Below are 55,085 nucleotides of genomic sequence, written 5' to 3' on the forward strand. Positions count from 1 at the left end.
TGCCGAGTGCGGCCCCTTCGCCCCCCAGCATTCGATAGAGCGAGGGCGCGACCGTCCAGGCGAGCAGGGTGAAGAGCAGGGCCAGCGCCGCGCCGAGGACCAGCGCATGCAGCACCAGCGCGCGGGCGTCCCCGGTCCGGCCGGCGCCCAGCGTGCGGGCCATGGCGGCCGCCACGCCGCCGCCCATGCCGCCCGCCGCCATCATGGTCATCATCATCATGAGCGGGAAGACCAGCGCAAAGCCCGCCAGCGCCTCGGTGCCCAGGCGTCCGAAGATGAAGGTCTCGGCGATGGCCACGAAGGTCTGGACGATCATGACGGCGGTGGTCGGGGCCGACAGTTTCCAAAGGCTCTTGCCTATGGGCGCGGTGAGCAGCGGGTGCGACAGGGTGGGACTCCAATTGAGTGCATATACACGATATCAGGCCGCGCCCTCGTGTCACCTTACAAACGCTTCGCGAGGCATTAGCTTTCACGTATGACCCAGACGGAACGCCCCCTCGCCAAGCCTTCGGTCCAGACCGAGAACGACCGCGTCATCGTAACGGAATGGCGCTTCCCGCCGGGCGGCCACACTGGCTGGCACCGCCACGATCACGACTATGTCGTGGTGCCCATCACCACGGGCGAACTGCACATCTTCGATGGCAAGGCGACCGTGCCGGCGCCCCTGAGGGCCGGCGTCTCCTATTCCCGGCAGACCGGGGTCGAGCACGACGTCATCAATCCCAACGATTTCGAGTTCGTTTTCGTGGAAATCGAGCTCAAGGCCTGATGCTGCCGCCGGGCTGCCCCGCGCCCGGTCGCATTGACTTGGTCCCTTCAAGGGGTCATATGGGGTCCGCCCAGCGGTCTAGCTCGATCCTCGAGCCTTATGTGACTGCTCCAAGTCCAGCGGAAAGAATGGACTAAACCACGGAAATTAAATGAGTTTTGAGAGTTTGGGGCTGAGCGCCCCGGTACTGCAGGCAGTGGCCGACAAGGGCTACACGACGCCTACCCTCATCCAGGAAAAGGCCATCCCCATCGTCCTGATGGGTCGCGATGTCCTCGGATGCGCCCAGACGGGCACCGGCAAGACTGCCTCCTTCGTCCTCCCCATGATCGACATTCTCTCGGAGGGCCGTGCCAAGGCACGCATGCCGCGCTCGCTCATCCTGGAGCCGACGCGCGAACTGGCCGCCCAGGTGGCCGAAAACTTCGAAATCTACGGCAAGAACCACAAGCTCAACATGGCGCTGCTGATCGGCGGCGTGAGCTTCCCCGACCAGGAGCGCGCGCTGGAGCGCGGCGCCGACGTCCTGATCGCAACGCCCGGCCGCCTGCTCGACCATTTCGAGCGCGGTGGCATCCTGCTGAACGACGTCAAGATCCTGGTGATCGACGAAGCCGACCGCATGCTCGACATGGGCTTCATCCCCGACGTCGAGCGCATCGTCGCCACCCTGCCGCCGCTGCGCCAGACCCTCTTCTTCTCGGCCACCATGCCGCCGGAGATCAAGCGCCTGGCCGATCGCTTCCTGAGCAATCCGAAGGAAGTCACGGTCTCGGCGCCGGCCTCGGCCTCCAAGAACATCGTGCAGGGCCTCGTGGTCGTGCAGGAAGACGACAAGCGCGAGGCGCTGCGGGCCTTGATCAAGGAACAGGACATCAAGAACGCGATCGTGTTCTGCAACCGCAAGAAGGACGTGGCGATCCTGCAGGGCTCGCTGAAGAAGCACGGCTTTAACGCCGGGGCCCTTCATGGCGACATGAGCCAGCCCGCGCGCATGGAGACGCTGGAGAAGTTCAAGCAGGGCGAGATCCAGATCCTGGTCGCCTCCGACGTCGCCGCCCGCGGGCTCGACATCGTGGCGATGAGCCATGTGTTCAATTTCGACGTTCCTTTTTCTCCCGAGGACTACGTCCACCGCATCGGCCGCACGGGCCGTGCCGGCAACACCGGTCATTCCTTCACCTTGGCCTCACCGGACGAGGGTCCCCTCGTCGAGGCGATCGAGAAGCTGATCGGCACCACCATCCCGAGGGTCGACGTGCCGGGTATGGAAGCGTTGGCTTTCGAGCCGTCGGACGGACGCCGTCGCGGGCGAGGCCGTGGACGCGCCGGTTCGAGCAGCAGCAGCCGTGGCCGTAGCAGCAGCAGCCGTCCGCCGAAGGAAGCGCGCGCCGAGCAGGCCGCGGGGCCCGAGAGCGCGGCGCGTCCGGCGCCCGAAGCCCGTCCCGAGCGTGGAACTCGTCCGGAACGCGAAGCGCGGCCGCCGCGTGAGCCGCGGGCCGAACGTCCGCATCGCGAGCCGCGCCCCGAGCGTGAAGCGCGCCCCGAGCGCGAGCCGCGTCCCGAGCGTGAAGCACGCCCGCCGCGCGAACGCCGTCCGGAGCGCTCCGATCGTCCGCGGCAGGATCGTCGCGACCGTGACGATACGCCGGCGCCGATGGGCCTCGGCGATCACGTACCCGCTTTCCTCGCCCGCTCGGCGCGCTAGAATCGCGCGTCGCGGCGGAGGGCGTTCATGCAGACCATTTTCGTCATGGTGAAGTGCGAGCTCGGCAAGGCCTATGAGGTCGCCGACAATGCCGTTGCCGTCGAACAGGTGTCGGAGGTCTATTCGACCTCCGGGCAATACGATCTCCTGATGAAATGCTATCTCGACGAAAAGACCGACATCGGCCATTTCGTGACGAGCCAGATCCAGACGCTGCCGGGGGTGAAGGACACCTTCACCCTGATCACCTTCAAGGCGTTTTCCTGAGCACGGCCGTTCCGCGCCAGCATCTTCCGCGCGGCGAGGACTTCCTGCTCCTGCCGCCGTCCCTTCAGCCTTATGCCTATCGCAACGTCGACAAGCTGTTCGCCCATCGCGTGATCCGGCGCGGCTCCCATGTCCGGGAGCTGCCCCGCGGTGCCGAGATCGCGCCGGTCTATGTCGCCGCTGGCCGCGAGCACGACGTCGCCTCGTTCATGGACCGCAACGTGATGGTGGGCATCCTGGTGGTCCATGGCGGCAGGATCGTGCTCGAGCGCTACGGCCTCGGCCTGCAGGAGCACGAGCGATGGTCGACCATGTCGACCGTGAAGTCCATGACGGCGATGCTGGTCGGTGCGGCGGTGCAGGACGGCGCCATCGGGTCGATCGACGATCCGCTGACGGACTATCTGCCGGCGCTCAGGGACTCAGCCTATGAAGGCGTGACCCTGCGGCACGTCATGACGATGTCGTCGGGCGCGCTCTGGACCGAGGTCTATCCCGACCGGAATTCCGACGTGAACCGCTACAGCAAGTCGCTGGCCGACAAGGTGCCCGACGGCGTGCTGAAGCTGATGGCCTCGCTGCCGCGCGCCCATCCACCGGGCAGCACCTTTCTCTACAATTCAGGGGACACGTTCCTGCTGGGCGCCGCCCTCACGCGCGCCGTCGGCAGGCCGCTGGCCGACTACATGTCGGAGAAGGTCTGGCAGCCGGCCGGTATGGAGTGCGATGCCTTCTACACGCTCGAAAGCGATGGCGGGCAGGAGATCGGCGGCAGCCGCGCCGGCATGGTCCTGCGCGACTTCGGCCACTTCGCCGAGTTCGTGCGCAACGATGGTGTCATCGACGGGATGCGCGTATTGCCCGAGGGCTGGGTCGAGGCGGCGGCAACGCCTGCCTTCGTCGTGCCGGCGCCGTCCGTCCCCGACATCACGCATTACGGTTACAGCTGGTGGCTGGGGGATGGGGTGATGGCGGCGCTGGGCCACGCCGGCCAGCGTATCGACATCTTCCGGAATGAGGAGCTGGTGGTGGTGACACTTGCCGCGCTGCCGCAGCCACCCTATGTGCAGGCCACCGACCATGACCGCCGCACGGAGATCGTAACCTTCACCCAGGCCGTGAGGGCGGCCTGTGTATCGGGGGTGGTCCGTTGAGGGGCGGCAAGGCGGTCCTCGCCATCTGGGTCGACATCGAACCGGCCGACGACGCCTTCTTCGAGCACTGGCACAGTCGTGAACATCTCGAGGAACGCGTTTCCTGTCCCGGCTGGCTGCGCGGCAGTCGCTTCAAGGGGGTGACGCGGCCCGGCCGTCACCTGCTGCTCTACGACGCCGAGACCGCCGCTGCTTTCGAGAGCGAGACCTATTACGCCCGGCTGCGCAGCCCCAGCGAGATGAGCCGCGCCATCTTCCCGAAATTCCGCAACACATCCCGGACCGTCTGCGCGGTTGAGCAGCGCTGGGGCGAGGGTATCGGCGCAGCCGTGCTCACCTTGCGCATGAAAGGGAGCAACGTCGCCCCCTTCGACCGCCTCGCTTCACCGGAGACGGCCAGGGTCGACCTGCTCACCGGACGCGCGAATGTCGGGCAGGCGCGCACGGCCGAGAAAGACCTGCGCGGCGCGCCCGACCTGCAGATCGAGCGGGCACTGGCCGCCTTCTTCTGGTCGGTCGAAGCGGCTCAGGCCGCGCGCGACCGTCACGCGCCCGAAGGAGAGGTGTTCGCGCTGCGGCACACCGTGTCGAAGGGCGATCTCGCCTAAGTTTTCCCTTCAAGCGATGCGACGCCGGCGAAGATCAGCGAGCAGCTGAGGTAGAAAAACGAAGCGCCGGCGAGAAAGACGGATAGCGTGGAAAGCGCTGCGCAGAAGATGGTGAGCAGGCGACGGACGGAGCTGGCAGTGTCCCAATCGCTTGAGGCTTGTTGCGATGTTGCCCACAGGTGCAACGGCCACAACATGGCAATTCCGACAAGGTAGGCGACGGGGCCAAACAGGAGCGGCCCCGCTATTCCACTGCCCAGGGAGAAGAAGAGAGGCTTGGCGAGATAGTTGCCGAACCATTCCAGGATTGATCTCGGAATCTCCGACGAAAGGGCGAAGGCAATTCCGAAGATGAGACCGGACAGCCAAAACGACAGGCTGATGCTCAAGACGATCATCCTAATCCTGTCGAGCGTCGTTTGCTGTAGCTGAGGCGGATGCCACGCCGTCATTCCGGCGAGAAAGCAAGCCGCCAGAGCCGAGCCGGTCGCGAGGCTGGAACTGATGAAATCGTAAGGAACCAGGTCGTCCGCAAATTCTTGCGGATAAGCGATTCGATGCAGAAGCGATGTGAGGCTGATCGCAACCAGCCCCACGACCGTCATGGCGATGCCGTAGGCAAGGCGGTGGCACAGCGAACTGCGCCACCAGGTATCGCTCAGGATCAGTTGATCAGCCCATAAAATTTCCCGGCGTTGGTGCAGGTGATCATCTTGACCTGCTCGGGCGGGACCTCGGCGAACTGTTCCTTGATGTACTTGTCGGAGTGGGGCCACACGCCGTCGCCGTGCGGGTAGTCGGAGCCCCACATCAGGCTTTCCGCACCCATGTCGTCGATCAGCTTGGCGCCGATGCGGTCGAACTGGAACGTGGCCTTGCACTGGCGGCGCCAGTAGTCACTGGGCTTCATCTTGAGGCCAAGGTCGGTGAAACGGTCCTCCCATTCGAAGTCCATGCGGTCGAGTGCATAGGGGATCCAGCCGCAGCCCGATTCGCCGAAGGCGATGCGGACGTTGGGGAAGCGCTCCAGCACGTTGGCGCCCATGATGGCGGCCAGGATGTTCACCAGGTTCATCTGGAAGCCCGAGACCACGGTGAAGAACACCGAGCGGCCGACCCGGCCGGGATATTTCTCAATGGTGCCCGGCGGCACGTTGGGAAAGGTGTGGAAGTGCAGCGGCAGCTGCACGTCGTTCACCGCCTTCCACAGTGGATCCCACATCGGATGCCACATCGGCTCCATGTCCCAGGAGCAGGAGAGCTCGAGGCCCTTGATGCCCATCTTCGCGACCCGGTAGGTTTCCTTCACTGCGGCGTCGATGTCGCCGTAGGGCAGGCAGGCGAGGCCGATGTGCCGGTCCGGGTAGTGGCTGCAAAAATCCTTCAGCCAGTCGTTGTAGATGCGCAGCATCTCGTTGCCGGCCTCGCGGTCGTTGAGACGGCTGGCGGCGCCCAGGATGCCGTAGATCACCTCGGCATCGACGCCATCGCGGTCGAGGTCCTTGATGCGCAGATGCGGATCGGAGATGCGGCGGATGTCCTTCGCCCCATCGGCATAGAGGCCGGTCTCGGCCATGATATCGACGCGTCCGTGCTTGCCGGGCACGAACTTCGAGCCGGACGGGCCGACGCCGTTCTTGAAGCCGAACGACGCACCGTTCTTCGCCACCCATTTCGGTCCGTCGTCGGTCTCGGTAACGTAGGGCATGCGCTCCTTGAGATCGCGCGGCGCCATCGACGTGAACAGGTCGGGCGGCATCCAGGGCAGGTCGAGGTGGCTATCGGCCGAGATGCGCTTGTATTGCATGGCGTTTGGCTCCCTTTGATTTGGTAAGGGAATTATGCGCCGTCCGAGGGGCGGGGCAATGCTCCTACAGTTTCGCGGGTCGGCTATCGAAGTAGGCACCCTCATGGCCGAGGAACACCATCATGGCGAAGACGAACACGATCGGCAGGACGCGGCGCCAGAGGGGCGAGTCGGAATCGCACGGTAACGAACGGCGGCGCAGCCAGCCCCAGAATGCGTAGAGGAACCAGACCGGCATGGCGATCATCAGGGTGAAGCGTGCCGCGCCGTGGAAGGCGCCGATCCCGGCCGCCTCTTCGCCCACCCCCTGAAGGCGCAGTTGGATGACGAGGACGGCGGCGAGCGCGACACGGACGACCAGCAACAGCGTCGCGGCCGCGGAGAGGCCCCAGAGGAGACGGCGGAACAGTGAATCGCCGAACGGTTTGACCAGCCAGCCGGCCGACCGTGGCGCGGCTACCGCCGCGACTCCGACGATGAGCATCGCGGGCAGCAGCGTGCCGCTGTTGAAGAGGGCCTGCCCGTAGAAGTAGCAGACGGCACAGATGAGGATGGCGAGCCAGATGCTTTCGGCCACCGAGCCGGCAATGCCGAAAGCGCGATCCCAGCCGATGTTCTCGCCACGGGCTTTCGCTTGCTGCAGCGCCTCGTCGGATCGATAGCTATCGTAGCCGCCGCGCTTCACTTCGCCCCCCGCTTGCCGCCATATTGTGCGCGGCATGCATCTGTCGCTCAAGGACGTGGAATGACAAAAGACACCGTCTCTCGTCTCGGTGGGGACTTCGACTACATCATCGTGGGCGCCGGCTCGGCCGGATGCGTGCTTGCGAACCGGCTCTCCGCCGATCCCAAGAATCGCGTGCTGCTGCTCGAGGCGGGCGGGCGCGACAACTGGATCTGGTTTCACGTTCCGGCCGGCTATCTCTTCGCCATCGGCAATCCCCGCGCCGACTGGATGTTCCAGACCGAGAAGGAGCCCGGGCTCAACGGCCGCGCGCTCAACTATCCGCGCGGCAAGGTGATCGGCGGCTGCTCGGCGATCAATGGCATGATCTCGATGCGCGGCCAGTCGCAGGATTACGACCACTGGCGCCAGCTCGGCCTAACCGGCTGGGGATGGGACGATGTCGCGCCGGTCTTCCGCAAGCTAGACAACCATTTCCTGGGCGAGACCGAGCATCACGGTGCGGGCGGCGAATGGCGGGTCGAGGAGTCCCGGGTGCGCTGGGAGGTGCTCGACGCGGTGATCAGGGCCGCCACCGAAATGGGCATTCCGGAAACTCCGGACTTCAACACCGGCGACAATACCGGCGTCGGCTATTTCCACGTGAACCAGAAGCGCGGCATCCGCATGTCGGCCGCGCGCGCCTTCCTGAAGCCGGTGCTGAAGCGGCCGAACCTCCGGCTGGAGACCGGTGTTCTGGTGGAGAAGCTGTTGTTCGAGGGCAGGCGCTGCACCGGCGTGCTCTATCGCCAGGACGGCCGGCTGGTCGAGGCGCGGGCGAAGGGCGAGGTCATCCTGGCGGCCGGTGCGATCGGCTCGCCGCAGATCCTGCAGCTTTCCGGCATCGGCGCCCCCGACTGGCTGGGCGAGCTCGGCATTCCGGTCCTGCATGCGCGCGAGGGCGTCGGGCGCAATCTGCAGGATCACCTGCAGCAGCGTGCAATCTACAAGGTCGATGGCGTGAAGACGCTCAATCAGAGCTACCACTCGCTGGTCGGCCGGGCCCTGATGGGCATGCAATATGCATTGCTGCAGAAGGGGCCGCTCACCATGTCGCCCTCGCAGCTCGGCATCTTCACGCGCTCCTCGCCCGATCAGGAAAGGTCGAACATAGAGTTCCATGTCCAGCCTTTGTCGCTCGACAAGTTCGGCGAACCGCTGCATCGCTTCCCGGCGATCACCGTGAGCGCCTGCAATCTGCGCCCGACCTCGCGCGGCACCGTCAGACTGCGCTCGGCCGATCCGACGGCGAAGCCCCTGATCGCGCCCAACTATCTCGCGACTTTTGAGGACCGCACCGTGGCGGCCGACGCGATTCGCGTGACGCGGCGCCTGATGCGCCAGTCGGCGATGCAGCCCTATCGCCCCGAGGAATATCTGCCGGGCTCCGGTGTCGGCGACGACGATACCTCGCTCGCCAAGGCCGCCGGCGACATCGGCACCACGATCTTCCATCCCGTCGGCACGGCGAAGATGGGGCTGCCGTCGGATCCGCACGCCGTGGTCGACGAGCGGCTGCGGGTCATCGGGCTTCAGGGACTGCGCGTGGTCGACGCGTCGGTCATGCCCACCATCACCTCGGGCAACACCAACACCCCCACGATCATGATTGCCGACAAGGGGGCTGGAATGATCCTCGCGGACAACAAACAAGGAGGCATGCGTGCGCAATAGAATTCTTGGGCTGATCGCGGCGGTCGGCCTTTCGGTGCCGGCCGTCGCCATGGCGCAGCAACCGACGACGCTGCGGGTGGTCGCGCATTCGGATCTGAAGATTCTCGATCCGATCTGGACCACGGCCTTCATCGTCCGCAACCACGGCTACATGATCTACGACACGCTGTTCGCGCTCGACGGCGAGTTGAAGATCAAGCCGCAGATGGTCGACACCTGGAAGACGAGTGACGACAAGCTCACCTGGACTTTCACCCTGCGCGACGGACTCGAGTTCCACGACGGCCAGCCGGTCACCAGCGAGGACGTGATCGCCTCGCTGAAACGCTGGGCGTCGCGGGACAGTCTGGGCAATATCCTGTGGGCGAAGGTCGCCGAGTTGAAGGCGGTCGACGCCAAGACCTTCCAGATCGTGCTGAAGTCGCCGACCGGCGTCGTGCTGCAGGCCTTGTCCAAGCCCTCGGGCAATCCCTTCATCATGCCGAAGCGCATCGCCGAGACGCCTGGCACGGACCAGATCAAGGAGTTCGTGGGCTCTGGTCCCTTCATCTTCAAGACCGACGAATGGAAGCCCGGCGACAGGACCGTCTACATCAAGAACCCCAAGTACAAGCCGCGGCCTGAGCCGGCGTCGGGCCTGGCCGGCGGCAAGATCGCCAAGGTCGATCGGGTCGAATGGGTCGCGATCCCCGACCAGCAGACCGCGGTGAACGCGCTGCAGGCCGGCGAGATCGACATCATCGAGGCGCCGCAGCACGATCTCTATCCGCTGCTGAAGAAGGATCGCAACGTCTCGATGGTGACCACGAACAAGTGGGGCAACCAGTACATCTATCGCTTCAATCAGCTCCACAAGCCGTTCGACAATGCCAAGAACCGGCAGGCGATGCTGTATGCGCTGAACCAGAAGGACTTCCTGAACGGCGTCATCGGCGATCCCGAATACTACATGGTCTGCAAGGCGATGTTCATGTGCGGCGGTCCCTACGAAACGACCGCGGGCTTCGCCGACAAGTACGAGAGCGACTTCGCCAAGGCCAGGCAGCTCCTGGCCGAAGGCGGCTACGACAACACCCCCGTCGTGCTGCTGCACTCGACCGATCTCTACGTGCTGACGAACATGGCACCGATCGCCAAGTCGCTGATGGAGAAGGCCGGGATGAAGGTCGACATGCAGTCGATGGACTGGCAGACCCTGGTCGCCCGCCGCGCCAGGAAGGATCCGCCGGACAAGGGCGGCTGGAACGTGCTCATCACTTCGACCTCGGGCGCCGATTCGCTCGATCCGCTGACCTACAGTTTCATCAGCGCGGCCTGCGACAAGGCCTGGTTCGGCTGGCCGTGCGATGCCGAGATCACGCGCCTGCGCAGCGCCTTCGCCGACGAGACCGACGAGGCGAAGCGCAAGGAGATCGTCGAGAAGCTCCAGCTGCGCGCCGCCGAGGTGCCGACGCACGCCTTCCTCGGCCAGTACAACAACGCGATGGCGATCCGCAAGAACGTGACCGGCAGCGTCGTCTCGCCCGTGCCGGTCTTCTGGAACATTGAGAAGAAATAGGGGGTAAAGCTGACGCCGTCGTCGGTCAGACGACGGCGTCACCCGCGATCTGGGTGCGCTGCATGCGGCGGTGAAAGGGGCCGGCATCGTGGATTGCCAGATGCTTGGTGCAGCGATTGTCCCAGAAGGCAATCGAGCCGGGCTCCCAGCGGAAACGGCATGTGAACTCCGGCCGGTGACCGTGATCCATGAGGAAGTCGAGCAGCGGCTTGCTCTCGCGGTCGGTCATGTTCTCGAAGCGGCAGGAATAGGAGTGGTTCACGAACAGGCACTTAGCACCGGTCTCGGGATGCGTTCGCACGACAGGATGCAGGCTCTCGGTCGGCCGCCAGTTCGAATCCTCCCGCACCTTGATCGAGCGGCGCGCGTTGAGCCCGACCTGAGGCCCGGCCACACGGATGTCGCTGTGCACGGCGCGCAGACCCGCCAGCATCGACTTCATGCCGTCGGAGAGGCTTTCGTAGGCGAGGTACTGATTGGCGAATAGCGTGTCGCCGCCATAGGGCGGCACGTCGAGCGCATAGAGGATGGCCGCCATCGGGGGCTCGGGCATCATCGTGGTGTCGGAATGCCACTCCTCGCCCACGATACGCTCGTCACCGGGCGCGCGCACGACGCGCACGATTTCCGGATCGTCGGCCCCGGTGTTGAAGTTGGGATGGACGAAGATGTCGCCGAAGCGGCGGGTGAAGGCCTTATGGCTCGCATCATCGAGCCTCTGGCCGCGAAAGAAGATTACCAGATACTCGAGCAGTGCCCGCCGGATTTCCGAGACCGTCTCATCGTCGAGGCGGGCGCTCACATCGACGCCTCCGATCTCCGCTCCGAGGGCGCCGGCGATCGGGGAGACCGTGATGCGTCGGTACACATTCATGGCGACAATGATGAGGTTTGCTCATCGACCGCGCAAGACGCGCTCACCGAGCGCTTTCGCGCGGCGGACGACGGCCCGCATCGAGCTGTACGTTCGACACCACACGCTTGGTGTGGCGAAGGGGCACCACTAAGCGTCTGATGTGCGGCGAGTGGGGCGGTATGCAACCCTGCGGCGGCAGGGAGACGTCCGCGAGCCGCAGAACCGCCGCGTCGAAATCGTCATCCAGGAGGCGATCATCAACTTCGCCGCACTGGCAACGCTTTTGTACGGCGCGCGTTAGAAGGACGCCGGACCTTGCGGTCCGGCCCTCCGGTTGCGGCCTTCCAACCCCTCTCCCCGAGTGGCGTCGGCTGCGACCGGAGACCTTCTCACTCCCTATCCATGTTGTTCGATGCTGGCTTGCGCGTGATTGCCGGCTCTTTCGTTTTGGGCAGTCGCCTTCGCGCGAGGGGATTCAGTGTCCAACCTGTGATCGCACTTGGCACGCGAATCCGTGAACGCAACCGGCGGGCCTTCCCGGTCGTTCTATCGCTAACAATTCACGCGCAGGAGACTCTCATGCTGAAGTTCACGAATATCGCGATCGTTGCGGCGCTCGGCTTGGGGGTCGCCGCGTGCGGCAACAATCCGACGGACCGCGCCCTGACCGGTGGCGCGATCGGTGCCGGCACGGGTGCCGTCGTGGGCTCGACGATGGGCGCACCGGTGGCCGGTGCGGTCGTGGGCGGCCTCGGTGGGGCTGCCATCGGTGCGGCGACGACGCCGCGTAACGACTACGGCTACTACCGCTAAACATTACCTTCCGACGGATGCGGGGTGGGTGCCATCGGGCACCCACCTTTTTCGTGTGCGCGGATCCCGGGGCAGTGCGAAAATAAAGGCATGGCCCGTCTTTTCGCGCGCAACATCGAGAACTTCACCTGCGAGCGCTGCGGCGCCGAGGTCGAGGGCAACGGATTCACCAACCACTGTCCGGCTTGCCTGTTCAGCAAGCACGTGGACGAAAATCCGGGAGATCGCGCCGCCGAGTGCGGGGGGATGATGGAGCCGATCGCGGTCGAACAGGCGCGCGGTCGCTACATCATCGTGCACAGATGCCTGAAATGCGGCCAGGTGAAGCGCAACAAAGCCTCCCCCGCCGACAGTTCGCGCACCCTGGTCGAAGTCGCCCGGCGGCGGGCAATGTCCTGACCCTTCCTGCGGAGAGGATCAGCCAAAGGAGCGTAACACCCTGCCGGGCCGCGAGGACGGGTCGGCACAGAAGCCCTTCTCGTCGGCGGCGCGGGCGCCGTTGATCCAGACACCGTGCAAACCGACCGCGCCGGCCGTGAGGCGCGCCGCGCCGGCCGGCAGGTCGTGGGCGCGACGCTTGGGGCCGCGCGCCACGGTCTTCGGATCGAACAGCATCAGGTCGGCGGCGAGGCCCTCGCGCAGCAGGCCGCGATCCTGGATGCCGAACAGCTTTGCGGGTTGACCCGTCAGGCGATGTACCGCGTTCGGCAGGTCGAGCACGCCGAGGTCGCGGCTCCAGTGACCCATCAGATGCAGGCCGAATCCTGCGTCGCAGAAGAAGGTGAGATGCGCGCCGGCGTCGCTCAGCGAGATGTGGGTGTTGGGATCGGCCAGGATGCGGCCGACCGCCTCGTCGTCATTGTGCAGAAGCTGCGCCACGAACATCGTGTCGAGGTCTTCCGACAGGGCGAAGTCGAGGATGAAGTCGAGCGGCTCCTTGCCGGCCTGCTTCGCGAGTTCGCCGAGCGTAGCGCCTTCCATGGCCCGGTTCTCGTCCCTGGCCGTTTCGACGACGAACAGCTTGTCCCATTCGCCGTTGAACAGCAGGCGGCCGCGCTTGGCTAAAAGCTCCTCGCGTACCGAAGCGCGCCAGGATGGATCGCGATAGATTTTCGCGAGCTCGGCCGGATCGTGCGCGGCCATCGCCGGCTTCCACGCCTGCATGCTCTCGAACAGGTAGGGGCTGCGGAAGGTGAAATCCATGCTGAGCGGGCAGCACGAGGTCTGTGCCACCAGGGTGCGGCCGCGGGCACGCGCTTCGTTCACCTGGTCGAGCGTGGTGAAGGCGGCTTCGGGATTGGTGTTCGAATGGAACAGCGCCGCGATCACGACCGGGCGGTTGGCTTCGGCCGCGATCTCTTCGAGATAGGGAATGGTGGTCGTACGGCCCTTGGTGAGCATGTAGACGCCGGTGCCGCGCTCGCCCATCGCCTTCACGAGCGTTCGCAGTTCATGGTCGTCGGCGAGGCGCGACGGCATCGGTGTGCCGCCCTCGCCATTGTGCGCTTCCGAGGTCGAGGAAGCGAAACCGACGGCGCCCGCGGCCATCGCCTCGCGTACCAGGTCAGCCATCCGGGCGACTTCGTCCGTCGTGGCCGTGCGCTCGGTGGCGTCGGCGCCCATCACGAAGGTGCGGATGGCGGAATGGCCGGCGAAGCAGGCGACGTTGGGGCCGACGCCGTTCTTCTCCAGCATGTCGAGATACTGCGGGAAGCTCTCGAAGCCCCAGTCGATGCCGGCGCGCAGCGCGTCGAGCGACATGCCCTCGACATGGGTCAGGTGGCGCATGGTGAGGTCGCGGTCGGCCGGCTTGCAGGGTGCGATGGTGAAGCCGCAATTGCCGAGGATCGCAGTCGTGACGCCCAGCGCCGGTGAGGGATCGACGAAGGGGTCCCAGGTGATCTGCGCGTCGTAGTGGGTGTGACCGTCGATGATGCCCGGTGCCAGCGCGAGGCCATCGGCCTTCACGGTCTCCCGGGCGGCGCCGAGCTTCGGGCCGATGGCGGCGATCCTGCCGTCCTTCACGCCGAGGTCGCCCTTGATGGACGGGGCGCCCGAACCGTCGTGGATTTCCGCATCCTTGATGATCAGATCGAACATGTTTTTTTCCTCCCGGATTGACCCTAGTCTGTCGCCAAGGAAATGGAACGGGAGGATTGCATGACAGGCATGACGCGACGCGGCTTCGTGGCCGCGGGCACGGCAGGTGCGGCTTTCGGTATGGCGCCGGCGATCGTCCGCGCGCAGGACTATCCCACCAAGCAGGTCCGGGTGGTGGTGCCCTATCCCGCGGGTGGCGGCACCGATCTGGTGGCGCGCCTGGTCATCCCGCGCCTTGCCGAGAAATGGAAGCAGACGGTCATCATCGACAACAAGGGCGGCGCCAGCGGTATCCTGGGCAGCGAGATCGTCGCCAAGGCCCCGCCTGATGGGTACACGCTGCTGGTCACAACCAGCGCGCACACGATCAATCCCTACACGACGAAGGTCTTGCCCTACGACACCGAGCATGACTTCACGCCGGTCACGCCGCTGATCGAAGGCGCGCTCGCCTTGGTCGGCTCGCCCAAGGCGGGCATGGACTCGATGGAAAAGTTCATGACGGCGGCGAAGGCCAATCCCGGCAAATACCAGTTTGGCAGCACCGAGAACACGACCCGGATGGTCGGCGAGCTGTTCCGGGTGAAGAGCGGGCTGAAGATCGAGAACGTGGCCTACAAGGGCGCAGCACCGATGATGCAGGAGTTGGCTGGCGGCCACATTCCGGTGGGATTCACCAGCCCGCTCACCGTGATGTCGCACCACCGTGCGGGCACCTTGCGCATGCTGGCCGTGAGCGGCACGAAGCGGCTGCCGGGCCTCGATGACATTCCGACCATGGCCGAGGCGGGCGTGCCGGGCGTCGACACGACCGCGTGGTTCGCGATGTTCGGCCCGGGCAAGATGTCGCCTGCGCTCGCCAACCGCATGCGCGACGATGTCGTGGCCGTCCTGGCCGAGCCCGAGATGCAGGCCAAGATCCGCGACCTGTCGAGCCTGCCGGGCGGCGAAGCGCCCGACGCCTTCGCCCAGCGGATCAAGAAGGAGTTGGTGAGCTGGGCCGAAATCGCCAAACTGGCGGGCATCCAGCCGGAATAGATCCCGCAGAAAAACTTGTCATCCCGAGCGTCGCGAGGGACCTTCGGGTGGCCTCGAAGAGGGAAAGGTCCCTTGCGACGCTCGGGATGAAAAGATTGGCCAACTCACGGTCTGCGACATGATCCGCTTGCTCGTGGTTGTCCTTCTCGTGGCTCTGGGCGCGCCTGCCTGGGCCCAGTCCGTCAGCTTCCCGAGCGTGACCGTCGGTGCCAGCCCGGCGGGGCCCGAGGTGAAGGGCTGGATCTACAAGCCGCCGGGCAACGGACCGTTCCCCGCGATCATCCTGGCGCATAGCTGCGCCGGCACGAACCGGCACACAGACGGTTGGGGCAAGCTCCTGGTGAGCTGGGGCTATCTCGTGCTGGCGCCGGATTCGTTCGGTCCGCGCGGCACCAGGGCCGTGTGCACGACGCCCAACGTAGTGACGCCCAATATGCGTGTGGCCGACATTGCGGGCGCTCTCGACTATCTGGCGACGCGGTCCGATGTTGTGAAGGGCAAGGTCGGTATCATCGGCCACAGCCATGGCGGCTCGACGGTGATCCGCTCGGCGCAGAAGAAGTTCGGGCTGGCGCAACGCGGCCTGGCGGCGGGCGTCGCGTATTATCCAGGCTGCAATCCGAAGTTCGACGGCGACATCGACATTCCGGTCCTGCTGCTGGCCGGCGACAGGGACGACTGGACGCCGGCTGACCGTTGCCGGAGCCTGATGTCGGGTCTGACGCGCGGCGTTCTCGTCGAGGCCATCTACTATCCCAACGCCTATCACAGCTTCGATTCGAAAGCCGCCGACCGCACCGTGCCGGGCGCGGCAGGCAAGCAGCACCATCTCGCCTACGACACGGTCGCCGCACCCGACGCCGAAGCACGGACGAAGGCGTTCTTCGCGAAGTACCTGCGCTAGGCGGCGTCGAGCCCCATCTGCCGGCACAGGAGGACCAGCGTCTCGTAGATCACGTGTGAGCAGAGGTGGGCGGCCATGCCGTTCACGTCCTGCGGCGGGCTCACCGTGTTCACGTCGACGGCCACGATGTTGAGGTCGGTGAGGCAGCGCAGCAGGTCGATGCCCTCGCGCGCACTGAGGCCGCCCCACGACGGTGTGCAGACGCCGGGCGCGCAGGACGGGTCGAACACGTCCATGTCGAAGCAGAGATAGACCGGCCGCTTGCCGACCTTGTCGCGAAATTCGGCCATGCGCTGGGCGAAGCCGCCGCGGATCAGCTCATCGATCGACACGATCTTGTAGCCGAGGCTCATGGCGCGCGGCACGACGCCCTGCGCGTAGGTCGTGCTGCGGATGCCGACATGCCAGGAGAACTCCGGATCGACGAGGCCTTCCTCGGCGACATGGGTGAACTGGGTGGCGGAGTTGTACTTTTCCTCAGAGCCATACGGGTACGAATCGGTATGCGAGTCGATATGGAGCGCCGCCATCTTTGGGTACTTCTTGCCGACGGCGCGCGCGACGGGGACGGTGACAGAACCATCGCCGCCGATGGTGATCGGGACGGCGCCCGCCTCGACGATGCGGTCGGCCGCCTGCTCGATCCGCTCGAAGGCATCGACGATCTTCGAAGGCGTAAGCTTGACGTTCCCGCAATCGACCAGTCCCAGAGCGGTCGCCGGATCGAAGTCGGCATTGGTCGGATTGAAGCGTCGCATCAGCTGCGACTGCTGGCGCACTGAGTCTGGGCCGCCGCGCGCGCCGATGCGCATGTTGGTGCCGCAGTCGAACGGGATGCCGAGGATCGCGGCCTTGTTCGCCGGGCCCGGCCGTCCGTAGGGCACGCCCATGAAGGTCAGGGGCAGGGTGAACAGCTCGTCGTCGGACAGACGGTCCATGTCAGGGCTCCGCGGAGAGAAAATCATAGGCGACCAACGTGTGGATCTTGGCGACTGCCAAAAGCTCGTCGACCAGCACATACTCGTCGGCGCCACCCATGTTGAAGGGCGTGAGCCCCAGCACCACGGTCGGCACGTCGAACAGGCGATACCAGCGCGAGTCCGAACCACCGACTCTCATGTTCACCGCCGGCGTCTCGCCCAGTACTTCGGCGGCGACCGACGCGGTGCGGGTCACGATCTCGTGGCCGGGGTCGGTGAAGGACGGCTCGAAGCGCCGGATCGCCTTCCAGCTCACGCCTTCGAGCGGTCCGAGCCATTCGTCGAGCTTCGCCGCGAGGACATCGGTGGTGATGCCGACCGGCAAGCGGATGTCGGCCCGGGCAATCGCATGGGTGGGAACCAGGTTGGGCGAGGTGCCGCCCTCGATGGTGCCGATGTTCACCGTGACGCGAGAGAGCGTGTCGGCCTCGCCGGCCCCCGACAGGGGCTCGGAGATGGGCTTGGCCTTGCCGATCGCCTGCGTGACGATTGGGGGCGATTGAAAGGGCACGTCCTCGAGTTGCTTCAGGCAGTCGAGCGCGGAACGCAGCCGGTCGATGGCGTTGGTGCCCTTGTGGACATGGGCGCCGTGGGCGGGCGAGCCCGTGGCCTCGACCTCGACCCACATCAGGCCCTTTTCGCCGAAGCGCACGACCTTGGGGGAACCGACGTCGCCGCAGATATTGGCGTCGCCGGCGGCGTGCGGGAAATTCTCGAGGAGGTAACCCGAGCCGAGGGAGCCCATGTTTTCCTCGTCGCCCGCCAGGGTGAGAACGACCTCACCGTCCCAGGCATCGCGGTTCTCGGCCAGCAGCGCGGCCGCGAGGAGCGAGCAGGCGATGCCGCCCTTCATGTCGCAGACGCCGCGGCCGTAGAGCTTGCCATCCTTCAGCACGCCGCCCAGCGGCGGCACCGTCCAGGGCAGGTTCTCGAGCAACGGGAAGGTGTCGAGATGGCCGTTGAAGATCAGGCGGCGGCCGGGCGTCCGGCCGCGGATGCGGCCGATCAGGGAGACGATGCGCGGCTCGGGTTCGACCCGCTCGATCTCGATGCCGGGGATCTCGCGCAGCAGGGCCTCGGCGACCTGCGCCACGTCGAACGTGTCGCTCGGCGGGTTGGGCGAGGCAACGGCGACCAGCCGCTGCGTCACTTCGATGAGACGGTCGAGCGAGGCATCGACCTTGCGCGCCAGTTCGTTGCGAATTCTCGGAGACATCAGCGAGCCTGCAGCCTGCGTTCCCAGAAGCGGATGGCCATGGCGAGTGGCCAGCAGATGAAGAAGTAGACCACGGCAATGAAGGTGAAGGTCTCGAGCGGCCGGAAGTTGGTGGCCGAGAGCTCCATGCCGCGCCTTGTAATCTCGCTCACCGAGATGACGGCGCCCAGCGAGGAGAATTTGATGAGCTGCACGAAATTCGACGCGAGCGGCGGCAAGGTCATGCGGATAGCCTGCGGCAGCACGATGCGGTTGAACGACTGCAGCGGCGTCAGGCCCAGCACCTGCGCGGCTTCGCGATGGCCCTTGGGCACGCTCTGGATGCCCGAGCGATAGACCTCGGAGATGAAGGAGGCCTGGTAAAGGGCGAGGCCGATGATCAGCGCGACCAGCGCCTCGATGCGCACGCCGAACACGATCGGCAGCACGTAGTAGACCCACAGAAGCTGCACCAGGATCGGCGTGTTGCGCACCACCTCGCCGATCGAGATGCCGATCCAGCGCAGCGCCCGGAAGCGCGACATGTCGAGCAGCGCGATGACCAGCCCGCCCAGCATCGCCAGAACCAGGGTGATGGCCGAGATGATCAGCGTCATCTGCAGGCCGCCCATCAGGAAGTCGAAGCTTCCCCAGACCGTATCCCAGCGGAATTGGTACTTGAACATGCTCAGATCACGCTTGTTGCCCACCCTTCGAGACGCGCTCCGGCGGAGCGCTCCTCAGGGTGAGGTTGTGGTTTAACGCACACCTCATGCTGAGAAGGCTGCCCCTCGAATACCTCGGGGTAAACTCCGCAGCCGTCTCGAAGCATGGGCTACAGGTCACGGCGCGACGATCGGGTCGAGCTTGTGCTTCTTGGCGTACTTCAGCAGCCTTCCGTCGAGCTTGATCGTGTCGACGAACAGGTTGACGTAGTTCAGCCAGATCTGGTCGCCCTGCGGCACGACATAGGCGTAGGGCGTGATGGCGAGCTTCTCGTTGGGCAGGATGTAGGTCGCCCAGTCGAACTCGTCGGTCACTTTGATCGCGGTCGGGAAGTCGGTGATGATGACGTCGACGCGCTGTGCGACCAGCTCGGCCTCACGCGTGTTGGGCGGCGCCACCGAGACGACCTCGGCGTTCTTCACGTAGCCCTTCATGAAGGGTTCCATGTAGCTGCCCAGAGAGACGGCAGCCTTCACGCCCTTCTGGTCGATGTCCTTCCACTCCTTGATCTTGCTGTCCTTGCGCGTGACCGCGTAGAGGTTGGTCAGCAGGTAGGGCTTGGAGAATTCGACGGCCTGGCCGCGCTTCATCGTGGCGCCGACGCCGAACATGCCGATCTCGCACTTGCCGGCCTGAAGATCGGCGATGAACGAACCGAAGCTCGATTCGACGATTTCAAGCTTGGCGTCGAGCTCCTTGGCGAATTCCTTCGCGAGGTCGGCGTCGATGCCCTCGATCTCGCCGGTCTTGGAATTGCGGAACGAGATCGAATAGTAGAGCGGGAACTGGCAGACCCGGAGCTTCTTGCTCTTGGTCACCTCGTAGAGACGCGACTGCGTCTGTTGCGCTTCCGCGCCCGTGATCGAAAATGCGCCAACCGTGCCGGCCAGCGCGAGCGCACCCAATATCCTTGCTACACCCATCATCGGTCTCCCTTGTTGACCTTCCCCATCACTCATCCGCGAACTGCTGCAGGAAGCGCTGGGCGCGCTCCGTCTGCGGCGCATCGAAGAAGGCCGAACCCGGCGCCGCCTCGACGATCTCGCCTCGATCCATGAACACGGTGCGCGTGCCGACATGGCGCGCGAAGCCCATCTCGTGCGTGACCACCAGCATGGTCATGCCCTCGCGCGCGAGCTGGCGCATGACGGCGAGCACCTCGCGGCGCAGCTCGGGATCGAGCGCGCTGGTTGCCTCGTCGAACAGCAAGACCTTGGGCGACATGGCCAAAGCGCGGGCAATCGCCACGCGCTGCTGCTGGCCGCCGGACAGGCGCGCCGGATAGGCATCGCGCTTCTCGAACAGGTCGACCTTCTTCAGCAGCGACTCGGCGATGGCGACGGCCTTGTCCCGGGGCATCTTCTTCACGCGGATCGGCGCTTCGATCAGGTTCTGAAGGACCGACATGTGGGGCCAGAGATTGAAGTGCTGGAAAACCATGCCGATTTCGGAGCGCACGTCGCGCGCGGCGGCCTTCACCTGCTTGTCCGGCGATGGCGTCGAAATGGGCACACCCTCCATTACGACACGGCCCTCGCTCGGCTCTTCCAGCAGCGCAAGGCAGCGCAGCAGTGTGGTCTTGCCCGAGCCCGACGGACCCACGACGCAAACAACGTCGCGCTCCAGGACTTCCAGCGACACGCGGGTCAGCACCTGATTGGGGCCGAAGCGCTTGGTGATTCCGTCCGCGAGAATGAGGGGGCTCGTGCTGCTCATGTCACTCCATAAGCAAATCCTATGCCGCTCTCCTGGAGCCTGCCGGATCGGCAGGAGTTTTGCTAGTAGAGGATGGAATAATTGCCAGAATAACCAATAACGGCTGTTTATAGAGTATGGACGTCAAGCTCCTCGAAGCCTTCCGGGCGGTGGTCGATCACCGCTCCATGACTGCCGCCGCGGGCGCCATGGGCGTGACCCAGCCCGCGGTCAGTACCCAGATCGCGCGTCTGGAGGAGGCGGTCGGTTTCTCCCTGTTCGACCGCGCCAACGGCCGGCTGAAGCCGACGCCCGAGGGCATGCTGTTCTATGCCGAAGCAAGCCGTGTGCTGGGGGAGGTCGACCGGCTGCAGGCTGCGACCGCGCAGATCCGCGAAGGCCAGTCGGGCCGCTTGTCGATCGCCAGCCATCCCTCGGCCGCCATCTCCCTGTTGCCCAATCTCGTGGCGCAGTTCCTGGCCGAGCGTCCGGGTGTCTCGGTGCGGCTGATCTCGCGCCATTCCGACGTGGTGAGCCAGCTCCTGCCGACCGAGAGTTTCGACATCGGCATCGCCGAGCTGCCGATCGACGACAGCCAGATCGAGGTCCGGCGCTACGCGATGCGCTGCGTTGCGATCCTGCCGCCGCGCCATCCGCTCGCCTCCTGCAAGCTGCTGACGCCGCAACTGCTCGCGCCACATCCGATGGTGATGCCGGCGCGCTCGCATCAGGTGCCCAACCGCATCCGCGGCGTCTTCTCGGCGGCCGGCGTGTCCATAAACGCCGTGGTCGAGGCCGAGTTCTTCGCCAGCCTGTGCGGCCTGGTGGCCGCGGGCGCCGGATGGTCGATCGTCGATCCGCTGTCGGCACGCAGCTTCGAGCATCTCGGCCTCGTGACGCGGCCCTTCGAACCCGCCGTCACCTACGACATCGGCGCCTTCCACCGCCGCGACCGCGAGCCTTCCGTGCTGGCGGCCGCGTTCCTCGACATGCTCGACGACAAACTGAAAGGGTGAATGATGCGTCTCGACGCCAATCTTATGGGCCGCCTCGCGGCCGACGAGGCGCTGTGGCGCGACTTCAACGACATCTGCGATTGCGGCGGCCGTCTGTCGGGCACCGAGAGTGAGAAGAAGGCGTTTGCGCTGTTACGCGAGAGGGTACGGGCGGCCTCGCCGGCTAATTCGGGCCGCTCCATCCCGGTGCCCTACAATGGCTGGCAGGCGAAGTCGGCGACCTTGAAGCTGCCCGGCGGCGCCTTCGCGCCGTGCCATCCGCTGGTGCGCACCATCGCGACGCCGGGCCTCACCGCCGAGGTGATCGACCTGGGGCGCGGCACGCCTGACGAGTTCGAGGCGCACAAGGCGGAGATCGCCGGCCGCATCGTGCTCGTGCGGCACGAGCTGATGTTCGCTGCCGGGACGATCCATCGCCGGCGCAAGTACGACATGGCGCGCGCCCATGGCGCGGTGGGATTCCTGATCGGCGGTCCGCTCGCGGGGCACGTGGTGGCGGGCTCCTCGGGCCGCGATTCCGGTGAAGGCATTCCCGCGCTTGGTATTTCGCCCGAGACGGCGGCAAAGCTGGCGCGCCGTTCGACCGGCTTCCCGTCCGTCACGATCGCCGTCGAGACCGCGGAAGGGCCGGCTGAGACCGAGACGCTCGTCTTCGACTATCCCGGCCAGACCGACGAATGGGTCGTGTTGTCGGCGCATGTCGACGGCCACGACCTGGCCGAAAGCGCCATGGACAACGGCACCGGTCTCGCCGCCGTGCTGGCAGTGACGCGCGCGCTGTCGCCGGAAGTGGCCCGGTGGCGGCGCGGCCTGCGGGTGATGTTCTTCAGCGTCGAGGAATGGGCGCTGACCGGCTCGGCGCAATACGTGAAGGCGTTGAGCGAAGCCGAGCGGGCGAAGATCGCGCTCAACGTCAATCTCGATTCGGTCGCGGGCAGCCCGAACCTCGCCGCGCTCACCAGCGGGTTTGCCGGTGTCGAGCCGTTCCTGCTGGGCGTTGCCGCGGCCAATGGTCAATCCTTGCGCACCGTGCGGCCACTGATGACCAATTCCGACCATGCGAACTTCGCGGCGGGCGGGATTCCGGCGATCCGGCTCGTGGCCGGCTTCGACGATCGCAACGCCCATCTGCGTGTCGTGCTGACACCCGCCGACACGCGCGACAAGGTCGCCCAGAGCGAGCTGCGGCAGGCAACGCTGCTGACGGCCGCATTGGTCGGCGCCGCCTGCAATGCCGATACGGGCGAAGCTGCGAGGTGGCGCGGCTAGACCTGGCTCTTGAACCGCTCGATCAGCCATTGCGCGGCGGGACCGGGCGGGCTGTCGATGCGATGGAGCACGCGCAGCGGATAGGTCGCGGCCCACCAGTCGGAGAGGTCGAGCTCGACGAGGCGCCCGGCCTCGAGGTCGCCCTTCACCATCGGTGCCGGCATGCTGCCCCAGCCGACGCCGGCCAGCAGCAGCGCATGCTTGGCGCCGAGATCCGCGAGCCGCCAGGTCTTGGGGCCGACCACGCCGAAATCCTGGCCCTCGGTCAGCGTCGAGCGATCGGTGAGGACGAGCTGGATATGCTCGCGCGCCGCGCCGCGCGCCTGACCGCCCAGCCGCGCCAGGGGATGGAAGGGGGCAGCTACCGGCACGAGCTGGACGCCGCCGATGGCGATGCTCTCGGTACCGTCAGCCGCGACATTGGGACCGCTGACGCCGATGCTCGCCGTGCCCTCCAGCACGAGCTGCGTGACCGCGCCCAGGGTCTCGACGTGGAGTCGCAGTTGCACGGTCGGGAAGGTCGTCTGGAAGGCCTGCAGCGCGTCTACGAGGCGGGCGGTCGGGAGCATGACGTCGACCGCGAGCGAGACTTCGGCCTCCAACCCTTCGAGCAGGCCCTTCACCTTGGCGCGCAGCATGTCGACGCCGTGGGTCACGGCGCGAGCCTCAGCCACCACCGCCCGGCCGGCCTGGGTGAGTTCGGGCTTGCGGGTGGCGACCCGGTCGAACAGCGGCAGGCCGAGCTGCGCCTCGAGATTGTCGATGGCGTAGGTGATCGCCGATGTTGCACGGTTGAGGCGCCGCGCCGCGGCGGCAAAGCTGCCGGCATCGACCACGGCGAGCAGGACCTGGAGCTGGACGAGGGACGGGATACCGGGAGTCGTAGGCATTTCTAATATTCTGAAAAGATCATTCAGAATTATACTGATTTTCAGGCAAAGAAGCTGCCCCTACATACGCCCTGCCACCAAGGAGGGCGGCCATGACGGCTTCGAACAGCAACAGACGCCAGCTGACTTCTATCCACGAGGCGTTCCGGACCCTGGAAGGCGACGGGTTCGAAGTGCGCCGTGCGATCCCCTCGAACGCCTACGAGGCGATCGGCCCCTTCATCTTCCTCGACCAGTTCGGCCCGATCGACGTGCGACCGGGCGAGGCCAAGGGCGCCTCTGCACATCCGCATGCGGGCATCGAGACGCTGACCCTGCTGCTGGAAGGCAGCCAGACCCACAAGGACAGTCTCGGCAATGCCAGCAGCATGCGGCCGGGCGAGGTCCAGTGGATGCGCGCCGGTCGCGGCGTAGTCCACGACGAGAGTCCGGACGAACAGCTTCGGCGCGAGGGCGGCCACGTCCACGGCGTCCAGCTCTGGATCAACATGCCCAAGGGGTCGAAGCATACGGAGCCGGCCTATCGTCACGTGACGGCTTCCGAGATTCCGACCCTTACCGCCGATGACGGGCGCGTGCTGGTGCGGGTCGTCGCCGGCACGGTCGGCGATCTCACGGGCCCCATCGCGACATCGGGCAATCCCTTCGTGTTGCACGCCTCGCTGAAAGCAGGAGCCAAAACGGAACTGGCGGTCGGCAGCGCGGCGGAACTCGGTGTCTACGTGATGGTGGGCGCCGCCCGCATCGGGGGCGACGAGCGGCGGATCGAGGCGGGCGAGCTCGCCCGGCTCACCGGGGGCGAACGCCTCGAAATCGAGGCCGCCGGGGACAGCGAGATCCTGCTGGTCGGTGGCGACCCGCTCGATGCCCCGATCCTGCGCCACGGACCGTTCGTGATGAATTCGATCGACGAGCTCGAACGCGCGGTTCGCGACTACCACGCCGGCCGCATGGGCCGGATCGCCGCCTGACCCTTTCACTTTCCCTTCAACCTCAACCGACAACTGGAGACAGACATGACCAAGGTTCTCGTTCTTTACTATTCCGCCTACGGCCACATCGAGACGATGGCGGAAGCCGTTGCGGCGGGCGCGCGCGAGGCCGGCGCCCAGGTCGACATCAAGCGCGTTCCCGAGACCGTGCCGGAAGCGGTGGCCAAGGCGTCGCACTTCAAGCTCGACCAGAAGGCCCCGGTCGCCAAGGTCGAGGATCTCGCCGACTACGACGCGGTGATCGTCGGCACCGGCACGCGTTTCGGCCGCATGTCCTCGCAGATGGCGAGCTTCCTCGACCAGGCGGGTGGCCTGTGGGCCAAGGGCGCGCTGAACGGCAAGGTCGGCGGTGCCTTCACCTCGACGGCGACCCAGCATGGCGGCCAGGAGACGACGCTGTTCTCCATCATTACCAACCTGCTGCACTTCGGCATGGTGGTCGTCGGTCTCGACTACGGTCACGCCGGCCAGATGACGATCGATGAGATCACCGGCGGCAGCCCCTACGGCGCGACCACGATCGCCGGCGGCACCGGTCAGCGCCAGCCGTCGGAGAACGAGCTGGTCGGCGCCCGCTACCAGGGTCGCCGGATCGCGGAGACGGCGAAGAATCTCGCCGCCTGATCACTCGACCCTGATCACTCGACCACGGGATCTCGATCCCCGCCGGCGGCGTCGCGACCTGCGACGCCGCCTGGCCGGATCAGCGAGATCAGGCCGGCGAGCGCGGCCAGGCCAGCCAGGAGAAGGATGACGTCGCGGCTCGCTGCGACGAGTGCTTCCACGGGAATATCGAGCGTGCTGCCGCTGCTGCTCCCGAGGGAGAGAGAGAGAAGGGTGGAAGCGCCGGCGATGCCGGTGCTCATCCCGAGCATGCGCATGACGTTCAGGACGCTGCCGGCCTGACCGGTTTCGCCAGCAGGGGCCGCAGACATGATGGCGCTGCTGTTGGGCGAGATGAAGAGGCCCTGACCGACGCCGATGACTGCGAGCGACAGAGTCACCAGCCAGAGATTGGCAGGAACGCCGTCGAGGAAAACATAGAGGATCGCGAGCCCTGCGCTGCAAATCGCCATGCCGAGGCAGGTCGGCAGGCGGGCACCCAAGCGGTCGTAGAGCATGCCACCCACGGGCGCGAGCAGTCCCAGCAGCACCGGCAGAATCGACAGCCGGAGGCCCGCCGCCAGTGCCGTATCATGGTAGATGCGAACCAGCGCGAACGGGACGAGGAAGAACACCCCGAACAGCGTGGCGTACGATACGAAGTTCGCCGTGTTGCCGAGAAGGAAGGCGGGCTTGGCGAGCAGCTTCAGGTCGAGCAGCGGCGCCGAGGTGCGATGCTCGGTGCGCACGAAGAGCAGGGCGCAGGCGATGCCGCCGAGGAGACAGGCGAGCAGGATCGGCGATGTCGGTCCGAGCGCATGCAGCTCGTTCAAGGCGGCGACCAGGCCCGTCAATGCTGGTGCGATCAGGATCGCGCCGCGCCAGTCGAAGCGCTCGTGTTTGGAGGCAACGCCCGTCTGCGGAAGAACGAACCAGCCGAGGGTCGCGCCCGCGATCCCCAGCGGAACGTTGATCCAGAACGCCCACTGCCAGCCCAGCGTGTCGAGGATGAAGCCGCCGATCGCCGGGCCCGCGCCGAGGCCCACCGCCTGCGCCGCCGACTGAAGGCCGAGGCCGCGGCCGCGTTCTTTGGGTCCCATGATCATGACCACGATGGCGACGCTATTCGAGGTGATCAGCGCACCGCCGATCGCTTGCAGGACCCGGAAGAAGATCAGCCAAGGCAGGCTCGTCGCGTAGCCGCACAGGGCCGAGCCCGCGATGAATAGCAGGAAGCCCGCGGTGTAGAGGAGCTTGCGGCCGAACATGTCCGACAACCGCCCGAAGATCGGCATGAACGATGCGAGCGCGAGCAGGTAGGCGACGGCGACCCAGCTCACGCTGGCGAGGCGGGCGCCAAACTCGACCTCGAGCCGCGGCAGCAGCACCTGGGTCATGCTGGCATCGACCTGCCCCATGACGGCGCCGATGCAGACCGTGCCGACGACGAACCAGCGATACGAGGGCAGACGCGCGACCGCCTCCAAGGGGGCTGGCTCCCGGCCTTCGAAAGCGGCAGCCTTCAGGGCGCGGAGCGACAAGGGACCGGGAGGAGAAGACATCACCAGGTCGGCTTGGCTTCGAACGTCGTCGGCGCCCTGGCCTCGCGGGTGGCCGGAGCCACGCTGGCATCGAACGTGTAGGTCGTGCCGACGGCCGACTGGCTGACCCTGTCGCCATAAGCGTTGGCCAGCGCATGCAGGGCGCGCCATCCGGTGCAGTGGCCGGTGATGAAGTAGCCGATGTCGAAGGAGTCGAGGGCCTCGACCGTCTGCGGGATGAGGCGCTCCATCACGCCTCCGAGATGCAGGCCGCCCATGACGGCATGGATAGGGGTGTCGGGGAACAGGCGCTTCGCCTCGGTGCAGACGTTGACGATGCCGGCATGGGAGCAGGCGCTGAACACGACGAGGCCGAGATCGCGCACGTTTACGATCAGCATGCGCTCGTCCATCAGGAACGGGTCGGGCCGCCATTCCTCGGAATTGTCCTTGCGGCAGAGATGGTCCTCGCGGCCCTTCTCGAAGGCGCTGACCCGAGGGATCTCGCCACTGTAGTAGAAGTGGCCGTCGAGCAGGGTACGTGCCCTGCTGTCGTTGACGATGCGGGCGCCCTGCGCCTCCATCTGCGCGGGCGTGGGAACACGGGCGGCCGGGAAGATCGTGCCGTCCTGCAGCAGCACGCCGCGCTCGTTGAACATGTCGGGATTGACGTTGACCGCGACGCTGCCTCGCCCGCGGCGCCTGGCAATGGCGTCGAGCGCGGCGGGAAGCGCCCCCATGTGATCCCAATGGCCGTGGGTGACTGCGATCTCCTCAACCTCGCCGAGATCGATCGCCATGTTGCGGCAGTTGCGGATGAAGGCCGTGCCCTCGGTGCCGGTGTCGAACAGAAGCGTGTGCTGGCTGGCGCCGATCCTGGTCCTGAGACGCAGGCCATAGCCGAGATTGGCCACCAGAAGCGTCTCGCCGGAAATCTCCTTCGCGCCCGCCTTCAGGATGTTGGCCATCTCCGAGGTCGCGAACGCGGGCTTGCTTGCATAGGTGTCGCTCATATTGTCGGTGATGACGTCGACGGTGAGCGAATCGACGGCGGCGAGGTCGGACATGCGAGACGCCTCCTGTGTCAGAGCCCTGGCAAGACGGGACGGGCGAGATAGCGGACGGTCTTGGCGCCGCCGTAGATGGCGGCATGGCCGATCTCGACGAAACCCAGCGACGCGTGAAATGCATCGGACGCCGGATTGGGCGGATCGGAATTGACCTCGCAGACGATGCGGTCGTGACCGGCATCGCTGACCGCGCGAAACAGGTCTTCGTACAGGCGCTTGGCCAAGCCGTGCTTGCGCATCGCCGGAGCGACGACGATGCGGTCGACATAGACGAAGCGGGGATAGCGGTCGCGGAACCAGAGATAGTTGGGACTGTCGTAGTCGGCGGCGTGGTCGAAGGCCAGGAGGAAGGCGGCGTCGTTGCCGGCGCGGCGGGAGTAGAAGGCCTGCGCCAGCAGGTGCCGCAACCTCGCGGCGTCGAGCCAGGAGAGCTCGACGGCGTGGTCGTTGTTGAGGGCGAGGAGGGCGGCCTCGTCGCCCGCGGAAATGCTGGCCAGTTCGGTCAGGCGTTCGTCTCCTTCAGGAAGCGGATCAGGAGACGGCTGACTTCAGCCGCCTGCTCCTGCTGCACCCAGTGGCCGGCGCCGTCGACCATGTGGATTTCCTTCATGTTGCTGCAGGCGCTCTTCTGCATCTTCTCCAGCGCGCCCGGCGACTGGTAGTTGCCCCAGTCGCTCTTGCCCGAGATGAAGGTCGAGGGCTGGTCGATGGTGCGGCCGGTGAAGATTTCGAGTTCGGGCGTCACCCTGCCGCTGGTGCGGGCGCGATACCAGTTGAGGCCGCCCTGGAAACCGGTGCGCTCGTACTCGCCGGCATAGACCGCGAGCTCGTCGTCGGTGAGCCATTTGGCGGCTGCGATCTCCTCGGCCGTCGGCATCTGCTTGGCGACGGTCTCGGCCATGCCTTCGGCCAGGTCCATGATGTAATAGGTCGGCATCTTCGCCAGCTCCTCGGCGCTCCAGCCCTTCAGCTCGTAGGGCTTGTTCGCCTTCCAGTCGGCGCTCTTGTAGTGATAGTAGGCGCGCAGGAAATTGTGCAGGCCCTGACTTGCGTGCCACTGTTCCTCGTTGGCTTCGCGCGTCGACTGATACCACTGGTAATGCTTGCGCGGGCGCGGCAACGCCGCCAGCGCGGCGTGAACGTCCGGTGCCTTGGGCGAAGCCGGCTTTCCGGCGGTGTCGAAGGGCACGGATGAAGGGCCCGGGAAGGGCGCGCTCATCAGCGCCATGCGCTTGAAGATGTCGGGCCGCGCCAGCGAGGCGTAGGAGGCGACGGAGGAGCCGAAATCGTGTCCGACGGCGGCCTCGGCGGTGCGATGGCCCAGCGCATAGAGCACGCCGATCGCGTCGCGCAGCAGATTGGTGAATCGGAAGCCGATCTGGTCGGCATCGAAATCGGCGCTCCAACCGGTCGTGCGGCCGTAGCCGCGCAGGTCGGGCGCGATGGCATGATAGCCCGCGTCAGCCAGCGCGGGCATGACCTTGCGCCAGCTGTAGGCGATCTCCGGAAAGCCGTGGAACAGCATCACGGCCGGCGCCTTCCTGTCGAAACCGGCTTCGAGCACATGGATGTCGAGGCCGTTGATGCCGGGAAGGATCCGGGCGCGAACGCCGGCGGGGAGCACGGAAGAGGGAAGCGGTTGCATCCGGTGAGCCTACGCCGGCCGTGCCTGAAATGGCAGATGGGTTGCGCGCATAGTCGGCACTAGGTCCGCATTGCGAGCACGGGAGGGAAGATGCAGCAGCAGCCTTCGGTGATTACGCCTGAGATCGCCGAGATGAAGCGTTCGAAGCGCGCTGGAAGCGGGCCTTCGCGGTTATGTAGCGGACTCCGACGTCACGCCTGGGACATCACATGGAACCCTCCAGGCCCGATGGATGCGGTCGGCCACGTCACCTTCGGCATCTGACCGGTTCGATCGTAAGCGTCGGCCACCCGCTCCACGCATTTCTCGAAGGCGGTCGAGTGCGGTTTGATTCCTTGATCCAGGCAGGCTTTCTTCGCAATGGCCAAGGTATCGCCGGACCGGGCCTGGACGTGCGGCGCGAGGGACATAGCTGCCGCGGCGGCACCGATGGCGATGAAGATCGTACTAAGGCGATTCATGACATCCTCCTGTCTTCAGAAGAACGCTGTTGCTCGCGCAGCAGTTGCCGCAAAGGCGCGAGCAGAAAATTAAACGAAATGGTTGAATGATCATTCTCAACCTTTTATGTTCAACAACATGGTTGAACAAATGGTCGGCGATCTCGATCGCGTATTCCACGCTCTCGCCGATCCCACCCGTCGCGCGATGTTGCGACGCCTCGCGGGAGGCGAGCGGAGTGTCGGCGAACTCGCCCAGCCCTTCGCCATGTCCTTCGCCGCAGCCGCCAAGCACGTGAAGGTGCTGGAGAGCGCGGGCCTTCTGAAGCGGACGATCGAGGGGCGCACGCATCGTTGCCGCCTCGAGGCCGGACCGCTGGCCGGCGCCGACCGCTGGATCGCCGACTACCAGCACTTCTGGATGAACCGTCTCGATGCTCTCGAGACGGCTTTGCTGAGCGACACCCGGCAGAAGAGGAGCCGCCCATGACCGCCCGCGAAACGAGTTACGGCCGCATCGTCGCTCCGGCAGAGATTCGCTTCGAGCGCCTTCTGCCAGGCCCCATCGAAAGAGTGTGGGAATTCCTCGTCGATTCCGACAAGCGCGGGCAATGGCTCGCTAGTGGCCCCATGGAATTGAAGCCTGGCGGCGCGCTCGAACTCCGCTTTCGCCATCGCGATCTGTCGCCCGACAAGGCGCCACCGCCAGAGCGCTTCAGGGAAATGGACGAGAAGGGCCATATCGCTCACGAGCGCGTGCTACGGATCGAGCCGCCGCGCTTGCTCTCGATCTCCTGGGGTGGATCGGATGTAACGTTCGAACTGTTTCCCGAGGGCGAGAAAGTGTGCCTCGTCCTGACTCACCGTCGTCTGCCCGACCGCGCGGCAATGATCATGACCTCGGGCGGGTGGCACACCCATCTCGCTATCCTCGTCGAGCGGGCCCATGGGCGAACACCGCCTGCTTTCTGGACGGTGTTCGGCGCTATCGAAAGCGAATACGAGACGCTCTACCCTAAGCCGTGACGGGCGTTACTGGCGAGCTATATCCCGGTCGTATTGAGGCTCGTCGGTGAACACGAGCAGACTGCGCGCGTGCGTCTCGCGCTCCATGCAGTTCTTGTAGCCGGACGTGGCCGGAGACAGTCCGGATTCAAGGCAGGAATCACGAGCGTCTGCGGTTACCCGCGCCATGGTGTAAGCGATCTCCGGTTTACCCCATTCAATCGCACGCGTGGCCTGCGACAGACAATATTCATAGCCTTCAGTTTTCGGGGTGATCCCCTGCTCTCGGCAGATGCGCTCGGCTTGGGTTTGGGCCGAGGCCGGCGGGACCGGCGGGGCGAAGACCACGATACCTGCCATGAGGAACACGCTTCCCAGCGCCAGGCCGGCATTCAGCTGGTTGCGGGTCATTGGGCGGCTCCGTTGAGTTGGTTGCGATCACGTACTGGACAAACGTCCTGAATCGCCAAGGGGTTGCTGATACGAACGATACAATCGTCCGCGCTTGCCCCAATACCGCCTCAATTCGGGATCGGTCAGTAGCTCTTGGGCAGTCCCAGCACGCGTTCGGCCACGTAGCAAAGGATGAGCTGCTCGCTGACTGGGGCGATGCGGGCGATCATGACCTCGCGCAGGAAGCGCTCGACGTGGAACTCCTTGGCGTAGCCGTAGCCGCCATGGGTCAGGATCGCGCGCTCGCAGGCATCGTAGGCGGAGCGGGCGCCGAGATACTTCGCCGAGTTGGCCTCGGCGCCGCAGTCCTTGCCGGTGTCGTACAGCCAGGCGGCCTTGAAGGTCAGCAGGTTGGCCGCTTCGAGCTGCATCCAGCTTTCCGCCAGCGGGTGCTGGATCGCCTGGTTCTTGCCGATCGGCCGGCCGAACACGACCCTCTCCTTGGCGTACTGGGTGGCGCGGGCGAGGGCGGCCTTGCCGATGCCGATCGCCTCGGCGGCGATCAGGATGCGCTCGGGGTTCAGCCCGTGCAGCAGGTAGTGGAAGCCCTTGCCCTCTTCGCCGATGCGATCCTCGAGCGGCACCTTCAGCCCGTCGATGAACACCTGGTTGGTGTCGATCGCCTTGCGGCCCATCTTCTCGATCTCGCGCACCTCGATCTTGCTGCGGTCGAAGTCGGTGTAGAAGAGCGACAGCCCGTCAGTCGGGCGCTTGCACTTCTCCTTCGGAGTCGTGCGGGCGATCAGCAGCATCTTGTCGGCGACCTGCGCCGTCGTGGTCCAGGTCTTCTTGCCGTGCACGACATAGCCGTTGCCGTCGCGCTCGGCCTTGGTCTCGAGCGCCGTGGTGTTGAGGCCGGCATCGGGTTCCGTGACAGCGAAGCAGCCCTTCACCTTGCCCTTGATGATGTCGGGCAGGATGCGCTTCTTCTGCTCCTCGGTGCCGAACACCACGATCGGATTGGGGCCGAACACGTTGAGATGGATCGCCGAGGCGCCCTGCAGGGCCGCGCCCGACTCGGCGACCGCCTGCATCATGATAGAGGCCTCGGTGATGCCGAGGCCCGAACCGCCGTATTCCTCCGGCATGGCGATGCCCAGCCATCCGGCGTCGGCCATCGTGCGGTAGAAATCTTCCGGGAAACCGCCGTCCTTGTCCTTCTTCAGCCAGTACTTTTCGTCGAAGCCGGCGCACAGCTTGGCGACACTGTCCTTGATGGCGAGCTGATCTTCGGAGAAGGCGAAATCCATCGGTCGATTCCTAACGGTTGAGGCCGAGAAAGCTCATCATGAGCCGGTTGAACGACTCGGGACGCTCGACGTTGGGCAGGTGGCGGGCCTTGGCGATGTCCTCGTAGCGCGCGCCGGGGATCTTGGAGGCGATCAGCTTGTTGCGATCGGGCGGCGTCGCCGGATCGTCGTCGCCGCAGATCACCAGGGTCGGGACCTTGATGGTGGGCAGGCGGTCGAGATAGTCGAAATCCTGGATGGCGGCGGCGCAGCCCAGGAAGCCGGCGTCCGACGTGCCGCAGATGGTCGAATGGATTTCCTTCCAACGCGTCGGATTGGCGTCCTTGAACTCCGGTGTGAACCACCGCTCCATGTTGCCGTCGGCCAGCGCCTTGACGCCGCCCGCGCGGACCGCCGCCTTGCGCTGGTCCCACAGGCCCGCCGAATCGTCCGGCGAGGAGGGATGCGTGTCGCACAAGGTCAGCGAGTGCAGTCGCTCCGGATATGCGAGGGCAAAGCCTTGGCCGATCATGCCTCCGATCGACAGGCCGATGTAATGGACCTTCCAGATGCCCAGCACGTCGAGCGCGCCTTTTACGTCGCCCGCGAGCTGGTCCATGGTGTAGTCGCCCTCGACCGGCTGGCTGCCGCCATGCCCGCGCATGTCGAGGCGCAGCACGCGATAGCCCGCGGCCAGCAGCGGCACCAGCTGTTCGGTCCACATGCCGCCGTCGGCGGCCAGCGAATGGGTGAAGCAGACCGCCGGCGCATTCTGCGGCCCGGCCAGGTCGAAGTAGATCTTACGTCCGTCGAGATTAAGCAGCATTTGAACCCCCTGTCATTCTGAGCGCAGCGAAGGATCTCGCGCCAACCACGGTCGGCGTCTGGCCGCCATGTGAGGTCCTTCGCATTGCTCCAGGACGGGGGGTGACCCCGCCCGAGACGACACTTAATCACATCGCCGAGATACCGCCGTCGATGATCACTTCCGAGCCGGTCATGAAGCTCGATTCGTCGGAGGCGAGGAAGACCAGGGCCCAGCCCACTTCCTCGGGCCGGCCGAGGCGGCCGATCGGGACCTGCTTGCCGAGCTTCTGCTGCATCAGGTCCTGGCCGAAGCGGTCGCGATACTTGTCGAGGATCGGCGTGTCGATGAAGGTCGGGTGCACCGAATTGCAGCGGATATTGTAGCCCGATTTGGCGCAGTGCAGTGCCACGGACTTGCTGAGCAGCCGGACGCCGGCCTTGGCCGAGTTGTAGGCGGCCATGTTGGCGCCGGCGATGATGCCCGAGATCGACGAAATGTTGATCACCGAGCCGCCCAGCCTCTGGGTATGCTTCTTGATCTCGGCGACGCCGTGCTTGCAGCCCAGGAACACGCCGTCGAGGTCGATGGCGTGGACCTTGCGCCATTCCTCGAGGGTAATGTCCTCGACCGTCTTGCTCAGGCCGATGCCGGCGGAGTTCAGCAGCACGTGGATGGCCCCGAACTTTTCGACCGTCTCCTGGATCGCGGCCTTCCAGTTGTCCTCGCTGGTCACGTCGAGCTTCACGAAATGCCCGGCCGAACCCAACCGGTCGGCGACGGCCTTGCCACGATCGGCCGCGACGTCGGCCACCACGACTTTGGCGCCTTCCTTGGCCATCAGTTCGGCGGCATTGGCGCCGAGGCCCGACGCGCCACCGGTGATGAGCGCAACCTTGCCGGCCAGACGATCCGTCATTTCTTCTTTCCTCCCGCGGCGGCCCCCGCTCTTGCCTCGCGGTGGGCGATGTAGGTCGTGGAGGCCACGATGATGGCGGCACCCACGAACGTCCAGATGTCCGAGGTCTTGCCCCAGACCGCAACATCCATCAAGGCGGCCCAGACGATGCCGAGGAAGGTGATGGACTGCAGGGCGGAAATGTCGAGCAGGCGATAGGCCCAGGTGATGAAAAAGTAGCCCATCGTTCCGAAGAAGCCGGCGGCCAGGAACAGCAGGAGCTGGTCGAGGGTCGGCGTCTGCCAGAACCACAGGCCGAGCGGGGTGAAGCAGATCGCGCCGATCACACTCTGCCACAGCACCACGACGGCCGGCTTGTCGCGGCCCGACACGACCTTGGCTACGAGATTGGAGCCGGCGATCAGCGGCACGGCGCAGAGCATCATGATGATGCCGGGGTTCACGGTGACGAGGCCCGGCCGGACGATGATCAGCATGCCGACGAAGCCGATTCCGACCGCCAGCCAGCGCCGCCAGTGCACCGTCTCGCGCAGGAAAATCACCGCGCCCAGGGTGACGAAGATCGGCCCGGTGAAGCCCAGCGCCGCCATGGTGGCGAGCGGCAGCCAGACCACGGCCTCGTACCACAGCGCATAGCCCGACGTGTGGAACAGGCCACGAAAGCAATGGAGCTTCAGGTCCTGCGTCTTCATGCCGGAAAGGCCGGCCCGCCAGAAAAGATAGGGCGCGATCAGCGCGACGCCGGCGACCCAGCGACCCCAGGCGACGTAGAGCGGCGGCATCTCGCTCGCCAGTTCCTTCACCGAGGCGTTCAGGAAGTTGAAGAAGAGGCCCGACAGCACGGCGAGGAAGAAACCGCGGGCCGTGCGCGACGGGATCAGGCGCGACAGGCTGTCGGTCGTGTCGATGGCGGAAGCGGACATGCGTGGCCAGAGGAGGCCGATATGGGATTGGGGTCAAGGCACTGCTTTTGCAGGTCAGCCCCTCGACGATCTTGCGCTCTGCAATCGTCACCGTGACAATGCCGCCTAGAGGAAAGCCATGCCCGATGCCATCGCCGAGACTGTGACGCACGCGGCCCCCGGCCATCCGCTCGACCCACTGACCGCCGACGAGATACGCCGAGCGTCGGCGGCCGTGCGCGCGGCACACGATCTCGGACCGGGCATGATGTTCGAAACGGTGAGCCTGCACGAACCCGACAAGAGCGTCGTGAAGGACTTCCGGGCAGATGCGCCGTTTCCGCGCGAGGCGTTCGTTTGCGCATTCGACCGCACCAACGGCCAGGTCTGGGAGGCCCGGGTGGATCTCGTCGCCGACAAGGTCGTCGACTGGCGGCACGTTCCCGGCGTCCGGCCGCGCATCCTGCTCGACGACATAATGCTGGTCGGAGAGGTGGCGCGGGCCGATCCGCGATTCCGCGAGGCCCTGGCCCGTCGTGGCATAACCGACATCGAAAACGTCCAGGTCGACCCCTGGTCGGCCGGCAACTACGGGCTGCCGGACGAAGAGGGCCGGCGGCTCTCGCATACTTTCTGCTGGTATCGGAGCGAGAAGAACGACAACGGCTATGCCCACCCCATCGAGGGGCTCTGTGCCGTCGTCGATCTCGACCGTGCCGAGGTGCTGCGTGTCGACGACTACGGCGTGGCCGATGTCCCGAGGCTCGATCGCAACTATGCCGCCCGCTATCGAAGCGTCTTTCGCGATGACGTGAAGCCGCTGGAAATCGTCCAGCCGGCCGGCCCGAGCTTCGTCGTCGAGGGCAACGAGGTACGCTGGCAGAAATGGCGCTTCCGCGTCGGCTTCAATGCCCGCGAAGGGCTGGTGCTGCATGCGATCGGCTACGAGGACGATGGACGGCTGCGGTCGGTGCTGCACCGGGCTGCGTTGTCGGAGATGGTCGTGCCGTACGGACACCCCGGTGGCGGGCATTTTCGCAAGAATGCCTTCGATGTCGGCGAGTACGGCATCGGGGTGCTGGCCAATTCACTGACCCTGGGCTGCGACTGTCTCGGCGCCATCCGCTACTTCGACGCCTGGCTGGCCGACAGCAAGGGCGATCCCTACTGCATCGAGAGCGCGGTTTGCCTGCACGAGGAGGATTTCGGCATCCTGTGGAAGCATACCGACCTGTTCACGGGCGAAGTCGATGTAAGGCGCGCCCGGCGGCTGGTCGTGTCGTCGATCTCGACCATCGGCAACTATGAGTACGGGTCTTTCTGGTATTTTCACCAGGACGGCTCGATCCACTTCGAAATGAAGGCGACCGGTATCATGAACACCGCCGGCCTCCGGCCCGGCGAAGCGCCGGACTATGGGACGATCGTGTCGCCAGGCGTCTATGCCCACTACCATCAGCACGTCTTCAACATGCGCCTCGACGTGGCGGTCGACGGCGAGCAAAACCGCGTCGTCGAGGTCGACACGGTGGCGCTGCCGATGGATGCCGACAACCCGTACGGCAATGCCTTCACCACGCGCCAGACGGTCCTCGAAACCGAGCAGGGCGCACAGCGCAACGTCGATTTCAACGCCGCCCGTTTCTGGAAGATCGAGAGTGCTGAGACCCGCAACCGGCTGGGCCAACCCACCGCCTACAAGTTGCTGCCGTTGAGCCCGATCCCCACCTTCTCACATCCCCAGTCGATGGTCTCCCGGCGGGCGGCCTTCATGACCCGGCAACTCTGGGTCACCGCCTACCATCCCGACGAGATTTACGCGGCCGGGCGCTATCCCAACCAGAGCAGCGGCGGCGACGGATTGCCGGCCTGGACGGAATCGGACCGCCCGCTGGTCGATACAGATATCGTGGTCTGGCACAGCTTCGGCTTGCACCACATTCCCCGCCCCGAGGATTTCCCGGTCCAGCCCGTGATCACCTCGGGATTCGCGCTTCACCCCAGCGGATTCTTCACGGAAAATCCGGCTCTCGATGTCCCGCCTTCCGCCAGCCGCATGAGCTGCTGCGTCGACTGACGCGCCCTCGATCGAGGAGATTGCCATGGATACGCTGATCGACACCGCATCGCGCCGCCGGACCCTGTCGGACAGGCCGGCCACGCCTATTCTGTTCGCGCACTTCGTGCTGCGCTCGTCGAACATGCAGTCGATGATCGACTGGTACTCGGCGGTGCTGAACATGCACGTGGTCCAGCGCACCGACTACATCTGCTTCCTGACCTACGACGACGAGCATCATCGCCTCGGCATCGTCAATCTGGGCGGGCTGAACGCGCCCGATGCGAAGACCTCGGGCCTGGCCCACGTCGCCTACACCTTCGCCGACATCGGCGCGCTGCTCTCGACGTACCGCCGCGTGAAGGCGCTGGGCATCGAGCCGTCGCGCTGCATCCATCACGGGCCGACAGTGTCGATCTACTATCGCGATCCCGACGGCAACGGCGTCGAACTGCAGGTCGACCGCTATGCGACGAAGGAAGCCACGGCCGCCTACTTCCAGACCGAGGCATTCAAAAGGAACCCGATCGGCGTCGCCTTCGATCCGGAGGCTCTGGTGAAGACCTATGAGGCCGGTGCGCCGGAGGGCGAACTGCTCGACATGCCTGACGGCCCGCCCGCCGCACCGCAATCGGCGCCTTCCCCTCGTTAGTACCGTGCGGGCTATCGCGAGAAGGCGCTGACGCCCGCCGGCGCGTTTCCAACGCGCCTAGAAAAGCCAGATCAGCGTCGAGCCGCCGATCAGGCCGATGGCGATGGCGGTGCCGACCATGACCTTGATGGACGGGCGATAGGATTCGTCGTCGATCGTCTTGCCGACATGGAGGTAATGCCAGGTCGAGCCCACCAGCATGACGATGCCTAGGATCACCAGGCCGATGCCGAGCTTCTCGACGTGGCGGTTTGCGAGATCGCGGACGTCCGGGATGACCTGATGCATCTCCATCAGGAAGAGCGCGAAGCGGTTGATGGCAACGCCGAGCGTCATCACTGCGATCGCCGTCCGGATCCACGCGAGGAACGTGCGCTCGTTGGCCAGATGATCGGTGACGTGCAGGCTTTTCTTCGGACTGTCCACGGTGACTCCTGCGTCTGGCGCCGGCTAGAGGTCCTTCGCTGCGCTCAGGATGACAATATTGCTGCAATTGACGCAGTGAGCCGATCAAAAAGACGGTGTCATCCCGAGCGCAGCGAGGGACCTTTCGCTTCTCAAATGAAAAAGGCGCGATCCCTGGGGATCGCGCCTCGTTCCGTCCCGGTTAAGAGACTCAGTTGTACTTGGCGATCTCGAGACGGCCAACCTGGTCGCGATGGACTTCGTCCGGACCGTCAGCGAGGCGCAGCGTGCGCTGGTGGGCGTACATGCTCGCGAGCTTGAACACCTGGCTGACGCCGCCGGCGCCATGAAGCTGCAGGCAGCGATCCACGACCTTCGAGGTGATGTTCGGCACCGCCACCTTGATCATCGCGATCTGCTGGCGGGCTTCCTTGTTGCCGAATTTGTCCATCGCCCAGGCGGCCTTGAGGACCAGCAGGCGGGCCATGTCGATTTCCATGCGCATGTCGGCGACATGGGCCTTGGTGACGCCCATCTCGGAAATCTTCTGGCCGAACGCCGTGCGGCTCTTGGCGCGCTTGATCGCCATTTCGAGGGCCCGCTCGGCGACACCGATGGCGCGCATGCAGTGATGGATGCGGCCCGGCCCGAGGCGGCCCTGGGCGATCTCGAAGCCGCGGCCCTCGCCAAGCAGGATGGCAGACTTCGGGACGCGCACGTTGTCGTACACCACTTCGGCATGGCCGTGCGGGGCATCGTCATACCCGAACACGTGCAGCATCTTCACGATCTTGATGCCGGGCGCGTCGCGCGGCACGACGATCATCGACTGCTGGCGGTAGGCCGGCGCGCTGGGGTCGCTCTTGCCCATCAGGATGATGACCTTGCAGCGCGGGTCGCCCATGCCGGACGACCACCACTTGCGGCCGTTGATGACATAGTCGTTGCCGTCGGACTCGATGCGGCACTCGACGTTGCGCGCGTCGGACGAGGCGACCGCCGGCTCGGTCATGGCGAAGCAGGAGCGGATGTCGCCGTTCAGCAGCGGCTTCAGCCACTTTTCCTTGTGCTCCGCCGTGCCGTAGCGCGCGAACACTTCCATGTTGCCGGTGTCCGGCGCCGAGCAGTTCACCGCCTCGGAGGCGATCGACGAGCGGCCCAGCACTTCGCAGATCGGGGCGTAGTCGAGGTTGCTGAGGCCCATCGTGCCGTGCGTGTCGCCGCTCTCGCGGTCGGCCGGCAGGAACATGTTCCAGAGGCCGCGCTTCTTCGCCTCGGCCTTGCATTCCTCGATGATCGGGGGAAGCTGCCAGCGATCCTTGGCGGTCTCCATCTGCTCTTCGTAGATGGGCTCGGCCGGATAGATGACCTCGTCCATGAATTTGTTGAGCTTCTCGAGCAGCGCCTTGCTGCGATCCGAGTATTCGAAGTCCATCACTCTCTCCCTTTGTGCTGCGGCGGACTCTGGCCGAAAACCGGTACAATGTGAACGGGCATTCAGGTCGCACGCCGATTTCGACTTGCGGTCGAGCTAGGCCTCCTCGGCGTGGGCCCTCCGGGGCAGGCGCAGCGGCTTGAGGACGGCCAGGGCGAGGAAGGCGGCGAGCAGGTTGAACAGCGCCGCGGCCAGGAAGACATCGTGCCAGCTCCCGGTCTCGACCACCCAATAGCTCGCCAGCGGGATCAACAGCGAGGCCACCCCCTTGGCGGTATAGAGCAGGGCGGCGTTGGTGGTGGCGTACTTCGTGCCGAAGACGTCGGTGCAGATGGTGGGAAAGAGGCTCGCCGTCTCGCCCCAGGCGAAGAAGGCCAGGCCGCCCAGGATCACGAACAGCAGAGGGTCCGCGCCATAGACCCACAGCGCCCAGATACCGATTCCCTCCAGGAGGAAGGCGATGAACAGGGTGTTCTCGCGGCCGATGTGATCGGAAACCCAGCCGCAGAGCGGCCGGGTCACGCCGTTCATGACGCGGTCGAGGGTGATGGCGAAGGTGAGCGCCGGCAAAGTGAGCCCGAGCAGGTTGACCGGCACGTCGGCGACCTTGAAGTCGCGGGCGATGGGCGCGATCTGCGCCGTCGCCATGAGGCCGCCCGAATAGACCAGGATGAACATGAAATAGAGCAGCCAGAAGATCCGGGACTTCAGCATTTCGGTCGGTGCGAAGTCGCGCGCCGTCTGGAGGAGGCGCGGGGCCGGCGCGCCCGCCTCCCCGGTCGGCGGTGCGCGCAGTGCCCAGGCGGTGACGAGCACGATCAGGCCCTGGACCAGGCCGAACCACAGGAAAGCCGCTTGATAGCCACGCGTGGCGATCATGTCCTGGATGGGGATGATGCTGGCAGCCGAACCCGCGCCGAAGCCGGCGACGGTGACGCCGACCGCGAGGCCGCGCCGATCGGAAAACCAGCGGACTGCATTGCCGACGCAGGTGCCGTAGACCGCCCCGGCGCCGACGCCTCCCAGTGCCGCCGCGACATAGAGGAGGAACAGCGAATCGGCCACGGAGTTAAGGGACCAGGCGGCGGCCACCAGCACGCCACCCGCCGCCACGACGTATTTCGGGCCGAACCGGTCGACGACCCACCCCTCGAACGGCACCAGCCAGGTCTCGGCGACGATGAAGATGGCGAAGGCGGTCTGGATGCTGGAAAGGCTCCAGCCGAATTTCTCGTGGAGAGGATGGACGAACAGCGTCCAGCCATATTGCAGGTTGGCGACCGCGACCATGCAGAGAAGACCGGCGCACAATTGCAGCCAGCGGCCGGCCGGCGATGCGGGCACCGACGAATTGCTGCGCGACACTCTCCAAACGCTCCCTTGCCGTCGGACGGTTCCCGTCCCTAAATCGCGTCAACAGAACAGGCGCCGGGGAGAACGTCGTTGGACAGTGTAATGCAAGTTCCGTTCAAGCCCATCGAATTCCTCAGTCGGGACATCAAGGTCGAGCGCCGCCCCGACGGGACCGTGGTGCTGCAGTCGAACCACCGGCTGAAGCCCTATGCGTCCCACGTGCCGGCGCTGCTCGCCAAGTGGGCGGCCGAGGTGCCTGATCGCCTGTGGCTGGCGCAGCGGCGCGGCCCGGCCCGCGAGTGGCTGAAGCTCACCTATGGCGAATCCAAGCGCCAGGTCGATTCGGTGACCCAGGCGCTGCTCGACCGCGGCTTCGGCCCCGACAAGCCGGTGATGATCCTGTCGTCGAACTCCATCGAATTCGCGCTGCTGGCCATGGCCGCGATGCAGGCGCGGGCGCCGGTCGCGCCCGTCTCGCCGGCCTATTCGGTGATGAGCCAGGACCATGCCAAGCTGAAATACGTCTTCGACCTGATCAAGCCCGGCCTGGTCTTCGTGCAGAACGGCGAGATTTATGCACGTGCCCTGGCCGCCCTCGACCTGACCGGCGTGCTGCTGGTCCATGTCGACAAGCCGCCGCCCGGGATACCGTCGCTGGCGTGGACGGAGCTGGTGGGCACGAAAGCAACGGATGCGGTCGCAAAGTCCATCGCGGCCATCGAGCCGAAGACGGTCGGCAAATTCCTGTTCACCTCGGGCAGCACGGGCACGCCCAAGGCGGTGATCAACACCCAGGAAATGATGTGCGCCAACGTCGCCATGATGAGCATGGCTCGCGTGCGCAAGGCCAGCGACGTGGCGCCGGTCATGCTCGACTGGCTGCCGTGGAACCACACGATGGGCGGCAACGCCACCTTTCAGGGCAACCTCAACGAGGGGGGGACGACCTGGATCGACGACGGCAAGCCGCTGCCCGGCCTGTTCGAGGAGACGCTGCGCAATCTGCGCGAGGTCTCGCCGACCTCCTTTTCCAACGTGCCGGCCGGTTACGCGATGCTCGCCACGGCGCTGGAGAAGGACGAGGGGCTCGCCCAGCGCTTCTTCAAGAACATCAGCGTGCTCTCCTATGGCGGGGCGACCCTGCCGGCCGATCTCTACGAACGCATGGAGGCGCTGGCGGTGAAGCACACCGGCTATCGCATTCCCTTCGTCACCGGCTGGGGTTCGACGGAAACCGCGCCGACCGCGACCAGCGTGCACTGGGCCTCCGAGCGCGTCGGCCTGGTGGGCCTTCCCTATCCCGGGGTGCAGCTCAAGATGGTGCCGACCGGCGCGACTGGGCGCTACGAGCTGCGGCTGAAGAGCGTGATCGTGACGCCCGGCTACTACAAGCGGCCCGACCTCACCGCCCAGATGTTCGACGAGGAGGGCTTCTACCGGATCGGCGACGCCGGCCGCTTCGTCGATCCGGACGATCCCAGTCAGGGCATCATCTTCGACGGCCGCGTCGTCGAGGATTTCAAGCTGACCAGCGGCACCTTCGTTCTGGTCGGCACCCTGCGCACGACCGCCATCGCCGCCGCCTCGCCGGTGCTGCAGGACGCCGCGGTCTGCGGCCAAGACCGCGAATATGTCGGACTGCTGGGCTTTCCCAACGTCGCGGCCTGCCGCCAGCTCGCGGGCGATAGCGGCGCCCAGCTGCCGCTGCCCGAGCTTCTGGTCCATCCCGCCGTCGTCGGCACGCTAAAGCAAGGCCTTGCGAAGATGAACGCCGAGGGCCGCGGCTCGTCGATGCGGGTCAAGCGCGTCCTGCTGATGACTGAGCCGCCCCAGGTCGACGGCCAGGAGATCACCGACAAGGGCTACATCAACCAGCGCGCCACGCTCGACCGCCGCAAGGCGCTGGTCGAGAAGCTCTATGCCGGCGACGAGGGTGTGATCGAAATCGTCTAGACGCGACATTGTCGGCTTTCACAACCTTGGGTAACGTCCGATCCAGCTAGGGAGGAAGCCAATGACGGACCGCGAGCAGATCGAGACCAAGGTCAAGGCCTTGTGGGACGCCCGCCTGAAGGAAGATGTCGACGGCACCCTGAAGGACGTCGCCGACGATGCGGTGTTCGAGATCAACGCCCGGGGCACCGGTGTGCCGGGCTTGTCCGCGCCCGTCGTCGGCAAGCCTGCGATCGGAGAGGCTCTGCGCGAACTCTTCGCCATCTGGGACTTCAAGGACTGGAGAGCGATCGACTTCCTGATCGACGGTGAGGCGGCGATGGTGCGCTGGTCTGCAAAGGTCGTGTGCACTCCGACCGGCAAGTCTGATACTTTCGACTGCTACGACCTCATCAGGTTCCGTGACGGCAAGATCGTCGACTATCGCCAGGCCACGGACACCGCAATGCTGATGAGGTTGGCGGCAACCTAGCGCAACGCTGTCGCGTGCTGGACGGCGACGTGATCCTCGGTATCGGAACAGAAGCGAGGGAACCCATGGACCGTCCTAACCCGATCGAAGCGGGCCGGCCGATCGAAGCGAGCCGGAAGGAAGCGGCCAAGAAGGACGTGCCGCTGCGCTACGACACGAGGCTTCTCGGGCGAATTCTGGGCGAGACGGTGCGCGACCAGGAAGGCGATGCCGTGTTCGACCTGGTCGAACACATCCGCCGCACGGGGGTGCTGTTCCATCGTGAGGCCGACGAGGCGGCGCGGCAGGAACTGCAGGCGACCATGAGCAGCCTGCCCATGGATCGGGCCGTCCGCATCATCCGCGCCTTCGGACACTTCTCGCACCTCGCCAACATCGCCGAGGACCAGCACCACATCCGCCGCACGCGGGCGCTCGCCCTCGCCAAGGCGCCGCCTGCGGAGGGCACGATGGCCTATGCGCTCGGCCGCGCCGCGAAGGCCGGAGTTCCCCGCGAGCGGTTGCAGGCCTTCTTCGCCCACGCGCTTTGCAGCGCAGTCCTGACGGCGCACCCGACCGAGATCCGGCGCAAGAGTTCGATCGACCGCGAGATGGAGATCGCGCGGCTGCTCGACGAGCGCGACCGGGTCGAGTTCACGCCGGAGGAACTGCGGGCCAATCGCCAGGCACTGCGTCGCGCCGTGCTCACTTTGTGGCAGACCAGCATCCTGCGCGACACGCGTCTGCGGGTGATCGACGAGGTCGCCAACGGGCTCGCCTACTACGACCATACGTTCCTGCGCGCGCTGCCGATTTTTTATGCCGATCTCGAGGACCGGCTCGGGAGCATCGATGCGGCCTGGCGGGACATCGAGGTGCCGTCCTTCCTGCGCATGGGAAGCTGGATCGGCGGCGACCGAGACGGCAATCCCTATGTCACGGCGGACGTGACGCGCCAGACCCTCACCCTGCAAAGCCAGCGGGCGCTGCGTTTCTATCTTGAGGAACTGCACCGGCTGGGCAGCGAGCTGTCGCTCGACGGCCGCATCGTGCGCGTCTCCGAGGGCTTGCGCGCACTGGTCGAAAGCTCGGCGGATCGCGCGCCGGAGCGCAAGGACGAGCCCTACCGGCGCGCCATCGTCGGCATCTACGCGCGGCTGGCCGCGACCGCCTGGTCGCTCGACCGGCTGGAGCCGCCGCAATCGCCGGTCGGCCCGGCACCTGTCTACGAGACGGTGGACGATCTGAAGGCGGACCTCAATGCGCTCTACCAGTCGCTCGCGGAGAACGGTTCGGCGGACCTGGCGCGGGGCCGGCTGCGGTCGTTGCGGCGCGCCGTCGATGTCTTCGGTTTCCACCTGGCGTCGCTCGACCTGCGCCAAAATTCCGACGTGCACGCGCGCGTCATGACGGAGCTGCTGGCTGCGACCGGGACAGGCGTCGACTATGCGGCGCTCGACGAGGGCGCGCGCGTGGCCCTGCTGACGGACGAGCTCGGCAACATGCGGCCGCTGTCGTCGCCCTATCTCTCCTATGGCGACGAAACTGCGGCAGAACTGGACCTGGTGCGGGTCGCGGCCGATGCGCATCGCCGCTACGGTCGTGCCGCCCTTCCCAACTATGTGATCTCGAAGGCCGACAGCGTCTCCGACATTCTCGAAGTGGCGGTGCTGCTCAAGGAGGGCGGACTGCTCGATCCGCGCGAGGGCCGCCTGGATATCGACATCGTGCCGTTGTTCGAGACCATCGGCGACCTGCAGCGCTGCGGGCGGATCATGGACGAGCTTCTCGCGCTGCCGGCCTATCGCCGCCTGCTGGCGTCGCGCGGCGGCACGCAGGAAGTCATGCTGGGCTACTCCGACAGCAACAAGGACGGCGGCTACCTCACCTCGACCTGGGAACTCTACAAAGCCGAGCTGGTGCTGATCGAAACCTTCAAGCGCCACCAGATCGGTCTGCGCCTGTTCCATGGTCGCGGCGGCTCGGTAGGGCGCGGCGGTGGGCCGAGCTACGAGGCGATCCTGGCGCAGCCGCCGGGCGCCGTGCAGGGCGCCATCCGCATCACCGAACAGGGCGAGGTGATCGCCGGCAAATATTCCAACGCCGAGGTCGGTCGGCGCAATCTCGAGACCCTGGCGGCCGCCACCCTGGAAGCCTCGCTCCTGGATGCGGATCGGCCGCCGCCGCCCGCCGACTATCTCGCGGTCATGGAAGAGCTGTCGGCGCAGGCCTTCCGCGCCTATCGCGACCTCGTCTACGAAACCGAGGGCTTCGACCGCTATTTCCGCGAATCCACCGTGCTCGATGAGATCGCCTCGCTGAACATCGGCAGCCGTCCGGCCTCGCGTTCGAAGAAGCAGGGCATCGAGGATCTGCGCGCCATCCCCTGGGTGTTCAGCTGGGCGCAGTGCCGCCTGATGCTGCCGGGCTGGTACGGGTTCGGCGCCGCGATCGAAGCCTGGACCGCCGCGCGCCCGGGTGACGGCATGGCGATGCTGCAGGAGATGCACGACAACTGGCCGTTTTTCCGGACCATCCTGTCGAACATGGACATGGTGCTGGCCAAGAGCGACATCGCCATCGCCTCGCGCTATTCAGAGCTGGTGTCCGACACGGCGCTTCGGAAGCAGGTTTTCGCCCGCGTGAAGCGGGAGTGGCGGGCATCTATCGACGCGGTTTGCGCCATCACGCGGCAGAAGACGCTGCTGGAACTCAACCCGCTGCTGGCGCGCTCGATCCGCAACCGTTTCCCCTATATCGATCCGCTGAACCACGTGCAGATCGAACTGCTGCGGCGTCACCGCGCCGGCGACCCCGATCCCGCTGTGGTCCAGGGCATCCATCTCAGCATCAACGGCATCGCGGCCGGCCTGCGCAACAGCGGTTAGGCCCAGCCGTCAGCGCGAGAACTCGACGACCGAGAGATCGAGCGGCAGCACCTTGTGAAGATGCTGCGGCGGCGTGAGGGGCGTCAACGTGAGCGGTGTACCGGTGGCTTCTGCCTTGTCGAAGTCCGGCGTGCCGGCGGAGTCGACCGCCGTGACGGTGAAGGCGTCGAAGACGTAGGGAATGCCGTTGGCCAGCAGCGGAGAGGGCCCATCCATGACATGCAGGTGGAGGTGCGGCGCCTGACTGTTGCCGGTGTTGCCGACCTTGCCGAGGATGTCGCCACGCTTTACCTGGGCGCCCGCACCAACCACGACGCTGCCGGGCTGCAGATGGGCATAGAGCACGTAGGCTCCGCCGCCAATATCGAGCACGATGAAATTACCGTCGGCCTCGGCGATCGGCAGGTTCGCCGGCAGTGCCCCGGGCACCTGCTCCGGCAGGTCGTTGCGCGCGGAAACCACCGTGCCGTCGGCAACGGCCAGCACGGGTTGGCCGTAGATCGTGTAACTCTTAGGATCGGCGAGGCTGCCCTTTACAAGGCGATTGTCTCCGTCGACCTGCTCCCAATCGATGGCGAAGCGCTGCGCCAGTGCGAAGCGGCCGTTCAGGGGCAGCAGCGCGCGCACGTGACGGATCGTATCGCAGCAGCCGTCGGCTGCGACGAAGCCTTTGCCGATCAGCGGCGGCCCGAGTACCGGTGGCGGTACTCCGCTCACGTCGGTTTTGCCCGCGGTCTCGGTGATCTCCACGGGGTCGGGCAGGGCGAGGCGCAAGGTGATCCGGTGCACCAGCGCGGAGGGCGTCGGGGCCGCCGCGTCGAGCGGCACGTGCAGAAAAATCACGCCGAACTGGCCGGTGCCGAGATCGGCCGATTCGGCTCCGCGTCGACCGCCGATCGAGAGGCGCCGGGCGACGTCGTCGCGATCGAGGCTAAAGAGCGTCTTCGCCGTATCGGCCTCGAGCACCTCGATTTTCTGCAGCGTCGTCGCAGCCGGGCTGGCATTGGCGAGCCCGAGCTCGTAGACGAGATGGCGCCTGCCGTCGGAGCCCGGCACCGCGCGCGGCGGGAAGAGCACGTCGGCAACCAGCGGCGTCATCACCGGATCGGGAACCGGCGTTTGGGCGGCGGCCGGCAGCGCAGCGGCAACGAGAAGGATCAGGAGCAACAATCTCATTCGTGAAACGCTAGGCTTGCCTCAAGCCCTGCGCAACACCACCATGGCATCGGAGGGTCAAATCGGCATGAATCGACTGGCAGGCAAGGTGGCCATCGTCACGGGTGGCGCGAGCGGCATGGGCCGCGCGACCGTCATGCGTTTTCTTGCCGAGGGCGCCAAGGTGCTGGTGGCCGATCTCAACGAGCCCAATGGCGCGGAGACGCTGGCGGTCGCCAGGGCGCAGGGCTTCGGCGACAGCGTCGGCTTTGTGCGCTGCGACGTTTCGAAAGAGACCGACGTCGCGGCCATGGTCGCCGAGGCGAGGAGCCGGTTCGGCCGACTCGACATCGCCTATCTCAATGCCGGCGTCGGCGGTGCCTTCGGGCCGATCGCGGAGACGAGCGTCGAGGACTGGGACTATACGTTTGCGGTTCTGACGCGTTCGGTGTTCCTCGGCATGAAGCACGCCTCGCTGGCGATGAAGGAACAGGGAGACGGCGGCGTGATCCTGGTGACCGCCTCGATCGCCGGCATGGTGGGCGGTGGCGGCAGCCATGCCTATTCGGCGGCCAAGGCGGCCTGCCTCAGCCTGATCGAGAACGTGGCGACGGAGCTCGGGCCCGATCGCATCCGCGTGGTCGGCATCGCCCCCGGCGTCATCTCGACGCCTCTGGACCATCGCGGCCGGCCCGACAAGTACGAGAAGCAGTTCGCCCAGCAGCCCTGGCCCGACCGCGGCGAGCCTGAGCACATCGCCGACGTGGCGACTTTCCTTGCCTCCGACGAGGCGCGTTTCATCACCGGCGAGACGGTGAAGGTGGATGGCGGCCTGCTGGCCCAGGGCGTCGCGCTCTGGGGCACCGGCGCCGACAGCACCTTCATGAAGAGCGCCGGCGTCAACCGCGGTACGACCGGCGAAGCCATGGTCGTCCGCACTTTGCAAACCGAAGGACAGAGAAAATGACAAGCGAAGCCTGGCGCCTGCACGGGCACCTCATCGGACAGCAGGGCTCGCGCGGCTCGCTCAACACGCCGGCGCTCGTGCTCGACCTCGAGATGCTCGACCGCAACATCGCGGAGATGGCGAATTTCGCCAAGGCGCATAACGTGAAATTGCGGCCGCATTCCAAGACCCACAAGTCGGCCGACATCGCGCGCCGCCAGATGGAAGCGGGGGCGCTCGGCGTCTGCTGCGCCAAGCTCGGTGAAGCCGAGGCGCTGGGCGAGGCCGGTATCCAGAGCCTGCACATCACCTCACCGGTGGTGACGCCGCAGGCGATCCAGCGGCTCGTGGAGCTCAACGCCAAGGTCTCCGACCTGATGCTGGTGGTCGACCATCCCGCCAACGCCGAGGCGCTGGCCGCCGCGGCCGCAAAGGCCGGCAAGCCGCTCACCGTGATCGTCGACATCGATCCCGGAATCCATCGCACCGGTACGGCATCGCCGGAGGCCACGGTCGAACTGGTGCAGAAGATCGCCAACTTCAGGTCGCTCACCTATGCCGGCGTCCAGTTCTACTGCGGGCGTCACCAGCACATCGTCGACTTCAAGGAGCGTACCGCCGAGATCAAGGAGCGCACGGAATACCTGCAGGGCATCCTGGCGAAGCTGGAGGAGGCGGGTCTGAAGCCCGGCATCGTCACCGGCTCAGGCACCGGCACGCACTATATCGACGCTAAACTCGGCGTCTTCACCGAGCTGCAGGTCGGCTCCTACGTGTTCATGGACCACGACTACAACGTCTGCGACCTGCGCGGCCTCGACAAGCCGACCTTCGAGCAGGCGCTGCAGATCGATGCACGCGTGGTCAGCGCCAATAAGCCGGGCATGGTGACGGTCGATGCCGGCCTCAAGGCCATGGCCACCGAGAAGGGCCCGCCGATGGTCCTGAAGGGCGCGGTCGACGGGGCGACCACCCGCTTCATGGGTGACGAGCATCTCGCCGTGATTGCGCCGGAGGGCGGCCAGACGCCGAAGCTCGGCGACCAGGTCGTCCTGACGCCGCCGCACTGCGACCCGACCGTGAACCTCTACGAGAGCTATCACGTGGTGAAGGGCGACACGCTGGTCGAGATCTGGCCGGTCACCGCGCGCGGCCGGTCGCGTTAGCTACGCCGGCTTCGGCTGCCCCACCACCAGCCCGCCGTTCCACGTGCGCGCCAGCAGCAGCAGCGCGCACATTCCGAGGGCGCTGACGACGGTCATGCCGAGGAATGCGCGCTGGCCGTACTCGGAGTAGAGCAGGCCGGAGAACTGGTAGACGACGGCCTGCGTGGCGCCGGTGCCCAGCGCGTAATAGAGGCTCTGGCCGATCGCCGCGCCGTGCGCCGGCAGGGCGCGCTGCAGGAAGGCCATGGCGCCGAGATGGCAGGCGGCGAAGGTGCAGGAGTGGAGCGCCTGCAGGAGCACCAGCGCCCATAGCTCGGTGGTGAAGGCCATGCCGGTCCAACGCACGAGGCCGGCGGCGAGGCCGAGCCCGATCAGGCCGCAGACGCCCAGCCGCGCCAGCAGCCAGCCGCCGAACAGCATCAGCACGATCTCGATGGCGACGCTCTCGGCCCACAGGGCGCTGATCGTCACGTCGGCGATGCCGGCGCCGCGCCAGGTCAGGGTGCCGAAACTGTAGAGCACGGAGTGGCTGGCCTGGCAGAGGCCGCAGGCCAGCAGGAACAGCAGGAACGGCGGCTGCCGCAGCAGCTCTGGGACGCGGAACGGCGCATGGTCATGGCCGGTGGCGGCGGCGCGCGGTGGCGTGGCCGGCAGCAGCAGGGCGAAGGGTGCAAGCAGCACGATGCTCGCCATCCCGACATAGAGCACCCAAGGCGGGCCGTAACGGTCGACGGCGATGCCGGCGAGGAAGGTGCCGAAGATGAAGGCCACGGAACTCCACATGCGCACCCGCGCATAGTCGAGCCCGTGCTTCTTGGTCTCCGTCACCAGCACGCCGTCGTACAGCGGCATGGGCGGCGACCACAGGAAGCCCCAGATCATGGTGACGATGAAGATGGCCAGGAAGGAATAGGAAAACTGGTAGGCCACCATCATCACGATGGCGCCGATCCCCAGCGCCACGATGACGCCGCGCGGGCCGCCCAGGCGGTGGACGATCCAGCCGACCGAGAGGGTGGCGATCACGGTGATGATCTGGCGCGACATGAACAGCGTGCCGATCTCGGTGTCGCTGACGCCGCGGTCGCGCAGCCAGACCGGCCAGTAGCTCATGAAGGCGCCGGCGGCGAAGAAGTAGGCGGCGCCATAGGCCGCGAGCCTTGCCCCTTGAAGCAGGCGGCCCGTCCGCCTGTCGGACATCAGGCGGCGAACTCCTTGCGGATCGCCTCGCTGTGCTGGCCGAGCGTCGGCACGTCGCCCAGCCGTTCGGGCTCGCCGGTATAGGAGGCGGCCAGCGCCGGGATCGAGACATCCTCGCCGCCGATCGAGTTGAAGCCGGTGCGGCGGAGCTGCGGGTGCGTCGTCAGGTCCTTCACGCTGCTGACCCGCGCCCAGGCGATCTGCGCCGCTTCGAGGCGGGCCGAGAGATCGGCGAAGGTCTGCGACACGAAGCTTTGGGCGACGATGGCGTTGGTCGCGTCGCGCCGCGCGTTGCGCGCCTTGCCGGTGGCGTAGTCCGGATCCTTCTCGAGGCCGGGTCGGTCGATAACGCCATGGCACAGGCGCTCGAACTCGCGATCGTTCTGGATCGAGATCAGCACTGGCACCTTGTCGGAGGTCGGATAGACACCGTAGGGCGCGATGAACGGATGGGTGAGGCCGAGGCGCGGCCATTCGTAGTTGGAATATTCCATGCCGAGCAGCGGCACCGTCATCCATTCCGCCATCGAGGAGAAGAGCGAGACCGAGATGGCGCGGCCCTCCCCGGTCCGGCCGCGGGCGATCAGCGCCTCCAGCACGGCGGCATGGGCATACATGCCGGTGCCGATGTCGGTGGCGGAGATGCCGACCCGGCCCGGCGCATGCTCGGTGCCAGTGATCGAGGCCAGCCCGCTCTCGGCCTGGACCAGCAGGTCGTAGGCGCGGCGGTTCTTGTACGGCCCGTGGTCGCCATAGCCCGAGATGTCGACGGTGATCAGCTTCTTGTGGGCCGCCCGCATGGCGGCGGAGCCGAAGCCCGCCCGCTCGGCCGCGCCCGGCGCCAGGTTCTGGATCAGCACGTCGGCCTTGCCGATCAGCCGGTGCAGGAGAGCGAGGTCGTCCTTGGCCTTGAAGTCGAGGGTGAGGGACTGCTTGCCGCGGTTCAGCCAGACGAAGTAGCTCGACTGGCCGTGCACGTAGCCATCATAGCCGCGGGCGAAGTCGCCTTCGGGCCGCTCGATCTTGATGACCCGGGCGCCGGCATCCGCCAGCCGGGCGGCGCAATAGGGAGCGGCCACCGCCTGCTCGACACTCACCACCAGCAGACCGTCCAGCGCTCCAGCCATCACGAGACCCCAATTTCCAGAAATGCCCCGCGCATCGCACCGCGAAGCGCCTCGGGACGAGGTGTTACTGTAGGACTACCATTTCGCAAAGGGCGATGGCACGGTTCGGACAAGATCAAAACCACATAGCGGGGACGAGGAAATGCCGGGACCATTGCAGGGCGTGCGGGTGATCGATCTGACGGCCGTTCTGCTGGGGCCGTTCGCCACGCAGCATCTCGCCGACATGGGCGCCGACGTGATCAAGGTCGAGCCGCCGGAAGGCGACCTGCTGCGCGCCTCGGGCGGCAGCCTCGGCAACGCTCCGGCCATGGGCCCAATCTACATGGCGGCCAACCGCAACAAGCGCTCGATCTGCCTCGACCTCAAGAAGCCCGCGGCCTGCGCCGTCCTGAAGGACATGATCAAGGACGCCGACCTGTTCATTCACAACAGCCGGCCGCAGGCCATCGAGCGGCTGGGCCTGGGCTACGAGGATCTGAAGAAGATCAACCCGTCGATCATCTATGCCTATTCGCTAGGCTATGCGCGCCGGGGACCCTATGGCCACAAGCCGGCCTTCGACGACCTGGTCCAAGGCGTCTCGGGCGCGGCCTCGTTGCAGAGCCGGGTCGACGGGCTGCCGCCGCGCTTCATGCCGAGCCTGATCGCCGACAAGACGACGGGGCTGCATCTCTGCATCGCCGTGCTGGGCGCGCTCTACCATCGCAAGTGCACGGGCGAGGGGCAGATGATCGAAGTGCCCATGCTCGAGACGCTGGCCTCGTTCTGGCTGACCGAGCACCTGTTCGGAGCGACCTGGAGTCCCGAGCGCGCGCCGATGGGGTACGACCGCATCATCAACAAGTTCCGCCATCCCTTTCCGACGAAGGACGGCTACATCTGCGCGCTGCCCTATACCGACGCGCACTGGATCAGGTTCTTCGAGCTGGCGGAGCGGCCCGATCTCGCCAACGAGAAGAGATTCGTCGACCGCATGGAGCGCGCCAAGCATTTCAGCGAGCTCTACCAGGTGCTGGCCGAGCTGCTGAGGCATCGCCCGACACAGGAATGGCTCGACATGTTCGACGAGGCCGACATACCCGCCATGCCGGTGCGCACCCTGGAGGAGCTGAAGGACGACCCGCATCTGAAGGCGACCGGCTTCTTCACCGAGCGGGAGCACCCGACCGAGGGCCCGATCACCACCTTCGCCAGCCCGCTCGACTTCGAGAAGACCAAGGTCGAGTTCCGCCGGCACGCCCCACCCCTCGGCGGCGACGGCGTCGAGGTCCTGCGCGAGGCCGGCCTCAGCGACCAGGCTATCGACAAGCTCAAGGCCGACAAGGTGCTGATCGTGCCTTAGGAAGGCTGGAGACGGCGGCGCAGGCGGCGAAGCGCGTCGGTTACGACCAGAATGTGGAAGGGCAGGATCGCGGCGAGATAGAGGCGGCCCAGCAGGTTGTGGCAGCGCACCACCGTCGTGGCGACGAGCCTGTTGTCGGTGCGACGCAGGAGCACCGAGGCCCGGAAGTCGAGGTGGCGGTCGTCGGCGCCCAGCACGATCTCGTCAGCCGAACGCGAGAGGACGGGGAAGAAGGCGATTTGTTCATCGGCCTCCAGGGCGTGCGAGGCTTTCACCCCGAACGGCGCCATCACCCGATCGCGGATCGCCAGCAGGATCGTGAACCACGCGGGCGGATCGGCGAAGAGGAGGGTGGCGAGGGTGTCGACGTCGGCCGGTGCACCTGGTGGCAGGGTGACGGCGAAGCTGTCGGTCAGGCTGGCGCCAGCATACCAGTCACTGAGGCGGCTTTCGGCGGGCGGGGCGATACGGCTCATGGGACGGAATATGGGACGACGTCCCGGAGAGAACCCCGGGACCCGCTGACGCGGGACGTTTGGTCCCGCGCGAAACCGACCTCGGCGACGCCGATATCGATCGAGCCTTCGCCCGATGGGCCTAGAACCTGTAGGTCACGCCGGCGCCGATGATCCACGGATCGATGACCGCCGTCCCGCTCACCGGGATGGTGCCGTTGACCGTGGCATTGTAGGTCGGGCGCAGGATGTACTTCTTGACGTCGACGTTCACGCCCCAGTGCTTGTCGAACATGTAGTCGAAGCCGACCTGGACGGCGCCGCCGACGGTATTGTTGATGCTGAGGTTCGTCACCCCGAGCCCGTTGGTCTGCGTATAGCCGGCACTCTGGCCGAAGAAGATCGTATAGTTCAGGCCAATGCCGATATAGGGCTTGAAGGCGCCGAAATCGGTGAAGTGATATTGCGCCAGCAGGGTCGGTGGCAGGAGCCATGCCTTGCCGATGTTGAGGTTCGCAAGGGCGCCGCTGCCGGTGATGTTATGCGGCGTGACGCCCAGGATGAGTTCGGCCGCGACGTTGCGCGTAATGTAATAGCTGATGTCGACTTCGGGGACGATCGAATTGCCGATCGACAGGCTGGAATTCGGCGTCGAAAGCGCCGGGACGCCCTGTACGTTCACCGTGCTCCCCGACGAGGCCGGAAGCACGCCCAGCGCGCGGACGCGGACCTGCCAGGGACTCTGACTCTCGGTGTCGTCGGCCTTGGCCGCTTGCCCAAATGAGCAAGCCATGAGGGCTGCCGCAACCATCGCGCCAGCAACCGAAACTCTCTGCATTCGTACTCTCCCACTTTACGCGGGGAGAATTGAACGCCATTACCGAGAGTAGGGACTTGACCTGAATCAATGGTTGCAAGACCGGCGGCGGTGACGTGGGATTTTCTTACGGAAAGACGTTCCGCATCTCGGCGCGGACACTCGCCAGTCGATTTATCGGCGCTTGTCCCCGTCGGTCTCGTGGCTAAACTCCGGCCAAATCGAAAATGCCTCCTTGGGAGGGGAACATGGACCTCGCTTTCACGCCTGAAGAACAGAAATTTGCCGACGAGGTGCGGGCCTTCGTGCGCGCCAAC

Annotated in this window: 56 protein-coding genes (1 of these 56 running past the window's edge); 26 read left to right on the forward strand and 30 right to left on the reverse strand. The window is 65.9% G+C overall.

Annotated features, from left to right (window positions below):
• On the reverse strand, positions 1-316 hold a 316-nt coding region (locus ACT6UX_RS25810; protein ID WP_444778022.1), incomplete at its 3' end, for an MATE family efflux transporter.
• A gap of 162 nt (positions 317-478) precedes the next feature.
• Here ACT6UX_RS25810 and ACT6UX_RS25815 point away from each other — a divergent pair.
• The 5 genes from ACT6UX_RS25815 to ACT6UX_RS25835 all read left to right on the forward strand — a co-directional run bounded on the left by ACT6UX_RS25815 (position 479) and on the right by ACT6UX_RS25835 (position 4,512).
• Complete coding sequence (locus ACT6UX_RS25815) at positions 479-775, forward strand: cupin domain-containing protein (RefSeq protein WP_444778023.1); 297 nt, start codon at positions 479-481, stop codon at positions 773-775.
• 151 nt (positions 776-926) lie between these two features.
• Positions 927-2,483, forward strand: a complete 1,557-nt coding sequence (locus tag ACT6UX_RS25820; protein WP_444778024.1) for a DEAD/DEAH box helicase — start codon at positions 927-929, stop codon at positions 2,481-2,483.
• A gap of 27 nt (positions 2,484-2,510) precedes the next feature.
• Complete coding sequence (locus ACT6UX_RS25825) at positions 2,511-2,750, forward strand: Lrp/AsnC ligand binding domain-containing protein (RefSeq protein WP_298313303.1); 240 nt, start codon at positions 2,511-2,513, stop codon at positions 2,748-2,750.
• Between the two features lie 110 nt (positions 2,751-2,860).
• Positions 2,861-3,904, forward strand: a complete 1,044-nt coding sequence (locus tag ACT6UX_RS25830) for a serine hydrolase domain-containing protein (RefSeq protein ID WP_444778025.1) — start codon at positions 2,861-2,863, stop codon at positions 3,902-3,904.
• Entirely contained in the window at positions 3,901-4,512 is a 612-nt protein-coding gene (locus ACT6UX_RS25835; protein ID WP_444778026.1) for a hypothetical protein, read from the forward strand. Before ACT6UX_RS25830 ends, ACT6UX_RS25835 begins: the two co-directional genes overlap by 4 nt.
• Here ACT6UX_RS25835 and ACT6UX_RS25840 read toward each other — a convergent pair.
• The 3 genes from ACT6UX_RS25840 to ACT6UX_RS25850 all read right to left on the reverse strand — a co-directional run bounded on the left by ACT6UX_RS25840 (position 4,509) and on the right by ACT6UX_RS25850 (position 7,040).
• Entirely contained in the window at positions 4,509-5,117 is a 609-nt protein-coding gene (locus ACT6UX_RS25840) for a hypothetical protein (protein ID WP_444778027.1), read from the reverse strand. The two genes, ACT6UX_RS25835 and ACT6UX_RS25840, sit on opposite strands and share 4 nt — an antisense overlap.
• 59 nt (positions 5,118-5,176) lie before the next feature.
• On the reverse strand, positions 5,177-6,319 hold the full coding sequence (locus ACT6UX_RS25845; RefSeq protein WP_444778028.1) for an amidohydrolase family protein: 1,143 nt from the start codon (positions 6,317-6,319) through the stop codon (positions 5,177-5,179).
• Positions 6,320-6,383: 64 nt separating this feature from the next.
• Positions 6,384-7,040, reverse strand: a complete 657-nt coding sequence (locus ACT6UX_RS25850) for a hypothetical protein (protein ID WP_444778029.1) — start codon at positions 7,038-7,040, stop codon at positions 6,384-6,386.
• 24 nt (positions 7,041-7,064) lie between these two features.
• Here ACT6UX_RS25850 and ACT6UX_RS25855 point away from each other — a divergent pair, with 24 nt between their 5' ends.
• Together ACT6UX_RS25855 and ACT6UX_RS25860 are read left to right on the forward strand one after the other, a co-directional pair.
• Positions 7,065-8,717, forward strand: coding sequence for a GMC family oxidoreductase (locus ACT6UX_RS25855; protein WP_444778030.1), 1,653 nt, complete (start codon positions 7,065-7,067; stop codon positions 8,715-8,717).
• Positions 8,707-10,275 (forward strand): ABC transporter substrate-binding protein, encoded by a 1,569-nt coding sequence (locus tag ACT6UX_RS25860; RefSeq protein ID WP_444778031.1) that lies wholly within the window; start codon positions 8,707-8,709, stop codon positions 10,273-10,275. The genes ACT6UX_RS25855 and ACT6UX_RS25860 overlap by 11 nt, the downstream gene beginning before the upstream one ends.
• 25 nt (positions 10,276-10,300) lie before the next feature.
• On the opposite strand, the gene ACT6UX_RS25865 is transcribed toward ACT6UX_RS25860, so the two are convergent.
• Positions 10,301-11,149, reverse strand: coding sequence for a TauD/TfdA dioxygenase family protein (locus tag ACT6UX_RS25865; protein ID WP_444778032.1), 849 nt, complete (start codon positions 11,147-11,149; stop codon positions 10,301-10,303).
• A gap of 561 nt (positions 11,150-11,710) precedes the next feature.
• Here ACT6UX_RS25865 and ACT6UX_RS25870 point away from each other — a divergent pair.
• Positions 11,711-11,944 (forward strand): bacteriocin, encoded by a 234-nt coding sequence (locus tag ACT6UX_RS25870; RefSeq protein WP_296323358.1) that lies wholly within the window; start codon positions 11,711-11,713, stop codon positions 11,942-11,944.
• Positions 11,945-12,034: 90 nt separating this feature from the next.
• Positions 12,035-12,343: an RNHCP domain-containing protein gene (locus tag ACT6UX_RS25875; protein ID WP_444778033.1), complete on the forward strand. Its 309-nt coding sequence runs from the start codon at positions 12,035-12,037 to the stop codon at positions 12,341-12,343.
• Between the two features lie 18 nt (positions 12,344-12,361).
• Here the strand turns inward: ACT6UX_RS25875 and ACT6UX_RS25880 are convergent, their stop codons facing one another.
• Entirely contained in the window at positions 12,362-14,044 is a 1,683-nt protein-coding gene (locus ACT6UX_RS25880; protein ID WP_444778034.1) for an N-acyl-D-amino-acid deacylase family protein, read from the reverse strand.
• A 60-nt stretch (positions 14,045-14,104) separates the two neighbouring features.
• On the opposite strand from ACT6UX_RS25880, the gene ACT6UX_RS25885 reads away from it, so the two are divergent.
• Positions 14,105-15,082: a Bug family tripartite tricarboxylate transporter substrate binding protein gene (locus ACT6UX_RS25885; RefSeq protein ID WP_444778035.1), complete on the forward strand. Its 978-nt coding sequence runs from the start codon at positions 14,105-14,107 to the stop codon at positions 15,080-15,082.
• A gap of 118 nt (positions 15,083-15,200) precedes the next feature.
• Positions 15,201-15,986 (forward strand): dienelactone hydrolase family protein, encoded by a 786-nt coding sequence (locus ACT6UX_RS25890; protein ID WP_444778036.1) that lies wholly within the window; start codon positions 15,201-15,203, stop codon positions 15,984-15,986.
• On the opposite strand, the gene ACT6UX_RS25895 is transcribed toward ACT6UX_RS25890, so the two are convergent.
• The 5 genes from ACT6UX_RS25895 to ACT6UX_RS25915 form a co-directional block, all read right to left on the reverse strand.
• Positions 15,983-16,924: an arginase family protein gene (locus tag ACT6UX_RS25895; protein ID WP_444778037.1), complete on the reverse strand. Its 942-nt coding sequence runs from the start codon at positions 16,922-16,924 to the stop codon at positions 15,983-15,985. The two genes, ACT6UX_RS25890 and ACT6UX_RS25895, sit on opposite strands and share 4 nt — an antisense overlap.
• A gap of 1 nt (position 16,925) precedes the next feature.
• Complete coding sequence (locus ACT6UX_RS25900) at positions 16,926-18,182, reverse strand: M20/M25/M40 family metallo-hydrolase (protein ID WP_444778038.1); 1,257 nt, start codon at positions 18,180-18,182, stop codon at positions 16,926-16,928.
• The gene (locus ACT6UX_RS25905) at positions 18,182-18,847 is read right to left on the reverse strand and encodes an amino acid ABC transporter permease (RefSeq protein WP_444778039.1); all 666 of its coding nucleotides are present in this window, start codon (positions 18,845-18,847) and stop codon (positions 18,182-18,184) included. The genes ACT6UX_RS25900 and ACT6UX_RS25905 overlap by 1 nt, the downstream gene beginning before the upstream one ends.
• 156 nt (positions 18,848-19,003) lie before the next feature.
• The gene (locus ACT6UX_RS25910; RefSeq protein ID WP_082752152.1) at positions 19,004-19,810 is read right to left on the reverse strand and encodes an ABC transporter substrate-binding protein; all 807 of its coding nucleotides are present in this window, start codon (positions 19,808-19,810) and stop codon (positions 19,004-19,006) included.
• 28 nt (positions 19,811-19,838) lie between these two features.
• The gene (locus ACT6UX_RS25915) at positions 19,839-20,603 is read right to left on the reverse strand and encodes an amino acid ABC transporter ATP-binding protein (protein WP_444778040.1); all 765 of its coding nucleotides are present in this window, start codon (positions 20,601-20,603) and stop codon (positions 19,839-19,841) included.
• Positions 20,604-20,719: 116 nt separating this feature from the next.
• Between ACT6UX_RS25915 and ACT6UX_RS25920 the strand changes: the two genes are divergently transcribed.
• Together ACT6UX_RS25920 and ACT6UX_RS25925 are read left to right on the forward strand one after the other, a co-directional pair.
• The gene (locus ACT6UX_RS25920) at positions 20,720-21,598 is read left to right on the forward strand and encodes a LysR family transcriptional regulator (protein ID WP_444778041.1); all 879 of its coding nucleotides are present in this window, start codon (positions 20,720-20,722) and stop codon (positions 21,596-21,598) included.
• The gene (locus tag ACT6UX_RS25925) at positions 21,599-22,867 is read left to right on the forward strand and encodes a M28 family peptidase (RefSeq protein ID WP_444778042.1); all 1,269 of its coding nucleotides are present in this window, start codon (positions 21,599-21,601) and stop codon (positions 22,865-22,867) included.
• Here ACT6UX_RS25925 and ACT6UX_RS25930 read toward each other — a convergent pair.
• Positions 22,864-23,757, reverse strand: coding sequence for a LysR family transcriptional regulator (locus ACT6UX_RS25930; protein ID WP_444778043.1), 894 nt, complete (start codon positions 23,755-23,757; stop codon positions 22,864-22,866). The two genes, ACT6UX_RS25925 and ACT6UX_RS25930, sit on opposite strands and share 4 nt — an antisense overlap.
• Positions 23,758-23,849: 92 nt before the next feature.
• Between ACT6UX_RS25930 and ACT6UX_RS25935 the strand changes: the two genes are divergently transcribed.
• Together ACT6UX_RS25935 and wrbA are read left to right on the forward strand one after the other, a co-directional pair.
• Positions 23,850-24,728 carry a pirin family protein gene (locus ACT6UX_RS25935; RefSeq protein ID WP_444778044.1) on the forward strand — a complete coding sequence of 293 codons (879 nt, stop codon included), beginning with the start codon at positions 23,850-23,852 and terminating at the stop codon, positions 24,726-24,728.
• 45 nt (positions 24,729-24,773) lie between these two features.
• Positions 24,774-25,373: an NAD(P)H:quinone oxidoreductase gene (gene wrbA / locus ACT6UX_RS25940; RefSeq protein ID WP_444778045.1), complete on the forward strand. Its 600-nt coding sequence runs from the start codon at positions 24,774-24,776 to the stop codon at positions 25,371-25,373.
• Between the two features lie 14 nt (positions 25,374-25,387).
• On the opposite strand, the gene ACT6UX_RS25945 is transcribed toward wrbA, so the two are convergent.
• From ACT6UX_RS25945 to ACT6UX_RS25965, 5 genes are all read right to left on the reverse strand, one after another.
• Complete coding sequence (locus tag ACT6UX_RS25945) at positions 25,388-26,839, reverse strand: MFS transporter (RefSeq protein ID WP_444778046.1); 1,452 nt, start codon at positions 26,837-26,839, stop codon at positions 25,388-25,390.
• A 74-nt stretch (positions 26,840-26,913) separates the two neighbouring features.
• On the reverse strand, positions 26,914-27,960 hold the full coding sequence (locus ACT6UX_RS25950; RefSeq protein WP_444778047.1) for an MBL fold metallo-hydrolase: 1,047 nt from the start codon (positions 27,958-27,960) through the stop codon (positions 26,914-26,916).
• Positions 27,961-27,977: 17 nt separating this feature from the next.
• On the reverse strand, positions 27,978-28,469 hold the full coding sequence (locus tag ACT6UX_RS25955; protein WP_444778074.1) for a GNAT family N-acetyltransferase: 492 nt from the start codon (positions 28,467-28,469) through the stop codon (positions 27,978-27,980).
• The gene (locus ACT6UX_RS25960; RefSeq protein ID WP_444778048.1) at positions 28,466-29,608 is read right to left on the reverse strand and encodes an alpha/beta fold hydrolase; all 1,143 of its coding nucleotides are present in this window, start codon (positions 29,606-29,608) and stop codon (positions 28,466-28,468) included. The genes ACT6UX_RS25955 and ACT6UX_RS25960 overlap by 4 nt, the downstream gene beginning before the upstream one ends.
• 191 nt (positions 29,609-29,799) lie before the next feature.
• Positions 29,800-30,069, reverse strand: coding sequence for a hypothetical protein (locus ACT6UX_RS25965; protein WP_444778049.1), 270 nt, complete (start codon positions 30,067-30,069; stop codon positions 29,800-29,802).
• A gap of 118 nt (positions 30,070-30,187) precedes the next feature.
• Here ACT6UX_RS25965 and ACT6UX_RS25970 point away from each other — a divergent pair, with 118 nt between their 5' ends.
• Both ACT6UX_RS25970 and ACT6UX_RS25975 read left to right on the forward strand, forming a co-directional pair.
• Entirely contained in the window at positions 30,188-30,538 is a 351-nt protein-coding gene (locus tag ACT6UX_RS25970) for an ArsR/SmtB family transcription factor (RefSeq protein WP_444778050.1), read from the forward strand.
• Positions 30,535-31,074: an SRPBCC family protein gene (locus ACT6UX_RS25975; RefSeq protein ID WP_444778051.1), complete on the forward strand. Its 540-nt coding sequence runs from the start codon at positions 30,535-30,537 to the stop codon at positions 31,072-31,074. The genes ACT6UX_RS25970 and ACT6UX_RS25975 overlap by 4 nt, the downstream gene beginning before the upstream one ends.
• 6 nt (positions 31,075-31,080) lie before the next feature.
• Here ACT6UX_RS25975 and ACT6UX_RS25980 read toward each other — a convergent pair whose 3' ends face one another.
• The 5 genes from ACT6UX_RS25980 to ACT6UX_RS26000 form a co-directional block, all read right to left on the reverse strand.
• Positions 31,081-31,464, reverse strand: a complete 384-nt coding sequence (locus ACT6UX_RS25980) for a hypothetical protein (RefSeq protein ID WP_444778052.1) — start codon at positions 31,462-31,464, stop codon at positions 31,081-31,083.
• Positions 31,465-31,589: 125 nt separating this feature from the next.
• Positions 31,590-32,756 (reverse strand): acyl-CoA dehydrogenase family protein, encoded by a 1,167-nt coding sequence (locus ACT6UX_RS25985; RefSeq protein ID WP_444778053.1) that lies wholly within the window; start codon positions 32,754-32,756, stop codon positions 31,590-31,592.
• Between the two features lie 10 nt (positions 32,757-32,766).
• Positions 32,767-33,561, reverse strand: a complete 795-nt coding sequence (pcaD, locus tag ACT6UX_RS25990) for a 3-oxoadipate enol-lactonase (RefSeq protein WP_444778054.1) — start codon at positions 33,559-33,561, stop codon at positions 32,767-32,769.
• A gap of 127 nt (positions 33,562-33,688) precedes the next feature.
• Positions 33,689-34,459 (reverse strand): glucose 1-dehydrogenase, encoded by a 771-nt coding sequence (locus ACT6UX_RS25995; protein ID WP_444778055.1) that lies wholly within the window; start codon positions 34,457-34,459, stop codon positions 33,689-33,691.
• Positions 34,456-35,382, reverse strand: a complete 927-nt coding sequence (locus ACT6UX_RS26000) for a DMT family transporter (RefSeq protein ID WP_444778056.1) — start codon at positions 35,380-35,382, stop codon at positions 34,456-34,458. The genes ACT6UX_RS25995 and ACT6UX_RS26000 overlap by 4 nt, the downstream gene beginning before the upstream one ends.
• A gap of 118 nt (positions 35,383-35,500) precedes the next feature.
• On the opposite strand from ACT6UX_RS26000, the gene ACT6UX_RS26005 reads away from it, so the two are divergent.
• Both ACT6UX_RS26005 and ACT6UX_RS26010 read left to right on the forward strand, forming a co-directional pair.
• Positions 35,501-37,438 (forward strand): primary-amine oxidase, encoded by a 1,938-nt coding sequence (locus ACT6UX_RS26005; protein ID WP_444778057.1) that lies wholly within the window; start codon positions 35,501-35,503, stop codon positions 37,436-37,438.
• Positions 37,439-37,463: 25 nt separating this feature from the next.
• A complete protein-coding gene (locus ACT6UX_RS26010) occupies positions 37,464-38,072 on the forward strand; it encodes a VOC family protein (protein ID WP_444778058.1) in 609 nt (202 codons plus the stop codon).
• A gap of 57 nt (positions 38,073-38,129) precedes the next feature.
• Here ACT6UX_RS26010 and ACT6UX_RS26015 read toward each other — a convergent pair whose 3' ends face one another.
• The 3 genes from ACT6UX_RS26015 to oxlT all read right to left on the reverse strand — a co-directional run bounded on the left by ACT6UX_RS26015 (position 38,130) and on the right by oxlT (position 41,277).
• Entirely contained in the window at positions 38,130-38,498 is a 369-nt protein-coding gene (locus tag ACT6UX_RS26015; protein WP_444778059.1) for a YidH family protein, read from the reverse strand.
• Between the two features lie 190 nt (positions 38,499-38,688).
• Positions 38,689-39,912, reverse strand: coding sequence for an acyl-CoA dehydrogenase family protein (locus ACT6UX_RS26020; RefSeq protein WP_444778060.1), 1,224 nt, complete (start codon positions 39,910-39,912; stop codon positions 38,689-38,691).
• Positions 39,913-40,008: 96 nt separating this feature from the next.
• Positions 40,009-41,277, reverse strand: a complete 1,269-nt coding sequence (oxlT, locus tag ACT6UX_RS26025; protein WP_444778061.1) for an oxalate/formate MFS antiporter — start codon at positions 41,275-41,277, stop codon at positions 40,009-40,011.
• A 42-nt stretch (positions 41,278-41,319) separates the two neighbouring features.
• Here oxlT and ACT6UX_RS26030 point away from each other — a divergent pair, with 42 nt between their 5' ends.
• The 3 genes from ACT6UX_RS26030 to ppc all read left to right on the forward strand — a co-directional run bounded on the left by ACT6UX_RS26030 (position 41,320) and on the right by ppc (position 46,557).
• Entirely contained in the window at positions 41,320-43,218 is a 1,899-nt protein-coding gene (locus tag ACT6UX_RS26030; protein WP_444778075.1) for an AMP-binding protein, read from the forward strand.
• A 61-nt stretch (positions 43,219-43,279) separates the two neighbouring features.
• Entirely contained in the window at positions 43,280-43,690 is a 411-nt protein-coding gene (locus ACT6UX_RS26035; RefSeq protein ID WP_444778062.1) for a nuclear transport factor 2 family protein, read from the forward strand.
• A gap of 65 nt (positions 43,691-43,755) precedes the next feature.
• A complete protein-coding gene (gene ppc, locus ACT6UX_RS26040; RefSeq protein WP_444778063.1) occupies positions 43,756-46,557 on the forward strand; it encodes a phosphoenolpyruvate carboxylase in 2,802 nt (933 codons plus the stop codon).
• 9 nt (positions 46,558-46,566) lie between these two features.
• Here ppc and ACT6UX_RS26045 read toward each other — a convergent pair whose 3' ends face one another.
• On the reverse strand, positions 46,567-47,733 hold the full coding sequence (locus ACT6UX_RS26045) for a M23 family metallopeptidase (RefSeq protein ID WP_444778064.1): 1,167 nt from the start codon (positions 47,731-47,733) through the stop codon (positions 46,567-46,569).
• A gap of 67 nt (positions 47,734-47,800) precedes the next feature.
• On the opposite strand from ACT6UX_RS26045, the gene ACT6UX_RS26050 reads away from it, so the two are divergent.
• Together ACT6UX_RS26050 and ACT6UX_RS26055 are read left to right on the forward strand one after the other, a co-directional pair.
• A complete protein-coding gene (locus ACT6UX_RS26050; RefSeq protein ID WP_444778065.1) occupies positions 47,801-48,679 on the forward strand; it encodes an SDR family NAD(P)-dependent oxidoreductase in 879 nt (292 codons plus the stop codon).
• Positions 48,676-49,824 carry a DSD1 family PLP-dependent enzyme gene (locus tag ACT6UX_RS26055; RefSeq protein WP_444778066.1) on the forward strand — a complete coding sequence of 383 codons (1,149 nt, stop codon included), beginning with the start codon at positions 48,676-48,678 and terminating at the stop codon, positions 49,822-49,824. Before ACT6UX_RS26050 ends, ACT6UX_RS26055 begins: the two co-directional genes overlap by 4 nt.
• On the opposite strand, the gene ACT6UX_RS26060 is transcribed toward ACT6UX_RS26055, so the two are convergent.
• The gene (locus tag ACT6UX_RS26060) at positions 49,825-51,024 is read right to left on the reverse strand and encodes an MFS transporter (protein ID WP_444778067.1); all 1,200 of its coding nucleotides are present in this window, start codon (positions 51,022-51,024) and stop codon (positions 49,825-49,827) included.
• The gene (locus ACT6UX_RS26065; protein WP_444778068.1) at positions 51,024-52,151 is read right to left on the reverse strand and encodes a CaiB/BaiF CoA transferase family protein; all 1,128 of its coding nucleotides are present in this window, start codon (positions 52,149-52,151) and stop codon (positions 51,024-51,026) included. The genes ACT6UX_RS26060 and ACT6UX_RS26065 overlap by 1 nt, the downstream gene beginning before the upstream one ends.
• A gap of 142 nt (positions 52,152-52,293) precedes the next feature.
• Between ACT6UX_RS26065 and ACT6UX_RS26070 the strand changes: the two genes are divergently transcribed.
• Positions 52,294-53,496, forward strand: coding sequence for a CaiB/BaiF CoA transferase family protein (locus ACT6UX_RS26070; protein WP_444778069.1), 1,203 nt, complete (start codon positions 52,294-52,296; stop codon positions 53,494-53,496).
• Here ACT6UX_RS26070 and ACT6UX_RS26075 read toward each other — a convergent pair.
• Positions 53,493-53,972, reverse strand: a complete 480-nt coding sequence (locus tag ACT6UX_RS26075) for a DUF2867 domain-containing protein (RefSeq protein ID WP_444778070.1) — start codon at positions 53,970-53,972, stop codon at positions 53,493-53,495. The genes ACT6UX_RS26070 and ACT6UX_RS26075 overlap by 4 nt on opposite strands.
• A 121-nt stretch (positions 53,973-54,093) precedes the next feature.
• Positions 54,094-54,744 (reverse strand): OmpW/AlkL family protein, encoded by a 651-nt coding sequence (locus tag ACT6UX_RS26080; protein WP_444778076.1) that lies wholly within the window; start codon positions 54,742-54,744, stop codon positions 54,094-54,096.
• Positions 54,745-55,016: 272 nt separating this feature from the next.
• Between ACT6UX_RS26080 and ACT6UX_RS26085 the strand changes: the two genes are divergently transcribed.
• Positions 55,017-55,085 carry the 5' portion of an acyl-CoA dehydrogenase family protein gene (locus tag ACT6UX_RS26085; protein WP_444778071.1) on the forward strand. Its footprint extends 1,128 nt past the window's final position, so 69 of the gene's 1,197 nt are visible here — the first part of the coding sequence; it begins with the start codon at positions 55,017-55,019; its stop codon lies off the right edge, out of view.

Origin of the sequence: Reyranella sp., from assembly GCF_052439685.1 — a bacterium.
In the GTDB taxonomy this organism is placed as follows: domain Bacteria; phylum Pseudomonadota; class Alphaproteobacteria; order Reyranellales; family Reyranellaceae; genus Reyranella.

Coding starts and splice junctions, on each gene's coding strand:
- ACT6UX_RS25815 (WP_444778023.1), top strand. CDS start 479: ATGACCCAGACGGAACGCCCCCTCGCCAAGCCTTCGGTCCAGACCGAG.
- ACT6UX_RS25820 (WP_444778024.1), top strand. CDS start 927: ATGAGTTTTGAGAGTTTGGGGCTGAGCGCCCCGGTACTGCAGGCAGTG.
- ACT6UX_RS25825 (WP_298313303.1), top strand. CDS start 2,511: ATGCAGACCATTTTCGTCATGGTGAAGTGCGAGCTCGGCAAGGCCTAT.
- ACT6UX_RS25840 (WP_444778027.1), bottom strand. CDS start 5,117: ATGACGGTCGTGGGGCTGGTTGCGATCAGCCTCACATCGCTTCTGCAT.
- ACT6UX_RS25845 (WP_444778028.1), bottom strand. CDS start 6,319: ATGCAATACAAGCGCATCTCGGCCGATAGCCACCTCGACCTGCCCTGG.
- ACT6UX_RS25850 (WP_444778029.1), bottom strand. CDS start 7,040: ATGCCGCGCACAATATGGCGGCAAGCGGGGGGCGAAGTGAAGCGCGGC.
- ACT6UX_RS25855 (WP_444778030.1), top strand. CDS start 7,065: ATGACAAAAGACACCGTCTCTCGTCTCGGTGGGGACTTCGACTACATC.
- ACT6UX_RS25865 (WP_444778032.1), bottom strand. CDS start 11,149: ATGAATGTGTACCGACGCATCACGGTCTCCCCGATCGCCGGCGCCCTC.
- ACT6UX_RS25870 (WP_296323358.1), top strand. CDS start 11,711: ATGCTGAAGTTCACGAATATCGCGATCGTTGCGGCGCTCGGCTTGGGG.
- ACT6UX_RS25875 (WP_444778033.1), top strand. CDS start 12,035: ATGGCCCGTCTTTTCGCGCGCAACATCGAGAACTTCACCTGCGAGCGC.
- ACT6UX_RS25880 (WP_444778034.1), bottom strand. CDS start 14,044: ATGTTCGATCTGATCATCAAGGATGCGGAAATCCACGACGGTTCGGGC.
- ACT6UX_RS25885 (WP_444778035.1), top strand. CDS start 14,105: ATGACAGGCATGACGCGACGCGGCTTCGTGGCCGCGGGCACGGCAGGT.
- ACT6UX_RS25890 (WP_444778036.1), top strand. CDS start 15,201: ATGATCCGCTTGCTCGTGGTTGTCCTTCTCGTGGCTCTGGGCGCGCCT.
- ACT6UX_RS25895 (WP_444778037.1), bottom strand. CDS start 16,924: ATGGACCGTCTGTCCGACGACGAGCTGTTCACCCTGCCCCTGACCTTC.
- ACT6UX_RS25900 (WP_444778038.1), bottom strand. CDS start 18,182: ATGTCTCCGAGAATTCGCAACGAACTGGCGCGCAAGGTCGATGCCTCG.
- ACT6UX_RS25905 (WP_444778039.1), bottom strand. CDS start 18,847: ATGTTCAAGTACCAATTCCGCTGGGATACGGTCTGGGGAAGCTTCGAC.
- ACT6UX_RS25910 (WP_082752152.1), bottom strand. CDS start 19,810: ATGGGTGTAGCAAGGATATTGGGTGCGCTCGCGCTGGCCGGCACGGTT.
- ACT6UX_RS25915 (WP_444778040.1), bottom strand. CDS start 20,603: ATGAGCAGCACGAGCCCCCTCATTCTCGCGGACGGAATCACCAAGCGC.
- ACT6UX_RS25920 (WP_444778041.1), top strand. CDS start 20,720: ATGGACGTCAAGCTCCTCGAAGCCTTCCGGGCGGTGGTCGATCACCGC.
- ACT6UX_RS25925 (WP_444778042.1), top strand. CDS start 21,599: ATGATGCGTCTCGACGCCAATCTTATGGGCCGCCTCGCGGCCGACGAG.
- ACT6UX_RS25930 (WP_444778043.1), bottom strand. CDS start 23,757: ATGCCTACGACTCCCGGTATCCCGTCCCTCGTCCAGCTCCAGGTCCTG.
- ACT6UX_RS25935 (WP_444778044.1), top strand. CDS start 23,850: ATGACGGCTTCGAACAGCAACAGACGCCAGCTGACTTCTATCCACGAG.
- wrbA (WP_444778045.1), top strand. CDS start 24,774: ATGACCAAGGTTCTCGTTCTTTACTATTCCGCCTACGGCCACATCGAG.
- ACT6UX_RS25950 (WP_444778047.1), bottom strand. CDS start 27,960: ATGTCCGACCTCGCCGCCGTCGATTCGCTCACCGTCGACGTCATCACC.
- ACT6UX_RS25960 (WP_444778048.1), bottom strand. CDS start 29,608: ATGCAACCGCTTCCCTCTTCCGTGCTCCCCGCCGGCGTTCGCGCCCGG.
- ACT6UX_RS25965 (WP_444778049.1), bottom strand. CDS start 30,069: ATGAATCGCCTTAGTACGATCTTCATCGCCATCGGTGCCGCCGCGGCA.
- ACT6UX_RS25970 (WP_444778050.1), top strand. CDS start 30,188: ATGGTTGAACAAATGGTCGGCGATCTCGATCGCGTATTCCACGCTCTC.
- ACT6UX_RS25975 (WP_444778051.1), top strand. CDS start 30,535: ATGACCGCCCGCGAAACGAGTTACGGCCGCATCGTCGCTCCGGCAGAG.
- ACT6UX_RS25980 (WP_444778052.1), bottom strand. CDS start 31,464: ATGACCCGCAACCAGCTGAATGCCGGCCTGGCGCTGGGAAGCGTGTTC.
- ACT6UX_RS25985 (WP_444778053.1), bottom strand. CDS start 32,756: ATGGATTTCGCCTTCTCCGAAGATCAGCTCGCCATCAAGGACAGTGTC.
- pcaD (WP_444778054.1), bottom strand. CDS start 33,561: ATGCTGCTTAATCTCGACGGACGTAAGATCTACTTCGACCTGGCCGGG.
- ACT6UX_RS25995 (WP_444778055.1), bottom strand. CDS start 34,459: ATGACGGATCGTCTGGCCGGCAAGGTTGCGCTCATCACCGGTGGCGCG.
- ACT6UX_RS26000 (WP_444778056.1), bottom strand. CDS start 35,382: ATGTCCGCTTCCGCCATCGACACGACCGACAGCCTGTCGCGCCTGATC.
- ACT6UX_RS26005 (WP_444778057.1), top strand. CDS start 35,501: ATGCCCGATGCCATCGCCGAGACTGTGACGCACGCGGCCCCCGGCCAT.
- ACT6UX_RS26010 (WP_444778058.1), top strand. CDS start 37,464: ATGGATACGCTGATCGACACCGCATCGCGCCGCCGGACCCTGTCGGAC.
- ACT6UX_RS26020 (WP_444778060.1), bottom strand. CDS start 39,912: ATGGACTTCGAATACTCGGATCGCAGCAAGGCGCTGCTCGAGAAGCTC.
- ACT6UX_RS26035 (WP_444778062.1), top strand. CDS start 43,280: ATGACGGACCGCGAGCAGATCGAGACCAAGGTCAAGGCCTTGTGGGAC.
- ppc (WP_444778063.1), top strand. CDS start 43,756: ATGGACCGTCCTAACCCGATCGAAGCGGGCCGGCCGATCGAAGCGAGC.
- ACT6UX_RS26045 (WP_444778064.1), bottom strand. CDS start 47,733: ATGAGATTGTTGCTCCTGATCCTTCTCGTTGCCGCTGCGCTGCCGGCC.
- ACT6UX_RS26050 (WP_444778065.1), top strand. CDS start 47,801: ATGAATCGACTGGCAGGCAAGGTGGCCATCGTCACGGGTGGCGCGAGC.
- ACT6UX_RS26055 (WP_444778066.1), top strand. CDS start 48,676: ATGACAAGCGAAGCCTGGCGCCTGCACGGGCACCTCATCGGACAGCAG.
- ACT6UX_RS26060 (WP_444778067.1), bottom strand. CDS start 51,024: ATGTCCGACAGGCGGACGGGCCGCCTGCTTCAAGGGGCAAGGCTCGCG.
- ACT6UX_RS26065 (WP_444778068.1), bottom strand. CDS start 52,151: ATGGCTGGAGCGCTGGACGGTCTGCTGGTGGTGAGTGTCGAGCAGGCG.
- ACT6UX_RS26070 (WP_444778069.1), top strand. CDS start 52,294: ATGCCGGGACCATTGCAGGGCGTGCGGGTGATCGATCTGACGGCCGTT.
- ACT6UX_RS26075 (WP_444778070.1), bottom strand. CDS start 53,972: ATGAGCCGTATCGCCCCGCCCGCCGAAAGCCGCCTCAGTGACTGGTAT.
- ACT6UX_RS26080 (WP_444778076.1), bottom strand. CDS start 54,744: ATGGCTTGCTCATTTGGGCAAGCGGCCAAGGCCGACGACACCGAGAGT.